Annotated in this window: 46 protein-coding genes and 2 pseudogenes; 24 read left to right on the plus strand and 24 right to left on the minus strand. The window is 74.0% G+C overall.

Annotated features, from left to right (window positions below; all coding sequences use genetic code 11):
* Nucleotides 1–117: 117 nt before the first annotated feature.
* Nucleotides 118–1,098, minus strand: a pseudogene (locus ACZ7G1_RS00785) (LuxR family transcriptional regulator); the annotation flags it as partial.
* A gap of 148 nt (nucleotides 1,099–1,246) precedes the next feature.
* On the opposite strand from ACZ7G1_RS00785, the gene ACZ7G1_RS00790 reads away from it, so the two are divergent.
* The 6 genes from ACZ7G1_RS00790 (at nucleotide 1,247) to ACZ7G1_RS00815 (ending at nucleotide 7,494) form a co-directional block, all read left to right on the plus strand.
* The gene (locus ACZ7G1_RS00790; RefSeq protein ID WP_470881039.1) at nucleotides 1,247–2,659 is read left to right on the plus strand and encodes an aminopeptidase P family protein; all 1,413 of its coding nucleotides are present in this window, start codon (nucleotides 1,247–1,249) and stop codon (nucleotides 2,657–2,659) included.
* 155 nt (nucleotides 2,660–2,814) lie between these two features.
* Complete coding sequence (locus tag ACZ7G1_RS00795; protein ID WP_470881037.1) at nucleotides 2,815–4,077, plus strand: sialidase family protein; 1,263 nt, start codon at nucleotides 2,815–2,817, stop codon at nucleotides 4,075–4,077.
* Between the two features lie 126 nt (nucleotides 4,078–4,203).
* Nucleotides 4,204–4,650, plus strand: coding sequence for an STAS domain-containing protein (locus ACZ7G1_RS00800; RefSeq protein WP_470881035.1), 447 nt, complete (start codon nucleotides 4,204–4,206; stop codon nucleotides 4,648–4,650).
* 104 nt (nucleotides 4,651–4,754) lie between these two features.
* Entirely contained in the window at nucleotides 4,755–5,270 is a 516-nt protein-coding gene (locus tag ACZ7G1_RS00805) for a helix-turn-helix transcriptional regulator (RefSeq protein ID WP_470881033.1), read from the plus strand.
* A 95-nt stretch (nucleotides 5,271–5,365) separates the two neighbouring features.
* Nucleotides 5,366–6,568 (plus strand): DUF2306 domain-containing protein, encoded by a 1,203-nt coding sequence (locus ACZ7G1_RS00810; protein WP_470881032.1) that lies wholly within the window; start codon nucleotides 5,366–5,368, stop codon nucleotides 6,566–6,568.
* Entirely contained in the window at nucleotides 6,565–7,494 is a 930-nt protein-coding gene (locus ACZ7G1_RS00815) for a hypothetical protein (RefSeq protein ID WP_470881031.1), read from the plus strand. The genes ACZ7G1_RS00810 and ACZ7G1_RS00815 overlap by 4 nt, the downstream gene beginning before the upstream one ends.
* An 11-nt stretch (nucleotides 7,495–7,505) precedes the next feature.
* On the opposite strand, the gene ACZ7G1_RS00820 is transcribed toward ACZ7G1_RS00815, so the two are convergent.
* A complete protein-coding gene (locus ACZ7G1_RS00820; RefSeq protein ID WP_470881029.1) occupies nucleotides 7,506–8,159 on the minus strand; it encodes a hypothetical protein in 654 nt (217 codons plus the stop codon).
* 143 nt (nucleotides 8,160–8,302) lie between these two features.
* Between ACZ7G1_RS00820 and ACZ7G1_RS00825 the strand changes: the two genes are divergently transcribed.
* Nucleotides 8,303–8,881, plus strand: a complete 579-nt coding sequence (locus tag ACZ7G1_RS00825) for an isochorismatase family protein (protein ID WP_470881027.1) — start codon at nucleotides 8,303–8,305, stop codon at nucleotides 8,879–8,881.
* A gap of 22 nt (nucleotides 8,882–8,903) precedes the next feature.
* Here the strand turns inward: ACZ7G1_RS00825 and ACZ7G1_RS00830 are convergent, their stop codons facing one another.
* The 7 genes and pseudogenes from ACZ7G1_RS00830 to ACZ7G1_RS00860 form a co-directional block, all read right to left on the minus strand.
* A complete protein-coding gene (locus tag ACZ7G1_RS00830) occupies nucleotides 8,904–9,434 on the minus strand; it encodes a carboxymuconolactone decarboxylase family protein (protein ID WP_470881025.1) in 531 nt (176 codons plus the stop codon).
* Nucleotides 9,435–9,530: 96 nt separating this feature from the next.
* Entirely contained in the window at nucleotides 9,531–10,787 is a 1,257-nt protein-coding gene (locus ACZ7G1_RS00835; RefSeq protein WP_470881023.1) for a cytochrome P450, read from the minus strand.
* Nucleotides 10,784–12,538 (minus strand): FAD-dependent monooxygenase, encoded by a 1,755-nt coding sequence (locus ACZ7G1_RS00840; protein WP_470881022.1) that lies wholly within the window; start codon nucleotides 12,536–12,538, stop codon nucleotides 10,784–10,786. The genes ACZ7G1_RS00835 and ACZ7G1_RS00840 overlap by 4 nt, the downstream gene beginning before the upstream one ends.
* 4 nt (nucleotides 12,539–12,542) lie before the next feature.
* The gene (locus tag ACZ7G1_RS00845) at nucleotides 12,543–15,695 is read right to left on the minus strand and encodes a ferritin-like domain-containing protein (protein ID WP_470881020.1); all 3,153 of its coding nucleotides are present in this window, start codon (nucleotides 15,693–15,695) and stop codon (nucleotides 12,543–12,545) included.
* Nucleotides 15,692–17,215, minus strand: a complete 1,524-nt coding sequence (locus ACZ7G1_RS00850) for a flavin monoamine oxidase family protein (protein ID WP_470881018.1) — start codon at nucleotides 17,213–17,215, stop codon at nucleotides 15,692–15,694. Before ACZ7G1_RS00850 ends, ACZ7G1_RS00845 begins: the two co-directional genes overlap by 4 nt.
* 65 nt (nucleotides 17,216–17,280) lie before the next feature.
* Nucleotides 17,281–18,984 (minus strand): FAD-dependent monooxygenase, encoded by a 1,704-nt coding sequence (locus ACZ7G1_RS00855; RefSeq protein WP_470881063.1) that lies wholly within the window; start codon nucleotides 18,982–18,984, stop codon nucleotides 17,281–17,283.
* A gap of 434 nt (nucleotides 18,985–19,418) precedes the next feature.
* Nucleotides 19,419–20,213: pseudogene (locus ACZ7G1_RS00860) on the minus strand (AraC family transcriptional regulator); the annotation flags it as partial.
* On the opposite strand from ACZ7G1_RS00860, the gene ACZ7G1_RS00865 reads away from it, so the two are divergent.
* Nucleotides 20,212–20,697: a DUF2000 family protein gene (locus ACZ7G1_RS00865; protein WP_470881017.1), complete on the plus strand. Its 486-nt coding sequence runs from the start codon at nucleotides 20,212–20,214 to the stop codon at nucleotides 20,695–20,697. The pseudogene ACZ7G1_RS00860 and the gene ACZ7G1_RS00865 sit on opposite strands and share 2 nt — an antisense overlap.
* 136 nt (nucleotides 20,698–20,833) lie before the next feature.
* Nucleotides 20,834–23,737 carry an AAA family ATPase gene (locus ACZ7G1_RS00870; protein ID WP_470881015.1) on the plus strand — a complete coding sequence of 968 codons (2,904 nt, stop codon included), beginning with the start codon at nucleotides 20,834–20,836 and terminating at the stop codon, nucleotides 23,735–23,737.
* Here ACZ7G1_RS00870 and ACZ7G1_RS00875 read toward each other — a convergent pair.
* Together ACZ7G1_RS00875 and ACZ7G1_RS00880 are read right to left on the minus strand one after the other, a co-directional pair.
* Nucleotides 23,719–25,341, minus strand: coding sequence for a serine/threonine-protein kinase (locus ACZ7G1_RS00875; protein WP_470881013.1), 1,623 nt, complete (start codon nucleotides 25,339–25,341; stop codon nucleotides 23,719–23,721). The two genes, ACZ7G1_RS00870 and ACZ7G1_RS00875, sit on opposite strands and share 19 nt — an antisense overlap.
* Nucleotides 25,338–26,837 carry a hypothetical protein gene (locus tag ACZ7G1_RS00880; RefSeq protein ID WP_470881011.1) on the minus strand — a complete coding sequence of 500 codons (1,500 nt, stop codon included), beginning with the start codon at nucleotides 26,835–26,837 and terminating at the stop codon, nucleotides 25,338–25,340. The genes ACZ7G1_RS00875 and ACZ7G1_RS00880 overlap by 4 nt, the downstream gene beginning before the upstream one ends.
* A gap of 347 nt (nucleotides 26,838–27,184) precedes the next feature.
* Here ACZ7G1_RS00880 and ACZ7G1_RS00885 point away from each other — a divergent pair, with 347 nt between their 5' ends.
* Complete coding sequence (locus ACZ7G1_RS00885; protein ID WP_470881010.1) at nucleotides 27,185–29,245, plus strand: SpoIIE family protein phosphatase; 2,061 nt, start codon at nucleotides 27,185–27,187, stop codon at nucleotides 29,243–29,245.
* 17 nt (nucleotides 29,246–29,262) lie between these two features.
* On the opposite strand, the gene ACZ7G1_RS00890 is transcribed toward ACZ7G1_RS00885, so the two are convergent.
* From ACZ7G1_RS00890 to ACZ7G1_RS00900, 3 genes are all read right to left on the minus strand, one after another.
* Nucleotides 29,263–29,889: a DinB family protein gene (locus tag ACZ7G1_RS00890; protein ID WP_470881009.1), complete on the minus strand. Its 627-nt coding sequence runs from the start codon at nucleotides 29,887–29,889 to the stop codon at nucleotides 29,263–29,265.
* Nucleotides 29,890–29,986: 97 nt separating this feature from the next.
* The gene (locus tag ACZ7G1_RS00895; RefSeq protein WP_470881008.1) at nucleotides 29,987–30,472 is read right to left on the minus strand and encodes an Lrp/AsnC family transcriptional regulator; all 486 of its coding nucleotides are present in this window, start codon (nucleotides 30,470–30,472) and stop codon (nucleotides 29,987–29,989) included.
* 163 nt (nucleotides 30,473–30,635) lie between these two features.
* Nucleotides 30,636–30,971: a YnfA family protein gene (locus ACZ7G1_RS00900; protein ID WP_470881006.1), complete on the minus strand. Its 336-nt coding sequence runs from the start codon at nucleotides 30,969–30,971 to the stop codon at nucleotides 30,636–30,638.
* A 409-nt stretch (nucleotides 30,972–31,380) separates the two neighbouring features.
* On the opposite strand from ACZ7G1_RS00900, the gene ACZ7G1_RS00905 reads away from it, so the two are divergent.
* Both ACZ7G1_RS00905 and ACZ7G1_RS00910 read left to right on the plus strand, forming a co-directional pair.
* Nucleotides 31,381–32,880 carry an FUSC family protein gene (locus ACZ7G1_RS00905; RefSeq protein WP_470881004.1) on the plus strand — a complete coding sequence of 500 codons (1,500 nt, stop codon included), beginning with the start codon at nucleotides 31,381–31,383 and terminating at the stop codon, nucleotides 32,878–32,880.
* Between the two features lie 91 nt (nucleotides 32,881–32,971).
* Nucleotides 32,972–34,021, plus strand: a complete 1,050-nt coding sequence (locus ACZ7G1_RS00910; RefSeq protein ID WP_470881002.1) for a lactonase family protein — start codon at nucleotides 32,972–32,974, stop codon at nucleotides 34,019–34,021.
* Nucleotides 34,022–34,097: 76 nt separating this feature from the next.
* Here ACZ7G1_RS00910 and ACZ7G1_RS00915 read toward each other — a convergent pair whose 3' ends face one another.
* Together ACZ7G1_RS00915 and ACZ7G1_RS00920 are read right to left on the minus strand one after the other, a co-directional pair.
* Nucleotides 34,098–35,018 (minus strand): sirohydrochlorin chelatase, encoded by a 921-nt coding sequence (locus ACZ7G1_RS00915; protein WP_470881001.1) that lies wholly within the window; start codon nucleotides 35,016–35,018, stop codon nucleotides 34,098–34,100.
* A gap of 144 nt (nucleotides 35,019–35,162) precedes the next feature.
* Nucleotides 35,163–36,140, minus strand: coding sequence for an N-acetylglucosamine kinase (locus ACZ7G1_RS00920; RefSeq protein WP_470881000.1), 978 nt, complete (start codon nucleotides 36,138–36,140; stop codon nucleotides 35,163–35,165).
* 92 nt (nucleotides 36,141–36,232) lie between these two features.
* Between ACZ7G1_RS00920 and ACZ7G1_RS00925 the strand changes: the two genes are divergently transcribed.
* Nucleotides 36,233–36,910: a uracil-DNA glycosylase gene (locus tag ACZ7G1_RS00925; protein ID WP_470880999.1), complete on the plus strand. Its 678-nt coding sequence runs from the start codon at nucleotides 36,233–36,235 to the stop codon at nucleotides 36,908–36,910.
* A gap of 19 nt (nucleotides 36,911–36,929) precedes the next feature.
* Here ACZ7G1_RS00925 and ACZ7G1_RS00930 read toward each other — a convergent pair whose 3' ends face one another.
* Entirely contained in the window at nucleotides 36,930–38,012 is a 1,083-nt protein-coding gene (locus ACZ7G1_RS00930) for a WD40/YVTN/BNR-like repeat-containing protein (protein ID WP_470880998.1), read from the minus strand.
* A gap of 101 nt (nucleotides 38,013–38,113) precedes the next feature.
* Entirely contained in the window at nucleotides 38,114–39,196 is a 1,083-nt protein-coding gene (locus ACZ7G1_RS00935; RefSeq protein WP_470880996.1) for an NADH:flavin oxidoreductase/NADH oxidase, read from the minus strand.
* A 124-nt stretch (nucleotides 39,197–39,320) separates the two neighbouring features.
* On the opposite strand from ACZ7G1_RS00935, the gene ACZ7G1_RS00940 reads away from it, so the two are divergent.
* Nucleotides 39,321–39,686 carry an ArsR/SmtB family transcription factor gene (locus ACZ7G1_RS00940; protein WP_470880994.1) on the plus strand — a complete coding sequence of 122 codons (366 nt, stop codon included), beginning with the start codon at nucleotides 39,321–39,323 and terminating at the stop codon, nucleotides 39,684–39,686.
* Between the two features lie 81 nt (nucleotides 39,687–39,767).
* Here ACZ7G1_RS00940 and ACZ7G1_RS00945 read toward each other — a convergent pair whose 3' ends face one another.
* The gene (locus tag ACZ7G1_RS00945; protein WP_470880992.1) at nucleotides 39,768–40,382 is read right to left on the minus strand and encodes a DUF305 domain-containing protein; all 615 of its coding nucleotides are present in this window, start codon (nucleotides 40,380–40,382) and stop codon (nucleotides 39,768–39,770) included.
* A 209-nt stretch (nucleotides 40,383–40,591) separates the two neighbouring features.
* Here ACZ7G1_RS00945 and ACZ7G1_RS00950 point away from each other — a divergent pair, with 209 nt between their 5' ends.
* Nucleotides 40,592–42,127, plus strand: a complete 1,536-nt coding sequence (locus ACZ7G1_RS00950) for an LVIVD repeat-containing protein (protein ID WP_470880991.1) — start codon at nucleotides 40,592–40,594, stop codon at nucleotides 42,125–42,127.
* Between the two features lie 13 nt (nucleotides 42,128–42,140).
* Here ACZ7G1_RS00950 and ACZ7G1_RS00955 read toward each other — a convergent pair whose 3' ends face one another.
* Nucleotides 42,141–42,773, minus strand: a complete 633-nt coding sequence (locus tag ACZ7G1_RS00955; protein WP_470880989.1) for a TetR/AcrR family transcriptional regulator — start codon at nucleotides 42,771–42,773, stop codon at nucleotides 42,141–42,143.
* Nucleotides 42,774–42,902: 129 nt separating this feature from the next.
* Entirely contained in the window at nucleotides 42,903–43,580 is a 678-nt protein-coding gene (locus tag ACZ7G1_RS00960) for a phosphatase PAP2 family protein (RefSeq protein WP_470880987.1), read from the minus strand.
* Here ACZ7G1_RS00960 and ACZ7G1_RS00965 point away from each other — a divergent pair.
* The gene (locus ACZ7G1_RS00965) at nucleotides 43,579–43,722 is read left to right on the plus strand and encodes a hypothetical protein (protein WP_470880986.1); all 144 of its coding nucleotides are present in this window, start codon (nucleotides 43,579–43,581) and stop codon (nucleotides 43,720–43,722) included. The genes ACZ7G1_RS00960 and ACZ7G1_RS00965 overlap by 2 nt on opposite strands.
* On the opposite strand, the gene ACZ7G1_RS00970 is transcribed toward ACZ7G1_RS00965, so the two are convergent.
* A complete protein-coding gene (locus ACZ7G1_RS00970) occupies nucleotides 43,719–44,654 on the minus strand; it encodes a M56 family metallopeptidase (RefSeq protein ID WP_470880984.1) in 936 nt (311 codons plus the stop codon). The two genes, ACZ7G1_RS00965 and ACZ7G1_RS00970, sit on opposite strands and share 4 nt — an antisense overlap.
* Nucleotides 44,655–44,771: 117 nt before the next feature.
* The gene (locus tag ACZ7G1_RS00975) at nucleotides 44,772–45,323 is read right to left on the minus strand and encodes a DUF5134 domain-containing protein (protein WP_470880983.1); all 552 of its coding nucleotides are present in this window, start codon (nucleotides 45,321–45,323) and stop codon (nucleotides 44,772–44,774) included.
* Nucleotides 45,324–45,536: 213 nt separating this feature from the next.
* Here ACZ7G1_RS00975 and ACZ7G1_RS00980 point away from each other — a divergent pair, with 213 nt between their 5' ends.
* The 4 genes from ACZ7G1_RS00980 to ACZ7G1_RS00995 all read left to right on the plus strand — a co-directional run bounded on the left by ACZ7G1_RS00980 (nucleotide 45,537) and on the right by ACZ7G1_RS00995 (nucleotide 49,524).
* The gene (locus tag ACZ7G1_RS00980; protein WP_470880981.1) at nucleotides 45,537–46,088 is read left to right on the plus strand and encodes a GNAT family N-acetyltransferase; all 552 of its coding nucleotides are present in this window, start codon (nucleotides 45,537–45,539) and stop codon (nucleotides 46,086–46,088) included.
* Between the two features lie 156 nt (nucleotides 46,089–46,244).
* Entirely contained in the window at nucleotides 46,245–47,651 is a 1,407-nt protein-coding gene (locus tag ACZ7G1_RS00985; protein ID WP_470880979.1) for a DUF6421 family protein, read from the plus strand.
* 35 nt (nucleotides 47,652–47,686) lie between these two features.
* The gene (locus tag ACZ7G1_RS00990) at nucleotides 47,687–48,448 is read left to right on the plus strand and encodes an SDR family NAD(P)-dependent oxidoreductase (protein WP_470880977.1); all 762 of its coding nucleotides are present in this window, start codon (nucleotides 47,687–47,689) and stop codon (nucleotides 48,446–48,448) included.
* Complete coding sequence (locus ACZ7G1_RS00995) at nucleotides 48,445–49,524, plus strand: threonine aldolase family protein (protein ID WP_470881062.1); 1,080 nt, start codon at nucleotides 48,445–48,447, stop codon at nucleotides 49,522–49,524. The genes ACZ7G1_RS00990 and ACZ7G1_RS00995 overlap by 4 nt, the downstream gene beginning before the upstream one ends.
* A gap of 87 nt (nucleotides 49,525–49,611) precedes the next feature.
* On the opposite strand, the gene ACZ7G1_RS01000 is transcribed toward ACZ7G1_RS00995, so the two are convergent.
* Nucleotides 49,612–50,337: a lysophospholipid acyltransferase family protein gene (locus tag ACZ7G1_RS01000; protein ID WP_470880975.1), complete on the minus strand. Its 726-nt coding sequence runs from the start codon at nucleotides 50,335–50,337 to the stop codon at nucleotides 49,612–49,614.
* A 220-nt stretch (nucleotides 50,338–50,557) separates the two neighbouring features.
* Between ACZ7G1_RS01000 and ACZ7G1_RS01005 the strand changes: the two genes are divergently transcribed.
* From ACZ7G1_RS01005 to ACZ7G1_RS01020, 4 genes are all read left to right on the plus strand, one after another.
* Nucleotides 50,558–50,869: a TlpA family protein disulfide reductase gene (locus ACZ7G1_RS01005; protein ID WP_470880974.1), complete on the plus strand. Its 312-nt coding sequence runs from the start codon at nucleotides 50,558–50,560 to the stop codon at nucleotides 50,867–50,869.
* Nucleotides 50,870–51,153: 284 nt separating this feature from the next.
* A complete protein-coding gene (locus tag ACZ7G1_RS01010; RefSeq protein ID WP_470880972.1) occupies nucleotides 51,154–51,678 on the plus strand; it encodes a flavin reductase family protein in 525 nt (174 codons plus the stop codon).
* Nucleotides 51,679–51,877: 199 nt separating this feature from the next.
* A complete protein-coding gene (locus ACZ7G1_RS01015) occupies nucleotides 51,878–52,663 on the plus strand; it encodes an electron transfer flavoprotein subunit beta/FixA family protein (RefSeq protein ID WP_470880970.1) in 786 nt (261 codons plus the stop codon).
* Between the two features lie 58 nt (nucleotides 52,664–52,721).
* A complete protein-coding gene (locus ACZ7G1_RS01020; RefSeq protein ID WP_470880968.1) occupies nucleotides 52,722–53,684 on the plus strand; it encodes an electron transfer flavoprotein subunit alpha/FixB family protein in 963 nt (320 codons plus the stop codon).
* The last annotated feature ends 115 nt before the right edge of the window (nucleotides 53,685–53,799 follow it).

Here is a 53,799-nt window from a genome sequence, read left to right on the forward strand (position 1 = left end):
TCGGGAGAAAAGAATAAGCCCACGAAAAACACTCCCTGGATGCAACTTTTTTTGCGGGGAAATTGGGGTTAACGGGGGGCTTGGGGGTTGCCCCCCCCCCCCCCGGCCCCCCCCCCACAGCCAGCCCTGGCGCTGGGCCTGGAGCGCCAGCTGGAACCGGTTGGTGGCGCCGAGCCGGGCCATCAGGACCTGGATGCGGCGGAAGAGCGTACGGCGGCTGACGCCGAGCTCACGGGCGATGACCTCGTCGGCCGCCCCGCCCGCGAGCAGCCGGAGGAGCCGCCGGTCGGCCGGAAGCAGCCCGGCGGGCCGCGTGGCCCGGCCGTGGAAGGGCAGCGCGCTCTGCCAGGCCTGCTCGAAGAGGGCGATGAGCGCGGAGAGCAGCCCGCACGGCTGCACCACCAGCGTCGCGTTGTGCACGTCCGACTCCCTGATCGACAGGGACACCAGCGCGTACGCCTCGTCGATGATCACCAGCTTCACCGGCACCGAGGGCAGCACCCTGGCCTGCTCCCCGGCCTCGATGCACGGCTCGATGGCCGACTCCAGGTTCCCCGGCACCTCAAGGGACTCCCGCGAGTACACCACCCGCTGGGTCACCCCGCGGGCGAGCGTGGCCAGCGCGTCGTCCGTCGCGCCGGGCAGCGGGAAGTACGGCGGCGAGTCGAGCTGCCGGATCTGCTCGCGGGCGCTCGTCCACGCCTGGCGCATCCGCAGGCCCACCGCGTCACCGGTGACGACCTCCACGAGATGGTCGCCGGTGGTCGCGAGCCGCTGCCGCCGGAACGTCTCGAACGCCCCGCCGACCGTGAGCCGGGACGCGTCGAGCTCCGCCGCCCGGTGCCGGCCGAGGATCTCAAGACCCGCGGCGGGCGGCACCGGCGCCACCACCTCGGGTCCCTCCTCGGCGGCGTTCGCCAGACCGGCGTCGACCAGCTCCCCGTACGCCCTCGCGAGCTCCGCGCCCGCCAGGCCGGCCGCCGCGCCGACGGTGCCGAGCGGCGCGGGGCCGAGTTCGAGGAGCTTCCCGTACACCAGGACGGCCTGCTCGCCGATCCCCAGGACCCGGAGGGCCTCGCTGAGCTTCGCGTTCGCCATGCACCGCATTATCGCCGCCCGCCGCAGGCCGAGTGGCCGATCAGTGCCACTGGCACTGCTGGGCACCCGGCGGGCGCCCCGCGCAGTACCGTCCGGATGCCACCGACGACCGGTGGCCTGACAACTCACCCGGAAGAAGGTGCAGGACGTGGCGAAGGGTCGCAAGAACGGCCTCTACGAAGGCGTCTCCGAGGAGCTTTCCGCCCTCATGCGGACCGGCTGGGCGGACACCGAGCGACACGATCTCGAACCGGCGGAGCAGGCCCCCTACGCGGCCCGCCGCCGCGCCGCGCTCTCCGCGCGCTTCCCCGGCGAGCGCCTGGTCATCCCGTCCGGCAACCTCAAGACCCGCTCCAACGACGACCCGTACCCCTTCCGCGCCTACACCGGCTATGTGCACATGACCGGCGACCAGGCCCGCGACGGAGCCCTCGTCCTCGAACCCCGCGCCGACGGCGGCCACGACGCCTACTGCTACCAGCTGCCCCGCGACGGCCGCGACACCGACGAGTTCTGGCTCGGCTACACCGCCGAACTGTGGATGGGCCGCCGCCGCACCCTCGCCGAGTCCGAGGTCGTCCTCGGCCTCGCCTGCCGCGACGTCCGCACCATCGCCGAGGACCTGGCCGCAGGCTCCGGCGTGCCCACCCGCATCGTCCGCGGCGTCGACCCGGCCCTCGAAGCCGCCGTCACCACCGACGAGGAGCGCGACGCCGACTTCGAAGGCGCCCTTAGCGAGCTCCGGCTCGTCAAGGACGCGTGGGAGATCGGCGAGATGCGCAAGGCCGTCGACTCCACCGTCCGCGGCTTCACCGACTGCGTCGGCGAGCTCTCCCGCGCGGTCGCCTCCTCCGAGCGGTGGATCGAGGGCACCTTCTTCCGCCGCGCCCGCCTGGAGGGCAACCACGTCGGCTACGGCTCCATCTGTGCCGCCGGCGAGCACGCCACGATCATGCACTGGACGGACAACGACGGCCCGGTGCGCCCCGGCGAGCTGCTCCTGCTCGACGCCGGCGTGGAGACCCACTCCCTCTACACCGCCGACGTCACCCGCACCCTCCCCATCAGCGGCACCTTCAGCGCCGTCCAGCGCCAGGTGTACGACGCGGTGTACGAGGCCCAGGAAGCCGGCATGGCCGCGGTGAAGCCCGGCGCCCCGTACCGCGCCTTCCACGAGGCCTCCCAGCGCCACCTGGCCGCCCGGCTGGTCGAGTGGGGCTTCATCGAGGGCCCCGTCGACCGCGCCTACGAGCTCGGCCTCCAGCGCCGCTTCACCATGGCGGGCACCGGCCACATGCTCGGCCTCGACGTCCACGACTGCGCGCAGGCGCGCACCGAGGAGTACGTCGGCGGCGTCCTCGAACCGGGCATGGTCCTCACCGTCGAGCCCGGCCTCTACTTCCAGCCGGACGACCTCACCGTCCCCGAGGAGTGGCGCGGCATCGGCGTCCGCATCGAGGACGACCTGCTCGTCACCGAGGACGGCCACGAGAACCTGTCGGACGGCCTGCCGCGCTCCTCGGACGAGGTCGAGGCGTGGATGGCGAGGTTCGCGGGCTGACCGGCCGCACGACCCACGCCCGGTGGCTCCACCGGGTTTCGTCTCCGCGCCGCCCGGTGTTGTCCGGCTGTTCGGATCGCCGCCTTCCGCGGAGGTGATCTTCGGGCCGTGAGCCGCGACGCGCCGGTGCGGCGGCGGAGCGGCAGGAGGCACCCGTGGGGCGTGGAGCCGTGGCAGCGGCGGCGGTCGTCGCGGTGACGGCCGCCGGGCTGCTCGCCGCGGGGCTGATCGGACCATCCGGACGGGGGGAGCCGGCGCCGGGCCGTGCGGGGCCCGGCGCCGGCTGCACGACCTCCGTCCCGTACACGGCCGGGACCGGCGGGTACGCGGGCTACCGCATCCCGGCCGTCGTACGCACCCGGGCCGGCACCGTGCTCGCCTTCGCCGAAGGGCGGGCGGCCGGGGGCGGGGACAGCGGCGCCATCGACATCGTGGTGCGGCGCTCGGAGGACGGCGGCTGCACCTGGGGACCGCAGCGGGTCGCCGCCGACGGCCGGGGCGACACCCGCGGCAACCCCGCGCCGGTCGTCGACCCGCGCACCGGAGACGTCGTCCTCGTCAGCTCCTTCAACGGCGCCGAGGCCACGGAGAGCCGGATCCTCGCCGGAGAGGTCCCGGCGGAGCGCGGCCGCCGGGTCTTCGTGCAGCGCAGCACCGACGACGGCCGCACGTTCTCCGCGCCGCAGGAGATCACGGCCGACGTCACACGCCCCGGCTGGCGCTGGTACGCCACCGGCCCCGGTCACGCCCTGGCCCTCGCCCACGGCCCGCACGCCGGCCGCCTCCTCGTCCCCGCCAACCACTCGGCGGCCCCGCCCCCCGGCTCCCCGGACACCGGCCGCGAGCCCCGCCACTACGGGGCGCACGCCCTCTACAGCGACGACGGCGGCCTGACCTGGCGGCTCGGCTTCGTCGACGACACCTACGACGGCTTCGTCAACGCCAACGAGTCCACCGCCGCCGAACTCCCCGACGGCAGCGTCTACTTCAGCGCCCGCGACCAGCTGGGCAGCAGCCCCGGCAACCGCGCCGACGCCCGCTCCGCCGACGGCGGACTCACCCTCGCCCGCCCCTTCGCGCCCCAGCGCACCCTGGACGCGGTCCCCGTCGTGCAGGGCAGCCTCCTGTACGCCGGCGGGCCGGACCGCCTCCTGCTCTTCTCGGCTCCCTCGGTACCGACCGCGCGCACGGACCTCGCCCTGTGGAGCAGTACGGACGACGGCCGGACCTTCCGGAAGTCGCTCGCGGTCTCCGGAGCCGAGGCCGCCTACTCGGACCTGGTGCGGCTCGGCGCGCGCACCGTCGGGCTCCTCTACGAGACCGGGACCGGCAGCCCGTACGAGACCGTGGAGTTCCGGCGGATCCCGATCGGCGCCGACCCTCCCGGGTCTTCGCCCACCCGTACGGAATCCGGCTGAACAAGCGAGCGAAAACCCGCCCCGCGTTCACCGATTCAGGTGACAGCGGCGAAGGTGAAACGTCCCTTCCCCCAGCGGCACGGCCACGCTCGAAATGACACATGGAGCCACCCTGTGGAGCGTCCGATGCAGCTGATTCCCCGTCACGACCCGTACCTCGTCGTCCGCTCGACCGGCGGCGTCACCGTCGCCGCGCTCCGCGGCGAGCTCGACCTCGTCCTCGTGCGGCACCTGAGGCCCGAGCTCGACGCCCTCGTGCGGGAGGCCGACGCGCTGACCCTCGACATCCGGCGCCTCACCTTCTGCGACGCCACCGGGCTCGGCCTGCTCGCCCACTGCGCCGGGCGCGCGCACCGGCGCGGCGCCCGCTGGCGGCTCCTGTGCGACCAGCCCTGGATCCTCCGGCTCATCCGCCTCGCCGCGCTCGGCGACCTCCTCCGCCCGGAATCCACCCCGCCGGACGGCCTCGCGGCCCACCCCTACGCGGTGTTCCCACCGCTCCCCGGCCGGCCACCGGCCGCCCCCGCCGCGCCCCGCCCCACCGAACCGGGCGTCACCAGGCCCCTCGCGTAGGCGGCGATCATCGCCTCGGCCCGTGGCGGTTTCCCGACCGGTGGGGGTGGCGGATGGCCGCCTCACCAGGGACTTCGGCCCGATCGCGCGGTACGGTCGGCGGCATGTCTGAAGTCCGGTTGACCACCCCCTCCTTCCTTGTGCTCGGCATCATCGACACGCTGGGCGAGGCCAGCCCGTACGACGTGAAGGTCGAGGCGGCGCGGACCGTGGCGCCGTTCTGGGCGATGCCGCACGCGCAGGTGTACGCCCAGTGCGACCGGCTCCTGGAAGCGGGGCTCCTGTCGGAGGTACGCCAGCCGGGCGGCCGGAACCGGCGCCTGATGCGGCTCACCGAGGCGGGGTCGGCCGCCCTGCGCGGCTGGCTCGCCGACCCCGCCTTCGTACCCGTCGAGGCCCGGGAACGCGGCATCCTCAAGCTGTGGTTCGGCGCGAGCCCGCGCGTCCACGCCCCGGTCCAGATCGAGGAGCACCGCAAGACCCTGGACGGGTACGAGGAACTGGCCGGCGACGTGGGCGAGCTGCTGACCCGGGGGCAGCGCGAGGCGCTGGAGTTCGGCATCCGTTATGAGCGGATGATGGTCGATTTCTGGCAGTGGGTCGAAAGTCGCGAGTCCTGAGTTTGTTACCGACCGGTTGACCTCACTCCGGCCCCGCCCTACCTTCCTTCATGGTCCAGATAGGACTATGCCCGGTGCTGAGGAGGGGGACCGCCGTGGGGCGTCCGACAAGCACGACACGGTGGCGGGCCGCCACCGTCGCGGTGACGGTGGTCTGCCTGGCGTACGCGCCGATCGCCATGACCGAACTCTGGCCGTACGCCAGTCCCGGGGCTCCGGCCATCGGCGAATGGATCCTCGGCCGGTCCGTCTCCCCGGAGTTCGTCGCCGAGGCCGTGCGCGACCGGATGGGACCATACGGGCGCAGCCTGCTCCCGCTGATCGTGCACTCGGTCCTGGGCGGGCTCCTCATGCTGCTCGGCCCGGTCCAGCTGCTCTCGGCCGTACGCCGCCGCGTCCGGCTGCACCGGATCACCGGCACCGTGTTCGCCGTCACCGTCTACGTGTCCATGGCCGGCGCCGCCCTCTACCTCGTCCGCACCCCGCCGGAACGGGCCTTCAGCGGCGCCGCGTTCTGGATCGTGCTCGCCACGATCCTCGTCGGCACGGTCGGCAGCGTGACCTTCGGCGTCCTCGCCGCCGTCCGGGGCTTCCCCGACCTCCACCAACGCTGGATGCTGCTCTGCTACGGCTTCCTGATGACCGCCCCGCTGCTCCGGCTCGAATGGGGCTTCCTGCCTTCCCTCTACCCGGGCCTCGGCATCCTCGACATCAACCGCGTCGCGATCATGCACCTCGGCTCCCTGGTGGCCTTCGGCGCGCTCCTCGCCTCCCGCGCCCTCGACCGGCGTGACACCGTCCCCGGCCTGACCGGCACCTGGTGCCCCCTCCCCGTCCAGGTCGCGGCCCACCTCGCGGGTGCCGCCGGCCTCGCCTGGATCACGGTCGCCTTCCTCGACGGCGGCACCGCGGGCCGGCGTCTGCTCGTCGCCTACCTCGTCCCCTACGCCGTGACCTACGCCGTCATCGCCGTACGCGCTGCCTGCGCCGGCAGCCGGGGCGCCGCCTGGCCGCGCGAGGAATGGCGGCTCCATCTCGTCGCCCTCTGCCTCGCGCCCGCCTTCTCCGCGGTCACCGTGCCCGTACTCGAACGGTCCATGGGCCTCGACCGCCCCACGGCCATGCTCGCGGGCGTCGGCATCGGCGGCGGCATGCTCGCCTACGCCGCCGTCACCGTCGTCAGCCTCCGCGTCCTGCACGCCCGGGAACTCCTGAAGCGGCGGGCCGCGTTCGCCGACCTGCCCACCCGCCCCGCCACGGCGGCGGCCGCGACCGTCACGGAAGGACGTCAGGCATGAGCGAGACCGGACAGCGGGCGACCGAGGCGGCCGCGGCGGAGGGGGCGGGGGAGCCGGGGGAGGTGCGGGGGCGTGAACTGTCGTCCGCCCTCGTGGTCCTGAGCGGTGTCGTCGGGGGCATCAGCCTCGCCGTCGGCGGGCTGCTCGCCGTGGCGGGCCTCCTCGGCCACCGGGCGGGTGCCTGGGTGTCACCGGAGGCGCTGAGCCCGGGCCTGGTGGGCGCGGCCATGCTGGGCGTGGCGCCCGCGCTGTTCACGATAGGCCGGGCGCGGGTCTGGGAGGAGGTGCGGAGCCTCGCGCTGCCGCTCGTGATCGTCCTCGTGGGCCTCTTCACGGTCAGCGTCCTCAACGCCGGTGACCTCCAGGCCTTCCGGGGCGGCCCGATCTTCCTCGCCCTGTTCAGCCTCGGCTGGGTCGCCACCCTGGGCGTCCTCGCACTCGCCGCCGTGGGCTGTCTCGCCGCGCAGTACCTCAGGCCGGTGCGGGGAGCGTCCCCCGGTACCGGCCCCGGTCCGGTCGCGCCGCTGCCCGGCTGGTCCAAGCCGCCGCTCGCGGTGCTCGGTTCGGCCTGGCTCGGCATCGGGGCGGGACTGCTCGTCTTCCCCGGCTTCTGGGGCCCGCTGGTCCCGTGGACGGTGAACCGCGCCGACGCGCAGGGCCTCGGCGTGTGGGCCCTCTCCCTCGGCGTCGGCGTGCTCGCCTCACTGGCCGAGGACGACCTGGCCCGCACCCGCCCCGCCCTCCGGGCCGTCCCGGTGGTGGCCGTCGCCCTCGCGGTCGTCCTCGCCGTGCGCGCCGGTTCCGTCGACTGGGCCTCGGGGCCCGGGGTCTCCCTGGTGGCGCTGGTCACCGGCCTGTTCACGACCGGGGCATCGGGGATGTGGCTCCTGTCCCGGGCCGAGAAGGCGGACGCGGCGGGGCGGTGACGCCGGCCTCCTCAGGGGCGCCAGCGCGGAGCTTCGTCGTCGGGCTCGTCCGGGCTCGCGAAATGGAAGGGCACGGAGAAGGCGGCGGCCAGGGCGCCGCCCACCTCCTCGGCGACGACGGCCGACAGGTGGCGGGCAACGCGGGGGGCTTTCCTGGCACGGCGCTTCCCGGCCTGGCCGCGCTCGCCGCGTGCGTCACGCCCGCCGACCGGGTCGGGCCGGTCGCGCCGGTCGGGTGCGGCGGACCCGGTGCGGCCCTCCGGCCCTTCGCCCAGGTGCCGTAGGGCCGTCTCGCGGTAGATCGTGGCCAGGGGGCGTTCACCGGCGGGTTCGTCGGTGATCGCGAGGAGGTTCACGAACCAGTCGTGCGTGGTGTCGCCGTCCCACACCGCCTCGATGGCGACGACCCGCCCGGGGCAGCCGGCGGCGCGGGCGGCCAGGGACTCCTGGTCGAGGGGGCTGTCGGGGGTGCGGGCGACGCGGTCGCCGTGGTGGAGATAGCGCTGGTGGACGACGAGTTCGGCGTCGTGGAGCCCCATCCCGTGGACGCGGCCGATGTCGAGGACGGCGAGGACGGCCCGCATCCGCGCGTCCTGGAGGACGTAGGCGTCCACCTGTCGCCGGATTCCGTCCGGTAGCAGCTCCCACCAGTCGGACGTCTCCATCCCCGCCATTCCCCACCCCGCTCGTGCTTTCGGTCAGCGCGCCAGACTAACCCGCCGCCTCGGGCCCGCGCCGGGGCGTTTCCGCCGGTCCGGCGGCCGGAACTCCGTGGCGGCGCGGGCCGGGTGGGAGTGATGATGGCGGGATGACTCAGCTCGCAGAGCCCGTGGACGCCCTGATCGTCGTGGACGTGCAGTCGGCGTTCGTCACCGGGGACGGCGCGGTGCCCGCGGCCGACCGGCTCGTCGACCGCACGACGGATCTCCTCGCCCGCGCCCGGAAGGCGGGTGCGCTCGTCGTCCACCTCCAGAACGACGGCCCGCCCGGGTCCGAGGACGAACCCCACACGCCCGGCTGGGAGCTCCACCACCCGGTGGAGTCCGGCCCCCGCGAGGTGGTGATCCGCAAGCCCTACGACGACGGCTTCGAGGAGACCCCGCTGGGCGGCGTGCTCGCCGACGCGGGCGTACGGGCGCTCGCCGTCTGCGGCGTCATGTCGGAGATGTGCGTCCAGGCGACGGCCCGTACGGCCCTGGAGCGCGGCTACCGGGTCGTCCTGCCGCACGACGCCCACGCCACCCAGGACTGCCCGGCGGTCCCCGGCGTCCACGACCTCGTGCCCGCCGCGACCGTCTCCCGCGTCGCCGCCTACTCCCTCGGCAGCGACGCGGAGGTCACGGTGCCCGCCTCCGCCGTCGCCTTCACCGCCCCCGAGGGCGACTGAACGCCGGCCCCCGGGGGCGTACTCAGGCCTCGGGCTCCGGCTGGATGCCCGCGAGGAGGTTGAAGGCGCCGGTCAGGAGGTTGAGGGTGACCACGCCGACCACTTCCGCGATGACCCGGTCACTCCAGCCGTGCGCCCGTACCTCGGCGACGTCGTCGTCCGAGAGGGAGCCCGGCTCGGCGAGGACGCGCAGGGCGAGACCGATGAGGGCGGCCTCGCGGGGGTCGGTCGAGGTGCCCTGGCGGGCCAGTTCGATGTCGGTCTCGCCGAGCCCGGCCGCACGGCCCGCCTCGCGGTGGGCGTCGCGGCAGGTGCCGCAGCCGATCCACTCCTGGACGGCGAGGGAGAGCTTCTCGCTGAGCGCGCGGGGGATCCTGACCCGCTTCATGGCCCGGGAGAGGCTCAGGTAGCCGTCGAGCAGCGCGGGCGAGTGCGCCATCGTCGACACCATCTCACCGGCCGAACCGTGCCGTTCGACGATGTCGCCGAGCAACTCGCCCGCGCGGCCGGGTGCCTGCTCGGGGGTGAGCGCGGTCAGTCTTCTGGTGGTCACGGAACCTCCTCGTCATACCCCTGGGGGGTACCTTGTCCAACGGGTGGGCGGGGGCTGGTGTTCCCGAAGAGGAGGTCGCGTTCGCTAGACGGGGTGTCAGCAGGACAGCGTCAGGCGGGACGGCCCGTGGAAGACCCAGTCAGGGGCGTACTCCACCTCCACCCGTGGCCGCGCGCCGGGGCGGAGCGCGGTCAGGCGGTCCAGGAGGAGGCCGAGGCCGATCTCGGCCTCCGCGCGGGCCAGCGCGGCCCCGACGCAGTAGTGGATGCCGAGGCCGAACGCGCAGTGGCGGGCGCTGTCGCGGTGGATGTCGAGACGGTCGGGGTCGGGGAAGCGCGCCGGGTCGCGGCCCGCGGAGCCGAGGACGGCCTGGACCCGGTCGCCCCGGCGGATCGTGCGGCCGGCGAGGGCGGTGTCCCGGTGCGCCCAGCGGGTGACCATCTGGACGGGCGGATCGTGGCGCAGGAACTCGTCGACGGCCTTCGGCAACAGCGCGGGATCGGCGCGCAGTTCGTCCCCGGCGCCGGGGTGGGCGAGCAGCGCGAGCACCGCCTTGCCCAGCAGGCCCGTCGTCGTCTCGTGGCCGGCGGTCAGCAGGTGGACGCAGGTCGCCGTCAGCGTCGTCGTGTCCAGGGCCGGGTCCTCGACCCCGGCCCTGGCGAGCGCGGAGAGCAGGTCGCCGCGGTCGTCCGCACGCCGGGCCGTGAGCTCCCCGCCGAAGTACGCCTCCAGTTCCGCCGCCGCCCGGTCCGCCCGGTCGAGCGCGTCCGGTGACCGGTCGCCCCGGGTGCCGCCGGCCCGCTGGAGCGCGAGTGCCTCCGTACGGAACCACGGCCACCGTTCGCCCGGCACCCCGAGCAGCCCCGCCACGACGAGCAGCGGGTACGGGGCGGCGAACCCCTCGACCAGTTCCACGACCGGCCGCCCTGCCAGCGGTGCGGTCAGCTCCTCGGCGATCTCCCGCACCCGGGGGCGAAGTGCCCTGACGGCCGGGGCGCCGAGGGGCGGTGACACCCGGGCGCGCAGGCGGGTGTGCCGGGGCGGGTCGAGGAAGACGAGCCAGTTCTCGACGATCCGCCGCAGCGCCGCGTACCCGTCGGGGACCGGTATCGCGCTCGCCGCCGAAGGGCGGGCCCTGCGGAAGCTCCGGTCCGTCAGTACGCCGGTCACCTCCGCGTGCCCGAAGACGTACCAGGTCGTCGTCGCCCCGCCGTCCACGGCGTTCGGCGTGCGGACCGCGTGCACCGGGTCGGTCTCGCGGTAGCGGCGGTAGACGGGGTAGGGATCGGCCAGGTCGAGGCGGCCCGGATCGAACGGCTCCAGGAGGCCCGCGCCGACCGTGCGCCCGCTCATCCCGCCTCCCCGCAGGCCCCCGACCCCGACCCCGAGCCGTCCCCGTCGGGCAAGGCCCCTCGCACCATGTCCGCCACCCGCCCGGGATCGGCCGGCGGGGCGGTGCCGCGCCAGGCGACGTGGCCGTCGGGGCGGACGAGGACGAAGGGGCGTTCGTAGCGGCGGGCCGTCTCCCGGTCGTGGCAGCGGACGACGCGCAGGGGGACGCGGCGGTCGGAGAAGGCACGGGCGAGGCCCTCCGGGGCGGTGGGGCCGGAGCAGATCAGGACGAAGGCGCCGCCGAAGAGGTCGAGGGTGGACCGGCCGGGAGAGAGCCAGGCGTGCGGGGCTCGGGCGCCCGGCAGGGTCGTACGGTTCCAGGCGGGAGTGCCGTCCTGTCCCGGCAGCGGGTCGGGGCGGAAGGACGAGGCGCCGGGGGACGAGGCGCCGGGCGGCGAGGAGGCGGGGGACGAGGTGCCGGGGGCGTGGTGCTTCTCGTCGGCGATGGCCGGGGAGGCGTAGCGGTACGCGAAGTGGGCGTCGGGGGCGTCGAATTCGCGCCCGGGGTCGGAGGCGGCGATCTCCCGGGCGAGGGCGGCGCGGGCCCGTTCGCCCGCCGGTGTCCCGTCGCGGAGGTCGGCGGAGAGGCGCCGGTCGATGGTGCGCCGGAGGTTGCGGTGGCTCTCTTCGAGGGAGCCGACGGCCACCGGGCGCCGCTCGGTCTCGTAGGTGTCCAGGAGGCCCGGTCCGGCCCAGCCCGCCAGGTCGGCGGCCAGCTTCCAGCCGAGGTCGGCGGCGTCGCCGACGCCGGTGGCGAGGCCGAGTCCGCCGGAGGGCGAGAGCGTGTGGGCCGCGTCGCCCGCGAGCAGAACGCGTCCGGCGCGGTACCGGGCGGCCACCCGGTGCGTCAGGTGCCAGGTGGCGTCCGACAGCACCTCCACCGGTACCTGGAGGGCGAGCGCCCGGTGCACCGCCCACTCGGCCTCCGCGGGCCCGGCCGGGCAGGTCAGCCGGTACAGGTCGCGGCCGTCGATGGCCCGCAACGGGTAGCGCAGGCCGCCCGGTTCGGTCACGAAGTGGACGAGGGCCGCGCGGGGGCCGAGAAGCGCTCCGAGGCCGGGCGCGCGGAAGAGGATGTTGCGCAGGACGCGGGTCCGGTGGTGCTCGGGCGCCTCGATCCCGCAGGCCTTGCGGACCGGGGACGAGGCGCCGTCGCAGCCCACCAGGTACTGGGCGCGCACGGTCGTCCGTACCCCGGAGGCGTCCACCAGCACGGCGCTCACCCGGTCGGGGCGGGGCGTGAGTTCGACCAGGCGCGTACCGAGGCGGACGGGGCCGTCGGGGCGGACCCCGAGGCGGTCGGTGAGCAGCGGCGCCAGCCAGTGCTGCGGGCAGATCGCCTCCGGTTCGGGCGTGTAGGACGGCAGAGGGCGCCCGCCGGCCGTGCCGAGGCGCAGCCGGTGCAGTTCGTGGCCGCCGACGGCGGTCACCCAGGCGATGTCCAGGGTGTGGTCGGCCGGCCAGCCCGCGCCGCGGATGGCGTCGGCGACGCCCCAGCGCCGGAAGGCCTCCATGGCGCGCGGCCCGACGGTGGAGACCTTGGGGTGCGCGACGCCGCCGTCGCCGGCCTCCGCCAGGACGAAGTCCACGCCCCGGTGGGCCAGATCGAGGGCGAGCGCGAGGCCCACGGGCCCGCCGCCCACGATCAGGACCTCGGTCTCCTCGGACCTGCCGCGGGCCACCCGGTTCGTTCGTGCTCCGGTGTACGTCACGGGTTCAGCTCCTCCCCTCGTGTGCGAACCGATCCGCGTACCAGGCCATCAGCTCCGGCACCCGCTCCGGCACGCCCTCGCACGCGCGGGCCATCGCCGCGAGGTGCCGGAAGCGCATCACGAAGCCGCGCCGGGCCACGTCGGGGCGCGCGATGTACGCGGGCGGCTCCTCCAGTTCGAAGGACGGTCCCGCCGTGCGCCCCCGCCACCCCGACTCCATCGGCATCAGCTGCTCGGCGAGCGGGCGCATCATCCCCGTCATCACGTCGATGGCGGCGTTCATCAGCTTCGACCGGCGCAGACTCGCGTCGGGGCTCTCCCCGAAGTGCTGGACGATCAGCTGGAGCATCATGAAGTAGCAGCGGTTGAACAGGCGCATCACCTCCCGCGCGTGCGGATCGGCGACCGCCGCCCGCCGCGGGTGCCCGGGATCGAGCGTCGGGTTCCGCAGCGACGGATAGGCGGGGTGCCACGGCGTGCCCTTCCCGTGCGGGCCGTCGGCGCGCTCGGTCATCAGCAGCTCCGCGAGCCGCACGAAGGTGTCGTGGTGGGACTCGGTGCCGTCCTTCGCCGCGTCGAGGACGCCCCCTTCGCCCTGCTCGGTCACGAAGTCGACGGCGAACAGGGCGCTCGACAGGTCGTCCACCTCCAACTGGTAGTCGGGGTGCACGGCGTTGACCGCGGCCCCGACGAAGAGATGGTGCTCGCCCCCGCCGCGCCCCCGGTCCACCGGGAACAGGTCGGGGACCCGGGTCAGGCCCTCCCGGATGCCCGCGTACAGCTCGCTCGGCGAACCGAAGGGCCCGGTCCCGTTCACCGCGCCCGTGCCGCCCGCGAGCCGCTCGGGCCGCTCGATGGCGATGAACCGCTGGAGGCTGCCCAGATGCAGCGGTTCGAGCGCGAAGTCGAGCGGCAGCGGCAGCCGGCCCGGCGTGCCGAAGTCGACCTCAGGCACATGGAACGGCTCGCCCATCGCCATCAGGATGTTGTTGACGACGAGGAAGTGCGTCATCTCCTCCCGCGCCACGTCGAACAGGCTGTCCCGCACCCCCTTCGCCAGGGTCTCCCCGCCGTCCCCGCAGGCCAGCCGCAGCTGCCGGGGCGTCCACACCCCGCTGCGGACGTACTCGAAGCCCGTGCCGTGGGTGGGCACCGAGTACCCCGCGTACAGGTACTGCAGGGAGGTGGCGAGCTCCACCGTGACCGCCTGCCAGAGCGCCGCGCGCAGCTGCGCCCGCGTGGTGATCTGTGGATACGACCGGACGGGCGAGGTGAAGGAGGCCGGGGGCACGGCCGCCGCCGCGCTCTGCGCGCGCAGGTACTTGAGCAGCAGCCGCGCCTTCGGCAGGGACAGGTCGCGGGTCGGCGGCATGTAGTACGTCCTGTCCTTGTTCGCCGGATCGCACATCTGCCAGATGAGCTTGGCGTACGTCTCCACCTTGCAGCGGTCCGCGAGACTGAACACCTCGTCCCGCATGAACGGGAACAGCTGCTCGTAGTACGCGAACACCTCCCGGTGCAGCAGCTCGAAGGTCACGTCCTGCTGGAGGACCGCGTCAAGCCGCCAGTCGTCGGGCAGCACCCGCACCGCCGCGGACCCCGCCCAGGGCCAGAACCCGAGGGCGTCCTCGTGGTCGTAGCAGCCCGCCGCAGACGGGCCCGCGGGCGGCACCTCGTCGGGCCCGGCGGCGAGCAGCAGCCGCGCGGTCCCGGCCCGTGAGCCGGCGACCGTGAACCAGCCGCGCCCCCGCGCGTCCGTCCCGACGACGCAGGAGGCCGCCCCCGCACCCGAGGGCTCCTTCTCCCCGGCCGTGCGGCCCGCCCGGAGCCGTACGATCCGCACGTCCCCGCACTCGGCGTGCGGCGCGGACGCCGCCGGATCGAGCGGCAGGGCGCGCGGGTTGGGGTACTGGCGCACGACGACCGTGTCGAGCGCGGCCGGACGTCCCCGCAGGAACGTCCGCACCGGGACCTCGACCTCGTACTCCTCACCCCGCTCGGGGTCGGGATGCTCCAGGATCAGGCAGGCCTCGTCCGTCACCACCACCGCCTCCCGCTCCCGCAGCACCACCACCGGCGAGGCGGTGCCGGTCCCGGCCGGCGCCACCAGGACGAGGCCCTCCGTCCCCGCCTGCCGTACGGCCTCCGGCGACGCCACCGGAACGGTCACGACCACGCCGTCCCCGCCGGGCCCCTCGGGGAGGACGGCGACCGGCAGATCCGTGCGGGCGGTCCGCAGCTCAAGGGCCGTACCCCCAGGCCCGGAGGGATGCGGCGTGAACGGCCGGTGGAACGCGACCCCGTCCGGGGAGACCCGTACCGCACACGGCCCGGACGCCCCGGCGCCCCGCCCCGGGGGCAGGAGCAGCCGGCCGGCCGGGTGCGTACGCGGCTCGTCCGGGTGCCAGGGCGCGATCGTGCCCCGCAGCCCCCACACGACAGGGGCGTCACCTTCCTCAGGGCCGGCCTCGCCCTCCGGCCGCTCCAGCGTGAACTGCACCAGGATCCCGCCGCCTTCGTACGACTCCGCCGCAGCCCGCAGCGCACGCACGGCGGGGGAGTCCACGGTCCCGGCGGGCCAGTCGAGGCCCTCGCCGGCGCCGATGGCGCACTGGTGGAGCACGCGGCGGACCGGGGAGAAGCCGTGCCAGCGGGGCGGCATGAAGCCGGACAGGTCGCCGACACAGAGGTAACCGCCGTCGTGGGAGCGGCCGTCGCGGCCGAAGGCGAACTGGCCGCCCATGAGGGTGGCCGTCCACGCGGAGGCGGGGTCGACGTCGAAGACACGGGCCCGATTCACCGTCGTCCCCAGGTACGGATTGTGGTGCCCCCACAGGTCGACGGCACGGCCGACCACCGGATCGGCCGTGTCCACGGGGCCGTCGCTGAGCTGCACCCCGGTGATCCGGGCGTCGAGGAGGAAATGGCCGTTGCCGGAGAAGTGCCCGCCGCGCGCCCGTCGATCGGCGAGGTGCGCGTGATAGGTCCCGGCCGGTTCCCCGACCCCGAACGGCCGCGGCGGAGCGGCCTGTCCGGGATCCGGGCCGCGCAGGGCGGTGTTGCCCGCCAGGTCCACCAGGCCGTTGTGCGGACCGGTGGGCAGCCGGGAGACGGCGGTGCCGCCGAAGTAGAGACGGGGAAGGTCGAAGACGCTCACGCGGCCTCCCGTTCGACTGGGGGAGCGGCACCCCGGCGCGGCGCGTGACGTGCGATGAGGGAGACCGCGTCGAGCGCCGACTCGACCGCGCCCTCGATCCAGGCGGGTTCGGTCGCGCAGTGCTCACCGGCGAAGAACATCCGGCGCTGCGGCCGCACGGCCCGCCGCCGCTGCTCCTCGCAGGCGGCCGCGTCGCGGCCCCAGCGGATGGTGCAGCCGCCCGCCGCCCACGGATGCGTGCCCCAGGCGAGGCTGGCGACACCGCGCACCATGCCGCGCCGCAGGAGCTGCGGATGCATCCGGCCCAGTTCTTCTACGACGGTCCGGTGCCGGACGGCGGGCGCCATCCGGCCGAGGTGCTCGGCGTCCTCCCCGATCGTGTAGCTGGCGAGCAGCGCGGCGCCCTGGCCGGCGTCCACGGCGCCGTCGGATTCGGACGGCGGATAGTACGTCTGCCGGATGCGGCCGCCGCTGAAGGAGGCACCGCCCCGGATTCCCTCCCGCTCCCAGAACGGCTCACGGCAGTGGACCGCGACCTTCGTCGCCGGGCAGTAGTCGACCTCCCGCACGACCGCGAGCTTGTCCTCGTCGAAGCCGGCGAGCGTCAGACCCCGCAGCACCGAGAACGGCACCGTGCACAGCACGTAGTCGCAGCGCCGGACGGCCGCCGATGGGCCGTCGTCCCCGAGCCGTACGAGGACGTGGTCGGCGGCCACCTCGAAGCCCGACACCCGCTGGCCGAGCCAGATCGGCCCGCGGATCCGGGCCGCCAGGCGCTGTGCGAGCTGGTCCATCCCGCAGGCGAGCCGGACCAGTTCCGGGCTGGTCTCGGTGAGGATGTCGTCGAGGAAGCCGTTGAGGCGCGTGCCGCACCCGGCGCGGATGCCGGGGTGCGCCGCGAAGAGACCGTGCACGTCTATGCGGTCCTTGGCGTGACCGAGGAGGTGCGGGGAGACGTCGACCTCCTCGACGAGGTCGAGGAGGTTGCGGGCGAGATCGGCGCGGAGCCCGGCGCGCAGCGCCGGCGGCGCCACGGCGTCGACGACGGCCGCGAGCCACGCGCCGAACACGACGGTCTCCTCGCGGTACCGGCCGCCCGGCAGCGAGGCCCGCACGTCGGCGATCAGAGCCCGGGGCGCGTCCCGCAGCCGTACGTGCCCGGTGCTGGTCGCGAGATAGGCGTTCTCCTCGGAGAGCAGCGTCGTGAACGGGCGGACCTGGTCGCCGAGCCCGAGGTGCTCGACGTACCGCATCGTGCGGTGGTGCGCGGTGGGGATGCGCATGGCGCCGAGCTCCACGAACGGGGCGCCCTCGGCCGCGCCGAAGCGATGGGTGCGGACCCGACCCCCGAGTCTGCGGCTGCCCTCCAGTATCTCGACGCGGAACCCGAGCCGCTCCAGTTCGTAGGCGGCGACCAGGCCGGCCATCCCCGCTCCGACGACGGTGACGGTGCTGTTGGCGCGGGTCCGCCGCCGGGCGCGCGGCAGGGGACTGGTCTGCGTGACGGTGGTGGTGTGCATGACGGTCCGACTCCCGATCGGTTCGGTGCGCGGGTCTGGGCGGGGCTGCCGCGACTCCGGACGGTTCACGGACCGCCGTGGGCGAGCGTCGCCAGGTAGTCGCGGAGCAGGGCGGTGCGGATGAGCGGGGCGACCAGACCCACGTAGCCGTCGGGTCGCACCAGGCGCAGGTCGTCGGGGTGCCCGAGCCGTCTCGCCTCGGCCCCGTCCCAGGGCGTCACGGGCAGGATCCGCACCGGCGCGGGGAACCGGTCGCAGGCCTCGCGCAGCGCCTCCAGGGTGCCCGGGTCGGCCCGGCCGGCGTGCAGGACCACGGTCCACCGCTCGTAGCCGAGCAGGGTGTGCAGGCGGACGGCGGCGGGCCCCGAGGCCGGGTCCCGTGCCGGTCCTCCGGCGGGTTCCCGGCCGGGAGCGCTCGCGAAGTCCCTCGGGAACGCCGGTCCTTCGGCCGGATCGCCGGCCTCCGGCGCGGTGACCGCGAGGTCCGGCATCCGGTCGCCGGCGCGCGGTCCCGTGCGGTGCCGGCGGTGGCCCGGACGGTGCCAGGACAAGGTGCTGTCGCCGTGGTTCCTGCGCAGGTCGCTCAGCCGCAGGTCGAGCCGGCGCTGGAAGCCGCGCCGGGCCAGCGCGATCGGCACGGTGGCGGTGAACGCCCGGTAGCCGAGCGGCGGAAGCGGCAGCTCCATGAAGTTGAACCGCATCTCGCGGATGTACCGCACCGCCATCAGCCGCTGCTCGCGGCTGTACGTGTCCAGGAGCGCCTCGCCCGCCTGCCCCCGGTGCACGGCGGCGAGCTTCCAGGCGAGGTTGTGGGCGCCGAGGATGCCGACGTTCATGCCGTGCCCGCCGACCGGCGCCCAGGCGTGGGCCGCGTCCCCGGCGAGCAGGCCGCGCCCGACGCGGAGCCGCGCCGCCACCCGGTCGCTGAAGCGCGCCCGGTTCAGCCAGAGCTGCTCGGTGGGTTCGAGGCGCAGGCCGGGCATCCGGGCGGTGTCCGCGACCAGGTCGCGGAGTTCGTCCATGGTGGGCGCGGTGGTGAGGGTGGGGTCGGGATCGTCGCGGAAGCAGAAGAAGCGGCAGCCGCCGCCGGGCAGCGGGAAGACGAGCAGCGAGCGGTGCGGCGCCAGGAAGATGTGCCCCCGGCCGGGCTCCTCGCCCAGCGGCCAGGTGGGGTGGGCGTTGCCCTGCACGACCTGGAGGCCGGTGCGGCGGCGTCCCTCGAAGGCGATGCCGAGCCGGTCCCTGACGACGCTGGCGGTTCCTTCGCAGCCGACGATCCACGGTGCGGCGGCCGACTCGACCCGCCCGTCCTCGTGCCGCAGGGTGAACTCGGCCCGGTCCTCGTGGACTTTGACGTCGGTCACCTCGGTGTTCCACTCGACGGCCGTGCCGAGCCAGGCCAGTTCCTCGCAGAGGAGCCGCTCGATGTCGTGCTGCTCGATGTTGAGGGGCCGCGCGTGGGCCGAGCGCGTCCAGCCGGTGACGAGTTCGCCGAGCGGCCGGTCGCGCGCGTGGATCGTCACCGCGTCCAGCTCCACCCCGTGCCGCCGGAGCGTCTCGCCGACCCCCAGGGCGTCGAGCGCCTCCCGTGCCCGGGCCCAGATCACCAGGGCGCGGGCCTCGTGCTTGGCGGCGGGGGCCTTGTCGACGATCCGCACCCGCAGCCCGAGCCGGCGCAGCCCGATCGCGAGCGTCAGCCCGACGGGACCCGCGCCGACCACACACACGTCCACGTCCGCGGCCCTGTCCGCGTCCTTGCCGGTCTCCATCCGGGTCACCCGCCCCTCCGCTCACCGTTCCCGGGGTACAGCGTGCGGGGCGGAAGATCACCGTCGACAGGGCGTGCGGCAGGGCGCGGGAATCATGCCGACCAGGGGATATGACTACCTGTGCATCGTTCGGTCCGTTTGAGTGACGAGGGTCGGAATCCGGTCGACTTCGGTCGTCCCCGGTCGTTCGGTGATCGCCAGGAGGCGGGACGCGAGGCCGTATCCGACGCTCCGGGCGGCCCGCGCCCATGGCCGGATCATCACTCTCCGGCGCCGGACCCGTCTCGCCTGTCGGCGCGGATGGCGTCGACCCGCCACGGCCGGGGCCCGTTCCCCGCCCCGCCGTCCCCGTCCGCGTGGCCAGTTGTCGACAGGGGTACGGCTCCGGCGAGCGAAAGGCCGGACCCGCCGGCCGCAGCGACCGGCACGGCACCCGCCCCCTCCCGGGCGAAACGCCCCGGCGTGGTGCCCACCAACCGCTTGAAGGCACGCGTCAGATGAGACTGGTCGTAGAAGCCCGTCGCGGCGGCGACCTCGCCCGGCGCCTGTCCTTCGAGCAACAGCCGCCGGGCGCGATCGAGCCGCCTGGCCGTCAGGTACTGGTGCGGCGCGATACCGAAGGCCCCGCTGAACGCCCGTACCAGATGGGTCGGATGGGCGTGCAGCAGCCCCGCCGCCTCGTCCAGGGACAGCCCCTGTGCCAGCCGCTCGTCGAGCAGATCCCGCAGATCACGGGCGACACCGGGATCCGCCGGCCGGGCGGGGGTCACGAGCCGGGGCCGCAAATGATCCCGCAACCGCTCCCCGATCAGCGCGAGACGGCTCTGCGCCTCCAGCTCACCGCCCGGATCGGCGAGCGCGGTGTGCAACTGCCCCACACGACGGCGCAGCAGCGGATCCACGAGATCGGGCCCGTCCACCGCCGGCCCGATGAGACTCTCGTCCAGCTGCGTCAGGTCCAGGTACAGGACCCGCTTCCGGAAACCGCGCGAGGTGGCGGGCGAGCCGTTGTGCGGCACCTGCGGCGGCAGCAGGGACACCGTGTCGGCCGGAGTACCGCGCTCCCGCCGGTCCAGGTCGTAGCGCACGGCCCCGTCGTCCACGATCAGCAGCGTCCACACGTCGTGGACGTGCATCGGGTACGCGTGCTCGGTGTAGTGCGCGTGGAAGACCTCCACGACCCCCGGTACGTGCGGCCGCCACGCCGAGACCTCTTGCCTGGCGGGCATGCAAAGAATGTACAAGACGGCACGAGGGGGCGATCGGCAGTCTCATTCCATGACCACCACCGACATCGCCCCCGTCCGCTTCGACACCAAGATCGCCGTTCTGCTCCGCGAGGACCTGGAGACCTGGCAGCGGCTGAACGTCACCGCCTTCCTCGTCAGCGGCCTCGGCTCGCAGGTGCCCGAGGTCATCGGCGAACCGTACGCCGACGGTGACGACGTCCCCTACCTCCCCATGTTCCGCCAGCCCGTCCTCGTCTTCGAAGGCTCCAAGGAGACCCTGACCGCCGCCCACGGCCGCGCCCTCTCCCGCGCCCTGCCCCGCGCCGTCTTCACCGCCGACCTCTTCACCACCGGCAACGACCGCGACAACCGCGCCGCCGTCCGCGCCGTCTCCACGGCGGACCTCGACCTCGTCGGCCTCGCCGTCCACGGCCCGCGCAACGCCGTCGACAAGATCCTCAAGGGCGCGCGCATGCACCCCTGAGCCCCCCCTCCCGGCGCCCCGCGCCGGCCGGCCCCTCCGGCTCACGCCCCTCATCACGGGCCGAAGGCCCCGATGTCGGCGGCGTGCCGTACAACTGGGAACCGGGAAGAAGCGGGACGGTACGAGGGGCTGGTACGTGGAGACTTTCGGGGAACGGGGAGGCGCCGACCGCGCACCCCTCGTCGGGCGGGCCCGGGAACTCGACCGGCTCGACGCGCTGCTGCGCCGCCGCACCCACGGGGAGGGCCCGGTCGCCGCCGACGTCACCGGCGACCCGGGCATCGGCAAGACCCGGCTCCTCGCCGAGTTCGCCCGCCACACCCGCCGACGCGGCACGGTCGTCCTCCACGGCCGAGCCGGTACGGACCCGGGCCTCCCCTACCACGTCCTCGCCGACGCCTTCGCCGACCTCGACGACCGGGACCGCCGAGCGTTCCCCGCGCTCGCCACGGCGGCGGACCTCGTGGAGGCGGCCCACACGCCCGCTCCGGACGTCACCGCCGCCGTGCGGGCCGACCACGTGCGCCGGATCGCGGCCGCCCTGGGGCGGGTCACGGAACCGGGGCTCGTGCTCGTGCTCGTGCTCGACGACCTGCACGACGCCGACCCGGCGTCCGTCCAGCTGCTCGACCACCTCCTACGGCATCCGCGCCGGGCGCCCGTCCTGCTCCTGCTCGCCCGGCGCGAACGCCAGACACCGCCCGGCCTCGCCTCCGTCCTGGCCCGCGCGGTCGACTCGGGGGCCGTCTCCCCGCTGGCCCTCGGCCCGTTGGGACAGCGGGACTGCGCGGAGGGGCTCGCCCCCTGGCTGCCGCCCGAGAAAGCCCGCGAGGTGCACCGCGACAGCCTCGGCAACCCGCTCTACTACCGCGCGCTCGCGACCGCCCGCACGGACCGGAGCGCGGCGGCCGTGGCCGGCACCGGACCGGTCGCGGTGCTGCTCGCCGAACTCACCGCGCTCGACGAGCCGGAGAAGGCGGTCGTCGAGGCGATCGCCGTGCTCGGCGAGCGGGCGACCGCCGACCTGGTGGCGGCCGTGGCCCCGCCCGGCACGCGCCGCATGGAACGGGGGAGCGTCGACGAGGCCCTGCGGACGCTGGCCCGCCGCGACCTCGTCCGGCCCGACGCGCACGGACACCTCCTCACGTTGCGCCACCCGGCCCTGCCCGAACTCGTGCGGGGCGCCCTCGACCCGTGGCGCCGCCGCACGCTGCACCGGCGCTCCGCGACCGCCCTCGCCGAGGCCGGCGCACCCCTGACCGAGCGCGCGCCCCACCTCGTACGGGCCACGACGGCCTGGGACCCGGCCACCGCCGCCGAACTCGTCCAGGCCGCGGAACTGATCGGCGCGGCCGACCCCGCCCTCGCCGCCGACTGGCTCGCCGCCGTCCTCGCCCTGCTCCCCGACACCCCCGAACAGCACGCCACCCGCCGCGACCTGACGCTCCGGCGCGCCCGCGCCCTCGGCTGCGCCGGACGCGTCGCGGAGAGCCGCGACCTCCTCCACCGGCTCATCGACGCGTGCCGCCCCGGCGACACCACCACGGCGGAACTGCGCACCTCCGCCGTGCTCCTCTGCGCCTTCATGGAACGGCACCTCGGCCGTTATCCCGAGGCCGACGCGCTGCTCCGCCGCGAGCTGGAGCGCAGCCCGCGGCCCCGGTCCGACCTGCGGACCTGGCTCGTCGTGGAATGGGGCTGCCGGGCGCTCTTCGCCTCCCGGTACCCGGAGGTCCGCCCCGTCGTCGCGGAGACCCTGGAGGAGGCGCGGCGGCACGGCGACGCGCCGGGGACGGCCGAGCTGCTCACGCTGGCCGCGCTCGGCGAGGTGTACGAGGGGGAGACCACCGCCGCCCGCGCGCTCGCGGCGGAGGCGGCGGCGCACACCGACACCCTCACCGACGGCGAACTGGCCCGGCACGCCGAATCGCTGGTGCGGCTCGGCTGGTGCGAGGTCTTCCTGGAGCAGTACGGGGCGGCCGAGCGGCACACCACCCGCGGCGTCGCGATGGCCCGGCGCGCGGGGCGGCCCTTCGCGCTCTCGCAGCTGCTCCTCTGCTCGGCGTACGTCCACTTCCTGACCGGCAGAACCGGCACCGCGCTCGACCTGGCCGACGAGTCCGTCGCGGTGGCCCGCACCCTGGGCGGCGCCGAACTCCTCGGATTCAGCAGGGCCATCCGGGCCACCGTCCTCCTGCACGCCCGGCCCCTCGGGGACCCCGGGGCGCTGGCGGCCGCCGAGGAGGCGGCGGCGACCGTGGGGACGGCGGAGGGGTGGTGGGCCACGCAGGCGCGTTGCCTGCTCGGCTACAGCGTGCCCGTCGCTCAGGACCCGCACCGGGTGCGCGAGGTGCTGGTGCGGGCGGGCGGCGACCCGGACCTCTCGCGGCTCCAGGCCTCACTGCGGCCCGGCTATCTGGAACTTCTCGCCGGGGCCGCCCTCGCCGCCGGCGACCTCCCGGAGGCCGAGCGCGGGGCGCGGCTCGCGCTGGCCGAGGCCGAGCCGCTCGGGCTGCCCGTCCAGCGCGGCGCGGCCCTGCGGGCCCGGGGACGGATCCTGGCGCACCGGGGTGAACCGGCCGCCGCGGCACGGGCGTTCACCGAGGCGGCCAGGGAGAGCGCGCGCTCGGGAGCCGTGGTGCGCGAGGCGCACAGCCTGCTCCTCGCGGCCCCTCAGCTGCATGCCTCGGGCGACGCGGCGCAGGCCGTCGCGGTGTGGCGAAGAGGCCGCCGCCTGGCCGCCGAAGGCGGGGCCCGGATGCTGGTGGACCTGGCGGACCGGACCAGACCCGCCCCGCCGGAGGCCGCCGCCGGGGGACGGCTCGCCGTCCTCACCCCGCGCGAGCGGGAGATCTCGGCCCTGGTCGCCGAGGGCCTCACCAACCAGGCCGTCGCCGAGCGGCTCTGCCTCAGCCCGCGCACGGTCGAGAGCCATGTCGCCCGCGTCTACCGCAAGACGGGAGTGGAGACCAGAGCCGGACTCGCCTCCCTCGTCGTGCGGGCCGACACGACGGCCCGCGGTCAGTTCTCGCGCGGATAGGTGGCGATCACCCGGCCCTTCGCGTCGGCCTTGAGATACGCGGAGCCGTACGTGTCGGAGAGGTACACGCTCAGCCCCGGGCCGCTGCCGAGCAGGGTCGACGCCGGATTGACGACGAGATACCGGCTCGTCGGCTTCTCGACGCCCAGCTCCTTGTCGGCCCGCTTCATGAGCGCCGGCAGGACGTCCCAGTCGAAGACCTTCAGGTCCACCGGCACCGTCCCGGGAAACGCCGTACCACCCGGTCCCTCCCGCACGGCCACGTCCTGACCCCGGTACACGTACCGGTCGTACCGCTTCGTACTGCCCTTGACCACCGACTCGGCCACCGCGTACTCCGGGTACACCACGAAGCTCGTCACCTTCGCCCCACCCGTCGCCGCCCGCACCGCCGCCACGGCGGCCCGCACCCCGTCGGGCGTCAGCAGATCGCGCGGCACCGGCGCCGTCGCCTTCGTCCCCGGCGTACCGGTCGAGGCGGACGGCCCGCGGCCGCCGGCCCCCGACTTCGCCGGAGGCGCCGCCGTCGGACCGTCCCCCGCCTCGCCCGGCCGCCAGTCCCAGGACATCGCCCCGACGGGGATGCCCACCGCGAGGACCACCACGGCCACGGCGCCCAGGAACCGCCCGGCGCGCCCACGCCGCCGCGAGCCGGGGGCTCCGGACGGGGCGGTGGTGGCGGGCCCGGCGGGCACGGCGGCCGCCGGGGGCCGTACCGCCTGCGAAGGGGGCGCCAGGTGGAAGGAGGTGGTGTCGGCCGCGGCCGGCTCGACGGCGTCCACCTCGGCGGCGATCTCGGCCAGTACCCCGTCGAGCTCCGCCGCGTCGGGACGCGCGGCGGGGTCCCGTACCAGGAGACGGGTGAGGACCTCGGTGAGGGGGCCGGCGCTCAGGGGCGGCGGTACATCGTCGGAGAGGACGGCCGCCAGGGTGGCGAGGGTGTTCGCGCGGCGCAGCGGATGGTGGCCCTCGACGGCCACGTACAGGAGCATGGCGAGGGACCACAGGTCGGCGGCCGGACCGCTGGTGCCGCCGCGGATGCGCTCGGGAGCCATGTAGTCCGGGGACCCGATGATCGAACCCGACGCGGTCAGGACGGTCGACTCGCGGATCGCGGCGATGCCGAAGTCGGTGAGCACGGGGCGGCCGTCCGGGCGCAGCAGGACGTTGGCGGGCTTCACGTCCCGGTGCTCGATGTCCCGCGCGTGCGCGGCGCGCAGGGCCGAGAGCAACTCGCGGCCGAGCCCGGCGGCCTCGGCGGGCGTCATCGTGCCGCGCTCCAGCCGGTCCTGGAGCGAACCGCCGGTGACGAGTTCCATGACCAGCCACGGGTACGTTCCCTCGCCCGCGTCCACGATGTGATGGATCGTCACCACGTTCGGGTGGTCGATCCGGGCCAGCGCCCGCGCCTCGCGCAGCACCCGGGCGCGCAGCGTCCGGGCGTTCTCCGCGTCCTGCTCGGCGAGCGCGGGATCGGGCGGCCGGACCTCCTTGACCGCCACGTCGCGGTGCAGGGCCAGGTCGCGGGCCCGCCAGACCGTTCCCATCCCACCGCCGCCCAGCCGCTCCACCAGCTCGAAGCGGCCGTCGATCACTCTGTTCACACGCACCCCTGCACTCGCGTCCTCGGAGCCGCCCCGGCCTTCCGCCCGGTCCCGCCCACATCGCCGTACACGTTCACTTGATAGGGCCCCGGCACCTCGCACGGCTCCGGCAGCGCCCGGAGGTCCTCGGCCCCCTCCACCGGCTCCCCGGCAGGGTCCGACGCGCGCGCCGCGCGACGGCTCAGATCCTCGGCGTGCCTCGGGTCCTCCCACCCTCCGGCCAGCGCCGCCGCCCGCGCGTACTCCCGCGCGGCCCGACCGGGTTCGCCCAGGCCGAGGGCACAGTACGCGAGCCAGGCACCGGCCCGTACGAGCCCCACCTCGCCGCCGGACTCCATGAACCCCGCCACCGCCTCCGCGAGCAGCGCGGCGCCTTCCCCGAAGCGGCCGCGCTCGGCGTACACGGAGCCGAGCCGCGACCGCGCGAGCGCTCCCGGAAGCGGATCGACGGCCACCCCGCCGGTCAGCCGGACCGCCTCGGCGAGCAGCGCCACCACGTCGGCCTCGGCGGGCCCCTTCGCGTGCGCGCCCGTCGGCGTCCGCGCCAGTGCCAGGCACAGGCGTGCCCGGTCGTCGTCGCGCAGCGGTGCGGGGGAGCCGTCGGTGGGCACGGCGGCGCGGAGGGCCGAGCGGAGCAGGACGGCCGCCTCCGCGCGGGCGCCGGTGGCGCGGAGCACCCCGGCGAGAAGCAGTTCGGGTTCCACGGCCGCCCACGGCCGTCCGGCGGCCCGGTGTTCCGCGACCGCGGCCCCCAGGTGGGCGAGGGCCGCCGTCGGGTCGTCGGGCGCGGTGATCCGGCCCAGGAGCGCACGGGCGTCGGCGAGCGGCCGGAGCGCGGTGGGGTCCGCCGGGTGCTTGGCCGCGAAGGTGATCAGCCGCCCGAGCTCCTTCCGCAGCCCGGCCGCCGCGCCCGCCGGGTCCGCGGCCGTACCGAGGAGGTCGGCGCACATGCGGGCGCGCAGCAGGAGCACGGTCGTGGCCTGCCCGGCAGTGGCCCGTCCCGTCCGGTACAGGACGATCGCCCGCCCGCGCAGCTCGGCGAGCTCGGCGCGAGCCGTCACCGACACCGGCGCCTCACTCCCGTACCCGCCGGAGCCCGCGTACGGCCCCGCACCGGCCCCCGCGTACCCACCGGCCCGCACCGCCCGCGCCCTGGAGACCAGTGCCTTGCCGTGCCGCCCGGCGCGTTCGTGCAGGTCGGCGGCGCGGGAGAACAGCGGGCCGGCGGCGGGGCGGGCCTTGCCGCGGCAGTCGAGCGCGGTGGAGTCGAGGGCGTCCGCGTGATCCCCCGGCGTGATCGCCCCGCCCGCCCGCCGCAAGGCCGCCGCGGCCCGCTCCCAGGCGCCGCCCGCCGCCGGGTGCCCCTCGGCGGTGAGCCAGCGGGCCCGCTTGAGGAGGCCGCGAGGGTCCTCCGGCGCGTCGCACGGGCCGGGCCCGAAGCCGTACCCGTACGACGGCGTACCGAGGCGGAACGCGTCGGACGAGCGGCTGCTCATGCGGAGTACTCCGGTGAGGAAGGGCGACGGGGGACGGGCGAAGGCGGCGGGCGAAGGCGGCGGGGCGACGGCAGGGGGGAGCCGCGGACGGTGCCGGGGGCAGGGGCTTACACAGAGGTCGAACCGACTTTCGCAGGCGCGCCCCCTCCCCGCATCCGTAGAACTACGGAACCCACCGTCAGAACCACGGAACCCTCCGTCGGAAACCACGGAACCCTCCGTCGGAAACCACGGAACCCTCCGTCCTCGATCGGCCGCACTGCGAAGGGCCCGGCGTCGGCACCTCGGCTAGGGTGATTCGGTAGGGATTGCGCCCCCTGGGGCCGGGCCGATGCGTAGGTCGATGCGTGGAGACTCATCAGTCGTCGAGCAGGGTTCCGCAGCCGCCCAGGGCGGCCGTCGGGGACGCGGGTGTGCTCCGCGAACTGCTCCCGATCGCGCTGTGGCGTGAGGACGCCGACGGCCGGATCGTCGAGTGGTCGCTGGCCGCGCAGGACCTCCTCGGGCACCGCCCTGAACATGTCCTGGGACGGCTGGCCACGCCGCTCCTGGTGCCCGACGCGAACCGTGAGCTGGCGGACCGCCTCACGGACCGGGTGCAGGCCGGCGAGACCATGGTCGGCACGCTGCCGGTGCGGCACCGGGACGGTCACACGGTCGCCATGGAGATGTGGATCGTGCCCGCCGCGGACCCGGAAGGGCGGCCGGGGGCGATGCTCATCGCGGTGGAGACGTCAGAGGTCCTGCGGATGCGGGAGAACCTGGCGGCGATGGAGAGCCTCTTCACCCAGTCGCCGATCGGCCTCGCGCTCCTCGGCCCCGACCTGCGGTTCCTCCGCGTGAACGACGCCCTCGCGCACATGAACGGGGTGTCGGCGGCGGAGCACGTGGGCCGCCGCCTCACCGAGGTCGTGCCGGGCGTCAACGCCGCGTCGCTCGAGTCGCTGATGCGGCAGGTCCTCGACAGCGGGACGGCCGTCGTCGACGCGCGCCGGGTCGGCCGTACGCCGGCGGACCCCGACCGGGACCACATCTGGTCGTGCTCGTACGCGCCGCTGGTCGACCGGACCGACAGCCGGCCCCTGGGGCTCATCGCCTCGCTCGTCGACATCACCGAGAGCCAGGAGGCGCACACCGAGGTCGAGCGCGCCCGCCACCGCTTCGCCCTGCTCGCCGAGGCGGGGGCCAGGATCGGCACGACGCTCGACCTGAAGCAGACGGCCGAGGAGGCGGTCCGTTTCCTGGTGCCGCAGCTCGCGGACTCGGCCGACGTACAGATGCTGGAATCGGTCCTCGAACCGGACGATCCGGCGGCCTCCACCCGGGGGGTGCTGCGGCGCCTCGCGGCCCGCTTCCCCGACCCGACGGCGCCGACGTCGCTCCTCGCCCCCGGGCAGACCTTCCAGATCCCGCTCGACTCGGTGTACGAGCAGGTGGTCGTCCACGGGCGGCCGACGAACCTGTACTCCTCCGACATCCCGGCGCTGTTCACCGACCCCCGCACCGAGGCCCTGCGCACCTACCTCGCCACCCGCATCGGCTCGGCCCGCCTGGTCCCGCTGGTGGCCCGGGGCCAGGTGCTCGGCGCGGTCACGGTGACACGCCTGAAGACCCGCGAGCCCTTCGACGCGCAGGACTGCGTCCTCATCGACGAGGTCGTGGCCCGCGCCGCCCTCAACATCGACAACGCCCGCCTCTACACGACCCAGCGGGAAGCGGCGATCACCCTCCAGCGCAGCCTCACCAACAGCGAACTCCCCGCCGTCACCGGCCTCGAACTCACCGGCCGCTACCTGCCCGCCAGCGCCCACGACGTCGGCGGCGACTGGTTCGACGTCATCGCCCTGCCCGGCGGCAGGACCGGCCTGGTCATCGGCGACGTCATGGGGCACGGCATCCACGCGGCGGCCGTCATGGGCCAACTCCGCACGGCTGTGCGGACCCTGGCGCGTCACGACATCCCGCCGGCCCGGATGCTCAGTTCGCTCGACGCGGTCGTCGCCGACCTCGGCGAGGACGAGATGGCGACCTGCGTGTACGCCGTCCACGACCCGGCCGCCGGCGGCTGGGTCATCGCCCGCGCGGGCCACCCGCCGCCGGCCGTGGCCACCGCCGACGGGACCGTCACCTTCCTCGACGGCCCTCCGGGCACCCCGCTGGGCACCGGCGCCCACGACTTCGGCACGGAGGAGGTCGCCCTTCCCGAGGGCGGACTCCTCGTCCTCTACACCGACGGCCTCATCGAGGCCAGGCACCGCGACCTCGACGAGGGCATGCGCCAGCTCGCCCAGGCCCTCCGCCCCCTGGACCGCCCGCTCGACGTGCTCTGCGACGAGGTCCTCGGACGGCTCCTCGCGGGCCCCGCCCAGGACGACGTGGCGATGCTGCTCGCCCGCACGACCCGCTGAACTCCCGCTCCGGAAGGTCAGACTCCCGTCCGGGTCAGCCGGTACAGGTCCCGCAGCAGGGCGATCTCGGCGCCGTGGTGCAGGACTTCCTGGTTCACCCACCAGACGACGTCGAGGAAGAGTTCCTCCGCATCGCCGCCGTGCGGGTAGGTGCAGTGTCCGACGGTGTCCAGCGCCGTGTCGTCGACGGACAGCAGGGCCTCCCGCCAGGCGTCGGCCGCCTCGGTGAAGGCCGCCACGGCGGTGGTGACGTCCCCGCTGACCACGTAGTCGTCACGGGTCCGCGCGCGGCTGCCGTTCGTGTGGTCGGCGCGCAGCGCCAGCAGCTCGGAGAGATGGCTGAGCCGCCACGCGATCGTCGTGAACGGCGCCGGCTCGGGATGCGGCGGCGGAGTCGTGTCACGCCCGAACTCGCCCGCGCCCACCAGGACGGTGGCGCGCGGCCCCGGCCCCTCGGAGTGGCGGCGGACCGACCAGCAGCCGGGACCCGGCTCCCAGAAGTACTCCTCGTCGGTCATCGGACCGACCTTCACGTCCGTACCGTTCCCGCTGTTCATCACCGGGCCCGCCATCCGGTCGGTCAGCCGCTGCCGGGCGAAGTCGAACTCCGCGAGCAGGGGGGCGAGTCGGGCGGGTGTGGTCATGGTGCGCTCCGGGTCTGACGAGGGCAGGGCGGTCGTACCCTGCCACGCGAGCCCTCCCGGACGCCCGTGAATTTCCGCCGGTGCACGGGCGGGCGGTTCACGGGCGGGCGGTGCCGGACCGCCGTCCGACCGCCTCGACCAGCGGCAGCAGCCGGTGGGCCACCCGCTCGCGCAGCGCGATCTCGGTGCGGGTGCGGACCACCCCGGGCAGCTGGATCAGCCGCTGGATCACGTCCTCCAGATGTCCGGCGTCCCGCGCCACCACCCGCGTCAGCAGATCGCCGCCGCCGGTGATCGAGAAGGCCTCGACGATCTCGGGCACCCCGGCGAGCGCGTCCCCCACCTCGTCGAGATGCCCCTGCGTCACCTCCACGTGCACGAACGCCAGCACCGGATGCCCCAACGCGGCGGGCGACAGGACCGGTCCGGTCGCCGTGATCACCCCGTCCCGCTCCAACCGGTCGATCCTGGCCTGCACGGTGCCCCGCGCCACCCCCAGGATCCGCGCGTACTCGCGCACACTCGTCCGCGGCTGCTCGATCAGCAACCGCAGAATCCTGGTATCGAGCTCGTCCACCGCCATGCTCCGCCGGCCTCCTCCACCTCTTACCGGTCATTACGGATCATTCCCGACTGTACCGATGAGCTCTTGCCTCCCTTTCGGAGGCGCCCGGGGCGCACGCCGACCCGACCCCGCCGTGGGCGCGGAATGGCCGGGTGCTTCCTCTTCGACTGCCGCGGCGCGGTCAGTGGCCGCGAGGGGCGTACATGATGACGCCCATGCCGGCGAGGCAGACGAGGGCGCCGATGACGTCGTAGCGGTCGGGGCGGTAGCCGTCGGCGACCATGCCCCAGGCGATGGAGCCGGCGACGAAGACGCCGCCGTAGGCGGCGAGGATGCGGCCGAAGTTGCCGTCGGACTGGAAGGTGGCGACGACTCCGTACAGGCCGAGGGCGATGACGCCGGCGCCGATCCATGCCCAGCCGCGGTGCTCGCGGAGGCCCTGCCAGACGAGCCAGGCGCCGCCGATCTCGAAGAGCGCGGCGACGGCGAAGAGGGCGAGGGAACGAGCGACGGTCATGCGGTCAGAGCCTACCGACGGGCCGTAACGCCTGCCCCGCCCGGCCCGGGGCATCGCCCGGAGCGTCGGCGACCCGTACTTCGCCGAGCACACGGAGAGCTTCCTGAGGGGCGTGGGCTTCCCGGTCGCCGGAGGACGTGGGCCAATGGCCGCGTCCGGTCACTCGCGGCCCCCTGGTGCTGTGCCAATGGCCCAGTGATTCGGCCGCCGGTTGAGCCGCCGTACCCCTCTGCGTCTATCCTTGTAGCCATCACCTATTTTTCGGCGCCGCAGCGCCGTCCGGCGACGAGGCCGGGCGGATCCGCGGTGCTTTCGTCGTGTCCGAGCCCCCACCACCCCCGGGGGAACTCGCGCGCGCCGAAGAGACAGATCAAGGGGGGCGGGATTGGCCGCCGTGCGGAAGTACTTCATGGCTCCGGATCCGGGGCTCGTCCGGCTCAGGGTCTCGCTGCGCGCCGTCCTCGGCATCACGCTCGCGGTCGCCCTGGCAGAGCTGCTCGGTCTGTCCCTCGTCGCGTCGATCACCGCCGGTCTCGCCGCGCTGCTCGCGCTCTTCACGGTCGGTGACTCCACGGTCCGGGGCCAGGCCGTCACCACCGCACTGCTGCCGACCGTCGGCTTCCCCGTCCTGGCCCTGGCGACCCTGCTGCACGACGCGCCGCTCGCGCGAGACGCCGCCTGGCTGCTCGTCGTCTTCGCCGGGGTGTACGCGCGCCGCTGGGGACCCCGCGGCCACGCGCTCGGCATCTTCGCGTTCATGCAGTTCTTCGTCACCCAGTTCCTGCACGCGCTGCCCGCCCAGCTCCCCGAGCTGTACGCGGCCGTGGCGCTCGCGCTCCTCGCCGCCGGGGCGGTCCGCTTCGTCGCCTGGTGCATCGAGCGCCGGGTGCCGCCGCCCGCCGCGCCCGCGCCGCTGCCCGGTGCGGGCCTGGCCCGCGCGACCACCCGTCAGGCCGTCCAGGCCACGGCGGCCTGCGCCATCGCCCTCGCGGCGGGGCAGCTGATCTCGCACGACCGCTGGTACTGGGCCGTCGGCACCGCGTGGTGGATCTTCGTGAACACGGCCTCGCGCGGCGAGACGCTCGTACGGGGCTTCCGCCGCGTCCTCGGCACCGTCACCGGCATCGCGGCCGGCCTCCTGATCGCCGTACCCCTCGGCGGAGCGCCCGGCCCCACCGCCCTCCTCGTCGCCGTCTGCGTCTTCGGCATCTTCTACACGGCCCCGCTGTCGTACTCCTGGATGATGTTCTTCGTGACCGTGATGGCCGGGCTGCTGTACGGACTCCTCGGCGTCCTGCACCCCGGGCTGCTCGTCCTCCGCTTCCAGGAGACGGCCGTCGGCGCGATCGGCGCGGCGATCGGCGTGGCCCTGCTGCCGGTGACGACGCACGCCGCCACCAACGCCTGGATCGAACGCGCCGTGACCTGCGTGCACACCTGCACCACGGCAGCCGCCCGGCGCCTCGCCGGCGACCCCGCCGCCGACCCGGCCCCGCACGCCGGAGAGCTGGAACTGCTCCTCGGCAAGGTCAGGCTCTCGCTGGCCCCGCTGGTGCACCCGCTGAGCCCGCTGCGCGCCCGCAAGGCCAGGGCCCGCCAGGTGCTCGCCCTGCTCGACGACTGCGCCCGGGAGATCCGCGGCCTGGCCGCCGTCGCCGCCGACCCCGACGCCTCGCACGACGCCCGGCTCGCGGCCGCCGCATGGCGGGTCGAAGCCGCCGTGCACGCCCTCGTGCCGCCGGCCCGCCCGGTGGCCACGGCCGTCGCCGAGGGCGACGCGGCCGTTCCGCACCACCACCCCGGCGCCGAGACCGCCCTCGGTCACCTGCACGGCCTCGAACAGGCCCTCGTCGACCTGGCGGCCCCGCTGCGGACCTCGCCGCGGGCGCCGCTGGTACCGGCCGCCTGACACCCCTTTGGTCTAGACCGCCTGCTACCGTCGGCCCCACGGACGACGACGGCCGGTCGAGCGCGACCGGCCCCGGGGCAGGGGAGGCGTCATGGGCGACGCAGGGGCGGCACGGAGCGGGGCGCGCGCGTACATCGGATCGTTCACGTCGGCGGGCGGGCGGGGGGTGCTCGCCGCTGAGGTAGACGAGGAGACCGGCGCGCTGACCGTGACCGGAGCGAGCGACGCCGTCGCCGATCCGTCGTTCCTCGCCCTGGCGGGACGGGTGCTGCACGTGGTGTCGGAGACGGATGCCGGGGCGGTGGCGGCGTTCGACGTCACCGGACCCGTACCGCTGCCGCTCGGGGCACCCGTACCCGTGGGCGGCGCCGGCCCCACCCACCTGGCGCTCGCGGCCGGGCACCTGCTGACCGCCAACTACACCGCCGGCAGCGTCACCGCCCTGCCGCTGGCGGAGGACGGCACGGCGCGGCCCGCGACGGCCGTCCTCCCGCACGAGGGCAGCGGACCCGTCACCGACCGCCAGCGCGGCCCGCACGCCCACCAGGTGCTGCCCGACCCCAGCGGCGGCTGGATCCTCAGCGTGGACCTGGGCACCGACTCCGTCCGGATCTGCGCCCTCGACCCCGACACCGGCGTGCTCACCCTCCACGGCGAGACCGCGCTGCGCCCCGGCACCGGGCCGCGCCACCTGGCCTTCCACCCGGACGGGACGCACGCGTACGTCCTGAACGAGCTGGAGCCCACCCTCACCGTCTGCCGCTGGGACGCGGCGGAGGGCGTCCTCGAACCCCTCGGCGAGACCCCCGTCGTCCCCGAGGGCACGGCCGGCCCCAGCTACCCCTCCGAGGTCGTCGTCGCCCCCGACGGCCGCTTCCTGTGGGCCGCCGTGCGCGGCGACGACACGCTCGCCGTCCTCGCCCTCGATCCGGACGGCGCCAAGGCCACCCTCGTCGCCACCGTGCCCTGCGGCGGCCACTGGCCCCGCGACCTGACCCTCGACCCCGCCGGGCGGCGCCTGTACGCGGCGAACGAGCGCTCCGGCGACGTCACCTGGTTCACCCTCGACCCCGAGACCGGGATTCCGGCCCGCGCGGGCGCCGTCGAAGCCCCGGCGGCCTCCTGCGTCGTCTTCGGCTGAGCACCCCCGGGTGCGACGGAGGGCCCGCCCCGGACGATTCCGGAGCGGGCCCTTCCGTACGGCCGCGGCGCGGGCCTCAGTGCGAGGGCGCGTCCTGCGGCTGCTGCGGGAGGCCCAGCACGGCCGTGTACTGCGTGAGCACCAGCTTGCCGATGGCCGGGTAGGCCCCCAGCGGCTCGGCGACGGCGCACCCGGCTTCCTTCGAGGCGATGTCGAGGAGACCGTCGGCCAGCTCGGGGCCGATCAGGTACGGGGCCAGGGCCAGCTGCTCCGAACCGGCGGCGCGCAGCTGCTCGGCGATGGAGGCGATGGAACCCTCCTGGTCGAGCGCGGCGGCCATCACCGGCACGGCGAGGCGCGCGGCGAGCAGCATGCCGGTGATGCCGGCGGCCTGCACGGCCTCCTCGCCGCCGACCGTGGCCAGGATGATGCCGTCGGCCGCGGTCGCGACCGTGAAGAGCCGGGCGCGGTCGGCCCGCGCGAGACCCGCCTCCGACAGGCGCACGTGGAGCGCCTCGGCGAGCAGCGGGTGCGGACCGAGGACGTCCGTCAGCTCGGCCGTGTTGCCGCTGTCCATGACGGCCTGGCGGACCAGACGCATCTGGGCGCTGTCCGGGCCCGCGAGCAGCGGGACCACGACGGCGGCAGGACCGTACGGCGCGGCGACCTCGCGGCCGGCGGCCAGGGCGATCTGGTACCGCTCGGTGCGCAGCGCGTCCGCCGACGTCAGAACGGTCGCCAGCGAGGCGTACTCGGTGTCGTCGCCCTCCAGGAAGCCGATCGCGGCCTCGAGGCCGGGCAGCTCGGAGCGGGCGATGCTCACGACCTCTTCGGCCAGTGAGCGGATGGCGGCGGACGGCACGCCGGGAACGGCGAGAACCAGCGCGGGAGCGCCCTCGGGCGCCGCCGCGGGTTCGGGGCGACGGTGCCGCCCGGACTGGCGGGGTCGAGGCATTCGTACAGGCAGGCCGGAAGCAGGCCCAGTGGGGGAGCTCATGGCGCCGCATGCTACTGGTTTCGTCCACGGCGCCGTCGGCTGAGGTGCGCTCGCGCGCCTTCTGCCCCCCTATGTCCGGTCCAGGTGTCCACCCGCCCCGCGCACCGCTCCCCACCTGGGCGGATACCCCCGCCCCCCACCCGGTCAGGAACCGGACACCCGCAGCAGCGCCGGGTCCTCCGGGAGCCGCAGCGTGCCTCCCACGAGACCCACGGCCAGCGCGACCGCCCCGGCGAGCGGATCCCCCGCCGCGGGCACCACACGGGCGTGCGGCACCAGCCTCCCGAGCGCCGCCCGCAACGGCACGAGCAGCGGATCGCCCATTTTGAACAGCCCCCCGGTCAGCGCCACCACGGCCTCCGGCTCGCCGGGACACACGGCCTCCGCCGCCTCGGCGACATGACCCGCCGCCCGCGCCAGGATGTCCGCCGCCACCGGATCCCGCTCCGCGCACCGCCCCACCTCGGGCGCGAACGAGGCCAGCACCGCCGGCCGGTCGGTACGCGGATACAGCACCCCCGCCAGTCCCGCCGCCGGGCCGAACAGCTTCTCGGCCCGCGCGAGGAGCTCCGCCGAGCCGCCCCGCCGGCCGTCGTACGCCCGCATCGCCGCGTCGAGGCCGGCCCGGCCGATCCACGCACCCCCGCCACAGTCCCCGAGCAGATGCCCCCACCCGTCCGCCCGCCGCCACGACACCAGATCCGTCCCGAGCGCGATCATCCCCGTCCCGCCCGCCACCACCGCTCCCGCCCGCTGCCCCAAGGCGCCCGCGTAGGCCGTCACCGCGTCCGCCGCCAGCGCCACCCTCCTGGCGCCCCAGGCCTCCGCGAACGCCCCCGGCAGCTCCCGCCTCAGTTCCTCCCCGAGCGTCGCCATCCCGGCGGCCCCGACCCCTACCGCGAGCACCGGCCCCGGCCCGTGCTCCTCCAGCAGCGCGTCCACGGCCGGCACGACCTGCTCCAGAAAGTGCCCGGCCGAGATCCCCCCGGGCCCGGTCCGTACCGGCTCGCGCGAGGCCGCCGTCCCGGCCACCACCCCGCTCTCGGCCCCCGCCAACGCGATCCGCAGCCCCGACCCCCCGGAGTCGACGCCGACGACCAGACCCTCGGAGCGCTCGATCACGGAATGCACGGTGCACCGTCCTCACTGCGGGTGGAGCCGCGGGCGAAAGGGAGAAGGTTCCCTGTCACCCTAGGCCGGTAGAGTGACGGACTGTGACAGCGCGACCGTTGAACGAACTGGTGGAGCCCGGTTGGGCGGAGGCTCTGCGCCCCGTGGCGGGGCGGGTGGCGGAGATGGGGGAGTTCCTGCGGGCGGAGATCGCCGCGGGGCGCACGTATCTGCCGTCGGGGGCGAACGTGCTGCGGGCGTTCCAGCAGCCGTTCGACGAGGTCCGGGTGCTGATCGTGGGTCAGGACCCTTATCCGACGCCGGGGATGGCGATGGGTCTGAGCTTCTCGGTGGCGCCGGAGGTGCGTTCCCTGCCGGGCAGTCTGGAGAACATCTTCCGGGAGCTGCACACGGATCTCGGGCTGCCCCGGCCGTCGAACGGCGACCTGACCCCGTGGACCCGGCAGGGCGTCCTGTTGCTCAACAGGGCGCTGACCACCGCTCCGCGCAAGCCGGCCGCGCACCGCGGCAAGGGCTGGGAAGAGGTCACCGAGCAGGCGATCCGCGCGCTCGCCGCCCGGGGCAAGCCGCTGGTGTCGATCCTGTGGGGAAGCGACGCCCGTCGGGCCCGTCCGCTCCTCGGCGACCTGCCGGCGGTGGAGTCCGTCCATCCGTCACCGATGTCGGCGGACCGCGGCTTCTTCGGATCGCGTCCCTTCAGTCGCGCGAACGACCTGCTCCTGAGGCAGGGCGCCGAGCCCGTGGACTGGCGCCTGCCCTGATCCTGCCGGGGCGCGCCGCTCAGATCACCGCTGCTCTGACGCAGAGGACGTCCGGGAGGTGCTGGGCGAGGAGCTGCCAGCTGTCGCCGTCGTCGGGGCTCGCGTACACCTCGCCGTTGCGGTTGCCGAAGTAGACGCCCGCGGGGTCGGCGTCGTCGGTGCAGAGGGCGTCGCGCAGGACCGTGCCGTAGTGGGGGGTCTCGGGGAGGCCCTGGGAGAGGGGTTCCCAGGTCTCGCCGGCGTCGGTGGTGCGGTAGACGCGGCAGCGGCGGCCGGCGGGGACGCGGTCGGAGTCGGCGGTGATGGGGAAGACGTACGCGGTGCCGGGGCGGTGCGGGTGGGCCGCGACGGCGAAGCCGAAGTCGGAGGGGAGCCCGGAGCCGATGTCGGACCAGTGGGCGCCGGCGTCGTCGCTGCGGAAGACGCCCCAGTGGTTCTGGAGGTAGAGGCGGTCCTTGTCGCCGGCGTCCTGGGCGATCTTGTGGACGCACTGCCCGAACTCGGGGTTCGGGTCGGGCAGGAAGACGGCGGAGACCCCGTGGTTGGCCGGGGCCCACGCGGCGCCGCCGTCCCGGGAGCGGAAGACGCCCGCGGTGGACACCGCGACCGTGAGGGCGTCGGGGTCGCGCGGGTCGGTCACGACGGTGTGGACGGCCTCGCCGCCTCCGCCGGGCACCCACTTCGACCGGGTCGGGTGCTCCCAGAGCGGGCGGACCAGCTCGAAGGACTCGCCGCCGTCGGCCGAACGGAACAGCGCGGCGGGCTCGGTCCCCGCGTACACGACGCCGGGGGAGTGGCCGGGCGCCGGATGCAGCTGCCAGACGCGCTCCAGGGAGGCGCCGGTGTCCTCGGGGAACTTCACGGCGGGGCGGGCCGGTTCGGTCCAGGTCTTGCCGAGGTCGTCGGAGTGGAAGACGGACGGCCCCCAGTGGGCGCTGTCCCCGCCCACGAGCAGCCGTGGCGTCGGCCGCCGGGTGTCGATGGCGACCGAGTAGACGGCCTGGGCGGGGAACTCGGGATCGTCGAACTCCCATCGGCCGTCGTGCCTGCGGCCGATGAAGAGACCCTTGCGGGTGCCCACGGTGAGGAGTACGTCGGGCATGGCTGCCACCTCCAGGACGCCGTTGTCGCGGATACGGGCCAGTCTGCACCCGCCCACTGACAGCGGCCCCCGGACACACCCGCGCCCGGTGCGCCCGCCGGTCAGATCGCCCAGGCGTACGGGGCCGGGGCGTGCGTCTCGGCGCCGAGTTCGCGGGCGGCGCGGCGGGGCCAGGAGGCGTCGCGGAGGAGTTCGCGGCCGAGCAGGATCGCGTCGGCCTCGCCGTTGGCGAGGATCTTCTCGGCCTGCTCGCTCTCGGTGATCAGGCCGACGGCGGCGACCGGAAGCCCGGTCTCCGCCTTGACGCGGGCGGCGAAGGGCACCTGGTAGCCGGGGCCGACGGGGATGTCGGCGGGGCCGCCGTTGCCGCCGCTGGACACGTCGAGGAGGTCGACGCCGTGCTCGCGCAGGAGGGCGGCGAACCGGACGGTCTCGTCGGCCGTCCAGCCCTGCTCCGCCAGCCAGTCGGTGGCGGAGATCCGGAAGAAGACGGGAAGGTCCTCGGGCCACACGGCCCGTACCGCGTCGACGACCTCCAGGGCGAGCCGGGTCCTGTTCTCGAAGGAGCCGCCGTAGGAGTCGGTGCGGTGGTTGCTGTGCGGGGAGAGGAACTCGCCGATGAGGTAGCCGTGGGCACCGTGCACCTCGACGACCTCGAAGCCGGCGTCGAGGGCCCGGCGGGCGGCGTCCGCGAACCGGCCGGTGATCTCCCGGATCCCGTCGACGGTGAGCTCGGTCGGCACCGGGTAGCCCTCGTTGAACGGGACCGGGCTGGGGGCGACGGGCTGCCAGCCGGGCCCGTCCTGCGCGACGGGGCCGCGGCCCTCCCAGGGGCGGTTGGTCGAGGCCTTGCGTCCGGCGTGGCCGAGCTGGATGCCGGGCACGGTGCCGTGCTCCTTGAGGAAGCCGGCGATCCGCCGCAGGGCCTCGGTCTGCGTGTCGTTCCAGAGGCCGAGGTCCGCCGGGCTGATCCGGCCCTCGGGGGACACGGCGGTGGCCTCGACGAGGATCAGTCCCGCGCCGCCGGTGGCGCGGGCGGCGTAGTGGGCGAAGTGCCAGTCGCCGGCAACGCCCGCGTTCGGCCCGGTCGTCTCCGCGGAGTACTGGCACATGGGCGCCATCCAGACCCGGTTGGGCACGGTCAGCGAGCGGAGGGCATAGGGCTGGAACAGGGCGGCGCTCATGACGGACTCCGTTTCGGGGATGCCTCGAAGATGCTCGTACGATACACATCGTAGTACGGCGACTGTCAAACTACGAGAGGTCTCGTACAATGGGCGTCATCCCGGATGAAGTGGAGCCGCCGCCGTGACCAGCACGACCAGCCCCCGCGCCCTCGAACACCCCACGCGTGACCAGATCCGCCTGGAGGCGGTGCTCCACGCGCTCGCGGACCCGGTACGGCTGCGGATCGTGCGCGACATGGCCCGCGAGGGCGCGGAACTGAGCTGCTCGTACTTCGACCTCCCGGTGACCAAGTCGACGACCACCCACCACTTCCGCGTGCTCCGCGAGAGCGGCGTGATCCGCCAGATGTACCGCGGCACGGCCAAGCTCAACGCCCTCCGCGCCGACGACCTGGACGTACTCTTCCCCGGCCTCCTCGCCGCCGTCCTCGCGTCGGCCGGCGCCCAGTCGGGCCGCGACCACGAGGGGGAGGTCGCGACGCTCTGACGTCCGTCTGCCCGTCCGTCAGGCCGGCCGCTCGCGCCGCCGCGTCACGCCCCCTCGGTCACCGTGACCCGATCCGTGCGGTCACAGCGACCGCATCCGGTGGATCTCCGCGCTCTGCTGGGCGATGACGTCGTTGGCCATCTCCTCCACGAGGACGTTGTTGCCCTCGCCGAGGAGCTCGGCGGCCATGGTCACGGCGCCTTCGTGGTGCGTGATCATGAGCCTCAGGAACAGGTCGTCGAAGGCCTTGCCGCGCGCGTTCCGCAGCTGGGTCAGCTGGGCCTCGGTGGCCATGCCCGGCATGGAGTGGTGGTCGTGGCCGCTCTGCGCGCGCGGGCCGCCGTTGTTTTTCAGCCAACCTTCCATCGCGCCGATCTCCGGCTGCTGGGCCGCCGCTATCCGCTCGGCCACCCTTCTGACCTGGGAGGATGTCGCGCGCTGCGGAGCGAGGGCCGTCATCGTCAGCGCCTGGCGGTGGTGGGCGATCATCATCTGCACATAGCGGTAATCGGCGCTGTTGGGGCTCTCGTCGGGCAGGAGGCGGGCGGCCTCCTCGGGGGACACCCGGCGGGCCGGTTCGCCGGGCTTGCCGGGCGCGATCACCGCGCCCTCGCCCCCCTTGACCTGCGGCGCGGCCGCCTCGGGCGTCGACTCGCAGGCGCTCAGGGCGAGTACGGCGGCGACGGGCAGAACCATGGTGGCAATGACACGCTGACGGCGGTTCAACAACGGGACCTCCAGGCGATCTTGCGGGGAGACGTTCCGTTCCTCGCACTTTTCTGGGGATGACTGATCAGTAACCTTCACGACGTCCGTGTTGCCATCTGTTGAAATGTGCACGGCAAGGAAGATACTGCCGGGGTCCAGCACCTGTTCCCAGTCGAACGGATACTAGGGAGGACCGAGTGACTTCGTTGCGTACCCCGCGTAGCGCGTCCTACACGAGAGATCCCCGTGCACGGGCCAGACGCCTGGGCGTGGCGACAGCCGCGGCCGGGCTCTTGGCCACACTGCTCGCGGTCACCCCCGCGGCGGCCACCCCGGACCCCGGAGACGCGCCCACCCAGGGCGAGGTCTCCTCGGCACAGGCGGCCGATACGAGCGCCGCCATCCAGAGCGGCGAGATACCCGGCGTGGACCAGATCGTCCACAGCGCCAACATCGAGCACCTCGCGAACATCCCGAAGGACGCCCTCAAGGGCACCAACTCGGACCTCGCCTTCCAGGGCAAGTACGCCTTCGCCGGCAACTACGACGGCTTCCGCATCTTCGACATCAGCGACCCGAAGGCGCCGAAGACGGTCACCCAGGTCCTGTGCCCCGGTTCCCAGAACGACGTCTCGGTCTCCGGGAACCTGCTGTTCCTGTCCACGGACTCCTCCCGGAGCGACAACAGCTGCGCCAGCACCACGCAGCCCGCCTCGGTCAAGGAATCCTGGGAGGGCATGAAGATCTTCGACATCAGCGACATCGCCAACCCGAAGTACGTCGCCTCCGTCGAGACCGCCTGCGGCTCGCACACCCACACGCTGGTGCCGAGGAAGAAGGACGTGTACGTCTACGTCTCCTCGTACTCGCCCAACGTCGCCTTCCCCGATTGCCAGCCCCCGCACGACGGCATCTCGGTCATCAAGGTGCCCCGCAAGGCGCCCGAGCAGGCGGCCGTCGTCAACTTCCCCGTCCTCTTCCCGGGCGAGGGCCCGGACGGCGGCGGCAACCCGGGCGGTCCCACCAACCCGGGCGTCTCCAAGACCACCGGCTGCCACGACATCACCGTGCTCCCGGAGAAGGACCTCGCGGCCGGCGCGTGCATGGGTGACGGCATCCTCTTCGACATCGAGGACCCCGAGCACCCGCGGGTGATCGACCGCGTCCAGGACAACGTCAACTTCGCCTTCTGGCACTCTGCGACCTTCAACCAGAAGGCGAACAAGGTCGTCTTCACCGACGAGCTCGGCGGCGGCGGCGCGGCCACCTGCAACGCCGTGGTCGGCCCGAACCGCGGTGCCGACGGCATCTACGACATCGTGGGCAAGGGCAAGAACCGCAAGCTCGTCTTCCGCAGCTACTACAAGATCCCGCGCCACCAGGCCGACACCGAGAACTGCGTCGCCCACAACGGCTCGCTCATCCCGGTCAAGGGCAAGGACCTCATGGTCCAGGCCTGGTACCAGGGCGGCGTCTCCGTCTGGGACTTCACCGACTCGGCCAAGCCCACCGAGATCGCCTACTTCGAGCGCGGCCCGATCTCCGCGACCTCCCTGGTCGGCGGCGGCTCGTGGTCCGCGTACTACTACAACGGCCACATCTACTCGAACGACCTGGTCAAGGGCTTCGACGTGCTGAAGCTCTCCGACCGGCGCACCGACCCCGCGAAGCGGATCCGGATGGACGAGCTCAACGTCCAGACGCAGCCGGACTACTTCGACTTCGACGACTGACCGAGCGCGGAGCTCAGGCAGGCCGCGGCGCCTGAGTGCCGCCGGGCGGACCCCCGTCCGGCGGCACACCCATCTCCCAGTCCAGGCCGTAGCGGTGGAACAGCTCGGCGCGCAGCCGCGCGAGGGGCATCGGCGCCCCCGGCAGCAGCACCGCCACCACCGTGCCCATCAGCAGGGCGCGCAGCAGCGGATAGTCGGTGTCCACGTCCTGCGAGCCGTACCGGGTGACGGTGTCCCGCAGCAGGAAGGCCAGCCGCTGCTGCTCCTGGCACTGGACGAACCCCTCGGCCTGGAGGATGCCCGCCATGTGCGTGCGCATCAGCGTCGGCCGGGCCGCGGCGAGGCCCAGGATCGCGTCGATCGCGCGGGCCAGTCGTTCCCGCCCGTCCTCGGTGCGCGGCTCGCGTTCGAGCCCCGCCTCCAGGGTGAGGTGCATCAGCCGGTGCACGGCCGACTGGAGCAGCTCGCGCTTGCCGGGGAAGTAGTACGAGATCAGTCCGCGCGCCGTTCCGGCCCGCTTCGCGATGTCGCCGAGTGTGGTCGACTCGTAACCATTCGTGTCGACCAGCTCCACCGTGGCCTCCAGAATGCGCTCCCGCGACCGGCGTCGGAGCTCTTCATTGACCGATGGGCTACGCGGGGACATGCTGGGCTCCTGCGTTGACTGGCTGCCAGCCAATATACTCGGCGCATCCGGTCGGCATGCCTGCGTGGCGGGCCGTCCGGGCTGCCGTCTGTTCTGGGCGACACGGGGGATCGTCCAGAACAGGCGGCTTCATCGCTTTTCTCCCATTCTGCTCCCCGGTGGCCGCCCGTCCGCGGCACGCTCCGGCCGGCCTTCGCTCCGGCGGTACGTCAGGATCGCCACGGACACGCAGCACCAGCCGAGGAGCCATCCGCCGAGGACGTCCGACGGCCAGTGCACGCCCAGGTAGACCCTGGTCCACCCCACCCCGAGCACCGAGACGGCCGCGGCGCCCGCGAGCGTGCCCCAGCCGCGCCACTCGTCCCGCCAGTGCAGGGCCAGCACCCACAGCAGCAGCCCGCAGGTCACCGTCGCCGTCATCGCGTGGCCGGACGGGAAGGCGGCGAACCGCGCCGAGTCCACCGGGTCGGGCCAGACCGGCCGGTCCCGGCCCACCAGCGCCTTGAGCGTCTGCTGCAGACCGACCGCCAGCAGGCTCGTCCCCGCCACCCACAGGGCGAGCCGCCGCTCCCGCCGCGACCACAGCAGCACGACGACCGCCGCGGCCAGCGCGCGCATCGTCCACGGGTCCCACAGCCAGTCGCTCAGCACCCGGTTCACCTGGGTGAACCCGGGGTGGGCCAGGGCGCTGCGATGGAGCTCCCCGGCGACCGACCGGTCGAAGGAGAGCAGCGGCGGCCACTCCACGGCGACGAGCACGAGCAGCAGGACGGCCAGGACGCCCGAGACGACGGCGGAGGTGCGCATGCGCCGATCCTGCCCGACGGACCCCTCCGCGCGGCTGTCCGCGATCTCCCCGCGCGCCGCCGGGGTGCGTGTGGTCCCGGCGTCCGCGGAGGTGCGGGTCGCCGCCGGCCGGGGCCGGGGTGCGGCCGTCACCCGGGGCTAGCCGAGCGCGCTGAGCGCGGGGACGAAGGCGACGAGCACCGGGACGACGGGCACGAGGGAGGCGACCGCGGTGAGGCGGAGGCGGTGGGCGGCGGTGAGGCGGGGCGCGGCGGTGAGCAGCCGGTTCACGCGCTGGGGCAGATCGGCGTCCGGTCCGGTGCCGGGGCCGAACACCCCGCGGTCCTCGTTGAGTTCGACGAGGGCGAGCGCGACCGTCAGGCGGCCGAAGCGGCGCGAGGCCACGTCGTCGGCGGCCAGCTCCACCAGCCGGTGCATCTCCTCGCGGAACGCGGTGAAGACGGGGATGCCGGGGAACCCGTCGGCCAGCGCGGCCGAGCAGTGCAGCAGCCAGTCGTGCCGGGCGCGGGCGTGGCCCTGCTCGTGGGCGAGGACCGCGTCCAGTTGACGTCCCTTCAGCCGCCGCAGCGCGGCGGTCGTGATGACCAGCTGGGGCGTGGTGCCCGGCAGCCACCAGGCGTCGGACCGCTCGCCCTCCAGGACGACGAGCCGTTCGCCGCGCGGCCGTTCGCCCGGCAGCAGGGGCGAGCGGACCAGGAGTTCGCGGCGGCGCCGCGCCCGTCGGGCGCGGGCCTGGCCGATCTCGCGGCCCAGCATCGCCCCGGACCACAGTCCGGCCGCGGCGAGGACGACCGCGAGCACCCCGGACCAGGGCCCGGACGTGCCGAGTTCGTAGGCGTCGACGACGGCGTGCGGCGCGGGCGCGAAGAGTTGTCCCCGTACGGCCTGCCAGGCGGCCGAGGCGCTGAGCGTCATGGAGAGCGCGAAGCTGAGGAGCACCGCGGCGACCGCGCACTGCCACACCCACAGGGCCACCACGGGTTCTCGCTCCACCCAGTCGGCCCGGGACAGCAGCCGCGGTGCCGCGAGAGCGGTCAGGACGCCGAGCAGGAGCAGCGCGAGGGAGACCCACATGGGCGTCAGCCTATGAGCGCGGTACGGGTCGGGGGTATGGGCGCGGAAAGCAAGTGACGTACGCCACGGTTTCGTTGCCCGGGCCGAGGCGCGCGACCGGGCTTTCCCCTCCCCGCGTCAGAGCGTCAGGAGCATCGCCAGCATCGCGAGGGCCATCGTCAGCCGGCAGGCCAGCGCGAGCTCGGGCCGGGTCGCCCAGGCCGGTCCCGGGCCTCCGGCGGTCGCCGTCACCGGCACGAGCCGCGTCCCCGTGCGCAGGACGTAGCCGACGTAATAGAGGAGCAGGGCGCCGGTGAGGACGGGTATGCCGCCCGCCACGGCCGCCCCGTGGCCGGTGTGCGGGCCCGGCGACGCCATCGACAGGGCCATGTAGAGCATCGCGAGCGAGCCGATCAGGTGGTGGAGATGATGGCCGCCGCGACGCAGCGCGGGGAGGGCGTGGAGGGCCGCCGCGCCGAACACCGCCGCGTACACCCCCCGGCTCCAGCCGGGCTGGGTGAGGGCGGCGGCGGGCAGCGCCATCACGGCCATGCCGAATCCCATGACCGCCTCGCCGCCGGCGGCGCGCCGCTCGCCCCCCGCGGAGGCGCGCATCCGCAGCAGGCAGGACAGGCCGGTCGCCGCGCAGACGGCCACCAGGAGCCACCCGGACAGGGCCGGTCCGTGCACGGCACACCTCCCCTCGACGCCGTACCGTCCGGAAAGGACTGCCCGGCACAGGAGGCGCGCACGCGGGCGCACGGGCGCGCACTGGTGTACGAGGGGGGAGTGCGAGGCGCGCGCGTTAGGCTCGGGATGATCGCGCACCGATCGCGCGCGCCCCGATGTGTGCGCGAGCCGGTGGCGCCCGCACCGTCAGCGCCCGAGGGGAGCCTCACCCGTATGGACACCGCCATGCCTCAGGAGACCGGCCGGATCAGCTATCGGGAGGCGGTGCTCGACGACGTGCCCGCGCTGGTCCCGCTCGTCGAGTCGGCCTACCGGGGCGACGCGAGCCGCGGTGGCTGGACCACGGAGGCGGACATCCTCCAGGGGCAGCGGACCGACCCCGAGGGCGTCGCCGCCGTCATCACCGCCCCCGGCAGCCGCCTCATGGTCGTGGAGCGCGACGGCGTGCTCGTCGCCTGCTGCCAGCTGGAGCACCGCGGGGAGGCCGGCTACTTCGGCATGTTCGCGGTCCGCCCCGACCTCCAGGGCCTCGGCCTCGGCAAGCAGATCATCGCGGAGGCCGAGCGCCGGGTGCGGGAGCTGTGGGACGTGCGCGAGATGCACATGACGGTGATCTCCGTACGCGAGGAGCTGATCGCCTGGTACGAGCGGCGCGGCTACCGGCGCACGGGCCGGATGACCCCGTTCCCATACGGCGACGAGCGCTTCGGGGTGCCCCAGCGCGACGATCTGGAGTTCGAGCTCCTGGTGAAGCCGCTGAACTGATCCGTCCGGCGGAAGAGTCGCCTCCCCCCTGGTGGACAGGAAAAACTGCGGTCGCGAGGGGGGTGGTGCAGGAGAATTTCTCTTGCTCCCCTTGTGGTGGAGAACCGTCGCTGGTTACGGTGTCTTTACGTGAGGTTCTCCTGTGGAGGAAGAGGAATGACGGAAATTCTTGTGCAGGACGTGACCGGTGGGGGCATAGCCACCGACGCCCGGGTCATCGACCACCCGGCCTGGACCGAGCTCAAGAATGCCGTGGAGGAGTTCCGTCCCTGGCAGAGCGCGGACGGCTCCATCGACTTCGAGGCCGAGGGCGCGCCCGCCCGCTCCCTCGTCGAGCTGACCGTCGACCGCGCCATCGCCGCGGTCGAGCAGCTCTCCCCGCTGGTCCCGCACGACGGTGCCTACCACCGCGCGCTCGTCGCCGACCTGCGCAAGTGGGCCGAGGGCGGCTTCGCCGTGCCGGACTTCCTCGACTCCCTCATGGAGTTCCACCCGGCCGCCGGCCGCGCCGACGGGCTGCAGCACCTGGTGCTCTTCCCGATGTACACGCAGAACGGCAACCCGGACCGCAACTTCGAGGCCGTCGTGCTGCGCATGGTCTGGCCCGAGTGGCTCTCCGAGCTGGAGCGCACGCGGTACGACAACCCCGGCTTCTGCGGCATCACCTTCGAGGACTTCACCGCCGGTTACGACACCAACTCGGCCGTCCTCTTCCCGGAGACCGTCGCGGTCCGCGAGGTCCCCGAGCGCTTCACCTGGGGCGGCATCTTCTGCGACCGCGAGGCCGCGCGCTTCCGCAAGGTCACCGAGGCCGCGGTCGACACCCTGGGCGTCAAGCTGCCCGAGGACATCGCCGTCATGCTCGGCGACCAGCTGCGCTGCCAGCAGGCCTTCGCGCTCTGGGACCTGGTCCACGACCGCGCCCACAGCCGCGGCGACCTGCCCTTCGACCCCTTCATGATCAAGCAGCGCCAGCCCTTCTGGATGTACGGGCTCGAGGAGCTCCGCTGCGACCTCACCGCCTTCAGGGAGGCCGTGAAGCTGGAGGCCGAGGGCAACGGCCACGGCCGCGACGTGCAGTACACGGTCCTCTTCGACCGGATGTTCCGCTTCCCGCTCACCGGCGACCGCAACCGGAACTACGACGGTCTCGGCGGCCAGCTCCTCTTCGCGTACCTCCACAAGAACGACGTGGTGCGCTGGACGGACAACGTCCTCACCATCGACTGGGACCGCGCCCCCGAGGTCACCAACCGCCTCTGCTCCGACATCGAGACCCTCTACCGCGAGGGCATCGACCGCCCGAAGCTGGTCCACTGGTTCAAGGCGTACGAGTTCGTCTCCGCCTACCTGGCCCCGCACCCGGGCTCGAAGTGGGCCAAGGGCCCCGACGCCCTGGACCTCTCGCTGCCGCCGCGCAAGCTGGTCGACGACGTGCTTCCCGACGAGTTTCCGCTCAGCATGTTCTTTGAGGCCCTCTCCAAGAAACTGAAGGGCGTGATCGCCGACACCAAGGGGATCACCGCCGCCGACGTCCCGAGCACCGAGCGGGCCGCCGCGTGAGCGACCTCATCGAGCCCACGGAGGAGACGTCGCCCATGAACGCCAACGGAAACGGCGGCCCCCTCGACGGCGCCGTCATCGCGGTCGCCGGCGCGGCAGGCCCCGCGGGCCGCGCGACGCTGATCCGCCTCGCCGAGGCGGGCGCCACCGTCGTCGGCTCCGACGCCGACCCGGCGCGTCTCGCCGAGGCCGTCGACGCCGCGCGCTACGCCCACGGCGGCGCCAAGGTCGTCGGTGACACCGTCGACCTCCTCGACCTGGACGCCACCCGCGCCTGGGCCGAGAAGACCGAGAAGGAGTTCGGCCGGATCGACGGCCTGGTCCACCTCGTCGGCGGCTGGCGCGGCAGCACCACCTTCACCGACACCGACCTCGCGGACTGGGACTTCCTGGAGAAGCTCCTCATCCGCACCGTCCAGCACACCTCGCTGGCCTTCCACGACGGGCTGCTGCGGGCCGGCGGCCGCGGCCGCTACGCCCTGATCAGCCAGGTCGGCGCGCACAAGCCGGTCGCCAACAACGCCGCGTACAACGCCGGCAAGGCGGCCGCCGAGGCCTGGACCCTCGCGATGGCCGACTCCTTCCGCAAGCTGGGGGGCGACGACGGCCCGCAGGCGGCGGCTGCCATCCTGGTGATCAAGGCACTGGTGCACGACGCCATGCGCGCCGAACGCCCCAACGCGAAGTTCGCGGGCTTCACCGACGTCAAGGACCTGGCCGACGAGATCGCCGGCCTGTGGGACAAGCCCGCCCAGGAAGTGAATGGACAGCGTCTGTGGCTGACCCCCAAGCCGTGACCTCGGCACTCGGCCCCAGGACCGACGCACGTCGGCACCACGACCCGTCGGTCCGGGGCTTCGCCAGCGACAACTACGCCGGCGCCCACCCCGAGGTGCTCGCCGCCCTCGCCCTCGCCAACGACGGCCACCAGGTCGCCTACGGCGAGGACCAGTACACCGAGCACCTCCAGCGGATCATGCACAGCCACTTCGGCGCGACCGCGGAGGCCTTCCCGGTCTTCAACGGCACCGGCGCGAACGTGACCGCCCTCCAGGCGCTCACCGACCGCTGGGGCGCCGTGATCTGCGCCGAGACCGCCCACATCAACGTGGACGAGGGCGGCGCCCCCGAGCGGATGGGCGGCCTCAAGCTGCTCACCGTGCCCACCCCGGACGGCAAGCTCACCCCCGAGCTCATCGACCGGCAGGCCTGGGGCTGGGAGGACGAGCACCGCGCGATGCCGCAGGTCGTCTCGATCACCCAGAACACCGAGCTGGGCACCGTCTACACGGTCGAGGAGATCCGCGCGATCGTCGAGCACGCCCACTCCAAGGGCATGAAGGTGCACCTCGACGGCGCCCGGATAGCCAACGCGGCCGCCTCGCTCGACGTGCCGATGCGCGCGTTCACCAACGCCGTGGGCGTGGACGTGATCTCGTACGGCGGCACGAAGAACGGCATGCTCTTCGGCGAGGCCGTCGTGGTCCTCAACCCCGACGCGGTCAGCCACATGAAGCACCTGCGCAAGCTGTCCATGCAGCTCGCGTCGAAGATGCGCTTCGTGTCGGTGCAGCTTGAGGCGCTCCTCGCGAAGGACCTCTGGCTGCGCAACGCGCGGCACGCCAACGCGATGGCCCAGCGCCTCGCGGCCGGGGTGCGCGAGGTCGACGGCGTGGAGATCCTCTACCCGGTGCAGGCCAACGCCGTCTTCGCCCGCCTCCCGCACGAGGTGACCAGGCGGCTGCAGGAACGGTTCCGCTTCTACTTCTGGGACGAGAAGGCCGGCGACGTCCGCTGGATGTGCGCCTTCGACACCACGGAGGACGACGTGGACGCCTTCCTCCAGGCCCTGAAGGAAGAGCTGGCCAGGTAGTCCCGGCCCGGCACGCCATCGGTACAGGAACAGAGGGCCGGACGGAGTCGATCGACTCCGTCCGGCCCTCTCCTCGTGCGTGCGGGCCTACTTCTCGCCGGCCTTGACCTGCTCCGGCGTCGGAGCCGTGCCGCCGAGGTGGGCGGGGATCCACCAGGTGTCGGCCGCGTCCTTGGAACGGACCGGGTAGGCGCGCTGGGCGGCCTCCAGGAGCTCCTGGACGCGCTCGCGCAGCCGCCGGGTGATGGCACCGGCGTACTGGTCGGCGGGGGCCTCCACGGGCTCGCCCACGCGGATCGTGACGGGGATGTGGCTGCGCTTGAAGTTCCGCGGGTGGCCCTTCGTCCACAGCCGCTGGGTGCCCCACAGCGCCATCGGGATCAGCGGCACGCCCGCCTCCTGGGCGAGGCGCGCGGCGCCCGTCTTGAAGCCCTTGAGCGTGAAGGACTGGGAGATGGTCGCCTCGGGGAAGACACCGACGATCTCGCCGGCCCGCAGGGACTCCAGGGCGTGCTGGTAGGCGTGCTCGCCCTGCGCGCGGTCGACGGGGATGTGCTTCATGCCGCGCATGAGCGGGCCCGAGACCTTGTGCCGGAAGACCGAGTCCTTCGCCATGAAGCGGACCAGGCGCTTCTGCGGCAGGGCCGCGAGACCGGTGAAGATGAAGTCCAGGTAGCTGATGTGATTGCTCACGAGCACGGCGCCTCCCGTCCGGGGGATGTGCTCCGAACCCTGCGTGTCGATCTTCAGGTCGAGCGCCTTGAACAGGGTGAGAGCGGCGCCGACGACCGGTCGATAGACGAGTTCTGCCATCGGAGAGGAACCTCTTCTTCGTGTGCCCGGAGCGGGTTCTCCCGGCGAAGTTACGCGGCCGTAGGTTTTCGGCTTTGGGCAGATCGTGCCCCATGTGCGGGCTCGTGACCAGTCCAGGCGGCTTCGTACAGGGAGATTCTCGTCACGCCCGGTGTTCGTGGCGGGAATCGAACGGTGCCGTGGGACGCTGCACCGGAGACGGAACGGAAGGAAAGTGACGATGGGCGAGATCGTGGGGCCGGAACTGCTCGGTGCCGAGCTGGGGGAGAGGGCCACGCTCGTCCAGTTCTCGACCGCCTTCTGCCAGCCCTGCCGGGCCACCCGCCGCACCCTCGCCGAGGTCGCCGCGATGGTGCCCGGCGTGGGGCACGTGGAGATCGACGCCGAGGAGCGCCTCGACCTCGTCCGCGAACTGGGCATCGCCAAGACCCCCACCGTGCTCGTCCTCGACAGCGCCGGCCGTGTCGTGCGACGGGCCGCCGGCCAGCCCCGCCGAGTGGACGTCATCGCCGCCCTGGGGCAGGCGGTCTGACGCCCCGCCACACCGGCTGCCCGCGCCCCACGTGCCTCGCGGCACGCTCGTGCGCAGCTCAGCGGCCCGCCACTCTGCCTCAACTGACGCGGTGACGCTTCTCCCATATTGCGGTACCCGCTTGACTGCACCCCGCAACGATCGTCACCCTGGCGGGGTGCCCATAGAACTCCTTCTCTACGGCCGCGTCCACGTGGACCTGGCCCGCAACGCGAGCGCGCGCTGTCCGGGTGTCTGACCACCCCAGGACCCCTCTCATGCCGCCCTCGCGGAAGGACAACTCCATGACGGTCTCGCCCGAACTCCGCGCCGTCCCCACCATCGGCGCACCGCGCCAGGCCTCTCCCGACCTGCTGCGCTCCGTCTTCCGCCGGCACGCCGCCGGTGTGGCGGTGATCACCGCGCACGGTGAACGGCCCGTCGGCTTCACCGCGACCTCGCTCAACTCCGTCGCCGCCGACCCCCCGCTGGTCTCCTTCGGCGTGGGCACCTCGTCGTCCAGCTGGCCGGTGCTGGCCGAGACCGAGTTCATCGGGGTGCACATACTCGGCGAGCACCAGCAGGAGCTCGCCGCCACCTTCGCGCGCAGCGGCGCCGACCGGTTCGGCGGCACGACCCGCTGGAGCCTCGGCCCCGAGGGCGTGCCGCTGCTCGACGGCGTGCTCGCCTGGCTGGTGTGCCGGGTCGTGGCCCGGGTGCCGGCGGGCGACCACCGGATCGTGATCGCGCAGGCCGTCTCGGGGGACCCCGACGGGGCGGGCCGGCCGCTGCTGTACCACCACGGCCGCTTCAACGCGCTGCGCGACTGAGAGTTCCCGTCCGGGCCGCTTTCCGCGCGTTGGGCAGATCACATGCCTGAGCGCTTGCTTACTGGTAACGAACTGGGTGTACTGACGAGTAATATTCCGCTGAGGGCGTCCGGCGCCCCGAACGGAAACCCGCCCTTCAGGCGCCTATGCTGCGAGCAACAAGGCAGCCCAGTTATCACGATGCAGTAGGAGAGCCGGCGTGAGCTTGAGGATCGTTGTCTGTGTGAAGTACGTGCCCGACGCCACCGGCGACCGGCACTTCGCCGATGACCTGACCGTGGACCGCGACGACGTCGACGGCCTGCTGTCGGAGCTCGACGAGTACGCGGTCGAGCAGGCCCTGCAGATCGCCGAGGAGGCGGACGACGCCGAGGTCACCGTCCTCACGGTCGGCCCCGAGGACGCCAAGGACGCGCTCCGCAAGGCGCTCTCCATGGGCGCCGACAAGGCCGTCCACGTCGAGGACGACGACCTGCACGGCACCGACGTCATGGGCACCTCGCTCGTGCTCGCCAAGGCCATCGAGAAGGTCGGCTACGACGTCGTCATCGCCGGTATGGCCTCCACCGACGGCACCATGGGTGTCCTGCCGGCCATCCTCGCCGAGCGCCTGGGCGTCCCGCAGGTCACCCTGCTCTCCGAGGTCAAGATCGAAGGCGGCGTCGTGACCGGCCGTCGCGACGGCGATTCCGCCTCCGAGCAGCTCGAGGCGTCCCTGCCGGCCGTCGTCTCCGTGACGGACCAGTCGGGCGAGGCGCGCTACCCGTCCTTCAAGGGCATCATGGCCGCCAAGAAGAAGCCGGTGGAGTCCCTGGACCTGGACGACCTGGACATCGACGCGGACGAGGTCGGCCTCGAGGGCGCCTGGACCGCCGTCGACTCCGCCGCCGAGCGTCCGGCGCGCACCGCGGGCACGATCGTCAAGGACGAGGGCGAGGGCGGCAAGCAGCTCGCCGAGTTCCTCGCGAGCCAGAAGTTCATCTAAAAGGCTCCCGCGAGCCGCTCAGACCGCCCCCTTTTCGTTCGCAGGAGATTGAAGTCCCATGGCTGAGATTCTCGTCTACGTCGACCACGTCGACGGAGCCGTCCGCAAGCCCACTCTGGAGCTGCTGACCCTCGCCCGCCGCATCGGCGAGCCGGTCGCCGTCGCGCTCGGCAACGGCGCCGCCGACACCGCCGCCGTCCTGGCCGAGCACGGCGCCACCCGTGTCCTGACCGCCGAGGCCGCCGAGTTCGCCGACTACCTCGTCGTCCCGAAGGTCGAGGCCCTGCAGGCCGCCTACGAGGCCGTGTCCCCGGCCGCCGTGCTCGTTCCGTCCTCCGCCGAGAACAAGGAGATCGCGGCCCGCCTCGCGGTCCGCATCGGCTCCGGCATCATCACCGACGCCGTGGACCTGGAGGCCGGTGACGAGGGCCCGGTCGCGACGCAGTCCGCGTTCGCCGCCTCCTTCACCACCAAGTCCCGTGTCTCCAAGGGCACTCCGGTCATCACGGTCAAGCCGAACTCGGCCCCCGTCGAGGCCGCCCCGGCCGCCGGTGCCGTCGAGGCGCTGGCCGTCTCCTTCTCGGAGAAGGCGCACGGCACCAAGGTCACCGCGCGCACCCCGCGCGAGTCGACCGGCCGCCCGGAGCTGACCGAGGCCGCGATCGTGGTCTCCGGCGGCCGTGGCGTCAACGGCGCCGAGAACTTCGCGATCATCGAGGCGCTCGCCGACTCGCTCGGTGCCGCCGTCGGCGCCTCCCGCGCCGCCGTGGACGCCGGCTGGTACCCGCACTCCAACCAGGTCGGCCAGACCGGCAAGTCGGTCTCGCCGCAGCTGTACATCGCCTCCGGCATCTCCGGCGCGATCCAGCACCGCGCGGGCATGCAGACCTCGAAGACGATCGTCGCGATCAACAAGGACGCCGAGGCGCCGATCTTCGACCTCGTCGACTACGGCGTGGTGGGCGACCTCTTCGACGTCGTCCCGCAGCTGACCGCCGAGGTTCAGGCCCGCAAGGGCTGACCTGCGGTTCTGTTCGGCCCGGGGGGGGGGGGGGGGGGGGGGGGGGGGGGGGGGGGGGGGGGGGGGGGGGGGGGGGGGGGAGGGGGGGGGGGGGAGGAGAGGGGAGAGAGGGGGA

It is taken from the genome of Streptomyces sp. NPDC037273, from assembly GCF_055603625.1.

Coding starts and splice junctions, on each gene's coding strand:
- ACZ7G1_RS00800 (WP_470881035.1), top strand. CDS start 4,204: ATGCAGCTGATTCCCCGTCACGACCCGTACCTCGTCGTCCGCTCGACC.
- ACZ7G1_RS00805 (WP_470881033.1), top strand. CDS start 4,755: ATGTCTGAAGTCCGGTTGACCACCCCCTCCTTCCTTGTGCTCGGCATC.
- ACZ7G1_RS00815 (WP_470881031.1), top strand. CDS start 6,565: ATGAGCGAGACCGGACAGCGGGCGACCGAGGCGGCCGCGGCGGAGGGG.
- ACZ7G1_RS00820 (WP_470881029.1), bottom strand. CDS start 8,159: ATGGAGACGTCCGACTGGTGGGAGCTGCTACCGGACGGAATCCGGCGA.
- ACZ7G1_RS00825 (WP_470881027.1), top strand. CDS start 8,303: ATGACTCAGCTCGCAGAGCCCGTGGACGCCCTGATCGTCGTGGACGTG.
- ACZ7G1_RS00835 (WP_470881023.1), bottom strand. CDS start 10,787: ATGAGCGGGCGCACGGTCGGCGCGGGCCTCCTGGAGCCGTTCGATCCG.
- ACZ7G1_RS00850 (WP_470881018.1), bottom strand. CDS start 17,215: ATGCACACCACCACCGTCACGCAGACCAGTCCCCTGCCGCGCGCCCGG.
- ACZ7G1_RS00855 (WP_470881063.1), bottom strand. CDS start 18,984: ATGGAGACCGGCAAGGACGCGGACAGGGCCGCGGACGTGGACGTGTGT.
- ACZ7G1_RS00865 (WP_470881017.1), top strand. CDS start 20,212: ATGCAAAGAATGTACAAGACGGCACGAGGGGGCGATCGGCAGTCTCAT.
- ACZ7G1_RS00880 (WP_470881011.1), bottom strand. CDS start 26,837: ATGAGCAGCCGCTCGTCCGACGCGTTCCGCCTCGGTACGCCGTCGTAC.
- ACZ7G1_RS00890 (WP_470881009.1), bottom strand. CDS start 29,889: ATGACCACACCCGCCCGACTCGCCCCCCTGCTCGCGGAGTTCGACTTC.
- ACZ7G1_RS00895 (WP_470881008.1), bottom strand. CDS start 30,472: ATGGCGGTGGACGAGCTCGATACCAGGATTCTGCGGTTGCTGATCGAG.
- ACZ7G1_RS00900 (WP_470881006.1), bottom strand. CDS start 30,971: ATGACCGTCGCTCGTTCCCTCGCCCTCTTCGCCGTCGCCGCGCTCTTC.
- ACZ7G1_RS00905 (WP_470881004.1), top strand. CDS start 31,381: ATGGCTCCGGATCCGGGGCTCGTCCGGCTCAGGGTCTCGCTGCGCGCC.
- ACZ7G1_RS00910 (WP_470881002.1), top strand. CDS start 32,972: ATGGGCGACGCAGGGGCGGCACGGAGCGGGGCGCGCGCGTACATCGGA.
- ACZ7G1_RS00915 (WP_470881001.1), bottom strand. CDS start 35,018: ATGAGCTCCCCCACTGGGCCTGCTTCCGGCCTGCCTGTACGAATGCCT.
- ACZ7G1_RS00930 (WP_470880998.1), bottom strand. CDS start 38,012: ATGCCCGACGTACTCCTCACCGTGGGCACCCGCAAGGGTCTCTTCATC.
- ACZ7G1_RS00935 (WP_470880996.1), bottom strand. CDS start 39,196: ATGAGCGCCGCCCTGTTCCAGCCCTATGCCCTCCGCTCGCTGACCGTG.
- ACZ7G1_RS00945 (WP_470880992.1), bottom strand. CDS start 40,382: ATGGTTCTGCCCGTCGCCGCCGTACTCGCCCTGAGCGCCTGCGAGTCG.
- ACZ7G1_RS00955 (WP_470880989.1), bottom strand. CDS start 42,773: ATGTCCCCGCGTAGCCCATCGGTCAATGAAGAGCTCCGACGCCGGTCG.
- ACZ7G1_RS00965 (WP_470880986.1), top strand. CDS start 43,579: ATGCGCCGATCCTGCCCGACGGACCCCTCCGCGCGGCTGTCCGCGATC.
- ACZ7G1_RS00960 (WP_470880987.1), bottom strand. CDS start 43,580: ATGCGCACCTCCGCCGTCGTCTCGGGCGTCCTGGCCGTCCTGCTGCTC.
- ACZ7G1_RS00970 (WP_470880984.1), bottom strand. CDS start 44,654: ATGTGGGTCTCCCTCGCGCTGCTCCTGCTCGGCGTCCTGACCGCTCTC.
- ACZ7G1_RS00980 (WP_470880981.1), top strand. CDS start 45,537: ATGGACACCGCCATGCCTCAGGAGACCGGCCGGATCAGCTATCGGGAG.
- ACZ7G1_RS00985 (WP_470880979.1), top strand. CDS start 46,245: ATGACGGAAATTCTTGTGCAGGACGTGACCGGTGGGGGCATAGCCACC.
- ACZ7G1_RS00990 (WP_470880977.1), top strand. CDS start 47,687: ATGAACGCCAACGGAAACGGCGGCCCCCTCGACGGCGCCGTCATCGCG.
- ACZ7G1_RS01000 (WP_470880975.1), bottom strand. CDS start 50,337: ATGGCAGAACTCGTCTATCGACCGGTCGTCGGCGCCGCTCTCACCCTG.
- ACZ7G1_RS01005 (WP_470880974.1), top strand. CDS start 50,558: ATGGGCGAGATCGTGGGGCCGGAACTGCTCGGTGCCGAGCTGGGGGAG.
- ACZ7G1_RS01010 (WP_470880972.1), top strand. CDS start 51,154: ATGACGGTCTCGCCCGAACTCCGCGCCGTCCCCACCATCGGCGCACCG.
- ACZ7G1_RS01020 (WP_470880968.1), top strand. CDS start 52,722: ATGGCTGAGATTCTCGTCTACGTCGACCACGTCGACGGAGCCGTCCGC.